This is a genomic window from Streptomyces sp. NPDC026672, assembly GCF_040638185.1.
Classification (GTDB): Bacteria; Actinomycetota; Actinomycetes; order Streptomycetales; family Streptomycetaceae; genus Streptomyces.
The window spans coordinates 1-57,091 of sequence record NZ_JBEZXS010000034.1 but is presented as its reverse complement, the minus strand read 5'-3'; the positions used below and the strand labels follow the sequence as shown (position 1 = coordinate 57,091).

The window sequence follows — 57,091 nt, the reverse complement described above, 5'->3', positions numbered from 1 at the left end:
GTGCGGTGAGTCCGTTGCTGGCGCCGTCCTGGTTGACGGCGGAGCCGCGGACGACGGCGAGGACCTGGTGGCCGTTGCGGCGGGCGTCGGAGAGCCGCTCCAGGACCAGCACACCGACACCCTCGGACCAGGACGTCCCGTCCGCCGTGGCGGAGAACGACTTGATGCGCCCGTCCGGCGCCAGCCCCCGCAACCGCGAGAAGTCGACGAACCCGCTCGGCGTCGCCGTCACCGTCGCGCCCCCGGCGAGCGCGAGGGTGCACTCGCCGGCCCGCAGTGCCTGTGCGGCCAGGTGCATGGCGACCAGGGAGGAGGAGCAGGCGGTGTCCACCGAGATCGCCGGGCCCTCGAACCCGAACGTGTAGGCCACCCGCCCCGAAGCGACGCTGGACAGCTTGCCGGTGAGCAGATAGCCCTCGAACTCCTCGGGCCCGTCGAGGCCCAGGTAACTCTGCTCGATCACACCGGCGAACACCCCGGTGGGACTGCCCTTCAGCGTCGCCGGGTCGATCCCGGCGTCCTCCAGCGCCTCCCACGCCGTTTCGAGCAGCAGCCGCTGCTGCGGGTCCATGGCCTGCGCCTCACGGGGGGACACACCGAAGAACGACGCGTCGAACAGGGCGGCGTCGTGCAGGAACCCCGCCTCCCTCGTGTACGCGGTGCCGGGCCGGTCGGGGTCGGGGTCGTAGAGGCGGTCCAGGTCCCAGCCGCGGTCGGTGGGGAACGGCGAGATGCCGTCGACGCCGTCCACGACCATCCGCCACAGGTCGTCGGGGGAGGCGACACCACCGGGGAAACGGCACCCCATGCCGACGACGGCCACGGGTTCACCCGCGCCCGCCTCCAGTTCGGCGATCCGCTGCTGGGCCTTGTGCAGGTCTGCGGTGACCCACCTGAGGTAGTCGACGAGTTTCTCTTCGTTGGACTCGTGGGACATGCGAGATCGATTCTCCTCGGCGTACGTGGAGTGGGCTCGGCGACGCGGTCAGTGCGCGGACCGGCCGAGTCGGGAGTCGATGAAGGAGAAGAGTTCGTCGGCCGAGGCGGCGTCGATCGCCGCCGACACGTCCACCTCGACCTCGGCGGCCACCGTGTCCCCCGGGCCGTCCGGGGCGTGCAGCGCGGCCGCCAGGGCCCGGAGCCGCTCGGCGATCTCCGCGCGCTGCGCCGGGTCGTCCGGCGGAGCGGCCAGCAGGGTCTCCAGCCGGTCGAGACCGTCCCCGAGCGCCCCCGCCTCCCGGCCGCCCGGAGCGGGCGCCGACCGTTCGGCCAGCAGGGCGGCGAGCGCGGCCGGCGTCGGGTGGTCGAAGACGGCGGTGGCGGGCAGCGTCGTCCCGGCGGCGGAACCGAGCCGGTTGCGCAGCTCGACCGCCGTCACCGAGTCGAAGCCCAGCTCCTGGAACGGCCGTTCCGCCTCCACCGTGTCCACGGAGGCGTGCCCCAGCACGGCGGCCACCTCGGCACGCACCAGTTCCAGGGCCCGGCGCCTGCGCTCGGACTCCGGCAGCCGGGCCAGCCGGTCGGCCCACGGCACGACGTCGTCCCCTGCGGCCCGCGCCCGCGCCCGGGGCCGGTCCGGCCCGGCCCCGCCCACCGCCACCGGCTGCCCCGCGTCCCGGGCCGGGGCCGGGGCGCCCGCCCCGCGCCGCGCGGCGTGGAACTCCTCGGCCGGTACGTCGCCGAACCCGACCGAGTCCACCGTGAGCACGGGCTGCCCCGCCGGATCGGTCAGCCGCAGCGCCACCGTGTCCGGGTCCGCCCCGGTGACCTCGGCACGCACCACGGTGGCCCCGACGGAGTGCAGCCGCACACCCCGCCACAGCACCGGCACCGGGACGTGGTCCGCGGCGGGCCGGTGCGGCAGGGACCGCAGCGCCGCGTCGATCAGACGCGGGTGCACGCCGTACAGCTCGGCCTCCTCGACCGCCTCCCCGGGCAACCGGACCTCGCCCCCGACCGGCGACCAGGGCACGGCGCCGGGCACCGTGTCCGTCTCCCCGCGCACCGGGTCCGTCTCCTCGTGCGCGGTACCGGTCTCTCCGTGCGCGGGAACCGGCAGGAGGAACCCGTCCGCGTGCAGGGTCCACGGAGCATCGGGCGCCTGGGCGTGGGCCGCGGCCACCGGCCGGGAGTGCACGCTCAGTTCACGCCTGTCGTCCGGCCCCGGCAGCAGTGCCCGGACCTGTATCTCGACACTGCCGTCGGCGGGCCACGCCAGCGGAGACAGCAGCCGCAGTTCGCCGATGCCGCCGCAGCCCGTCTCGTCGGCGGCGCGCAGGGCGAGCTCGACGAGCGCGGAGGCCGTCACGACGTCCGTACCGAACACGTGGTGCCGCGGCACCGACGACCCGCCGCGCGCGGAGACCCGCCGGGTGAACAGCACGTCGCCCGCTCCGGCGACGGCCGTCGCCGGACCCAGCAGCGGATGGCCCGCGTCCGGCCCCGCCGCCCCGTCCGTACCGCCGGCCACGGGCTCCAGCCAGTGGCGCGTGTCGTCGAAGGCGTAGGTCGGCAGCTCCACCGTCCGCGCCCCGGTGCCGTCGAACAGGGCACCCCAGTCCACGGCCGCACCCCGGACGAACACCCCGGCCAGCGCGGACAGCGTCTCCGGCACCTCCGGCCGGCCCCGGCGCAGCGCGGCCACCGCCGTGCCGCCCGCCGGCTCGGCGAGGCAGTCGAGCGCCATCGCGGCGCACACGTTGTCCGGGCCCACCTCCAGGAAGGTGGTCACCCCCGCCGCCTCCAGGGTGCGCACCGCGTCCAGGAAGCGGACCGGCCGCCGGATCTGCTCCACCCAGTACTCGGGCGACGACCACTGCCCCGGGGCGACGGCCGTACCGGTGACCGTCGACACGGCGGCGGTCGAGGGCTCGTGATAGGTCAGCCCGACCGCGACCCGCCGGAAGCCGTCCAGGACACCGTCCATGTGCGGCGAGTGGAAGGCATGGCTGACCGTCAGCCGGGTGGTGCGCCGGCCGTCCGCGCGCAGCCGCTCCGCCACGGCCTCGGCGGCCTCGGTGTCACCCGCCAGCACCACCGAGCGCGGCCCGTTGACGGCGGCCACCGCGAGGCGGTCGGCGTACCCGTCCAGCAGCGCCGCGACCGTGTCCTCGTCGGCCTGTACGGCGATCATGGCCCCGCCCGGCCGGGCGGCCTGCATGAGGCGGCCCCGGGCGGCGACCAGGGCGGCCGCGTCGGCGAGGTCGAGGACACCGGCGACATGGGCCGCGGCGAGCTCCCCGATGGAGTGTCCTGCCACGAAGTCGGGCGCCGCGCCGAAGGACTCCAGCAGCCGGAACAGCGCCACCTCCACGGCGAACAGCGCGGGCTGGGCGTCGACCGTCTCGTCGAGGCCCTGACCGGTCCGCAGGGTCTCGGCCAACGGCCGTTCGAGGTGCGGTCCGAAGGCGGCGGCGACGGCGTCGAAGGCACGGGCGTACGCGGGGAACGCCTCGTACAGTTCGCGCCCCATGCCCGGGCGCTGCGCGCCCTGCCCGGTGAACAGCCAGGCCGTCCTGCCGGAGCCCGCCTCGCCCCGGGCCACCCCGGGCGCTCCCTCGCCCGCAGCCAGCGCCCGCGCGCCCGCGACCAGGCCGTCGTGGTCCGCCACGAGCACCACCGCCCGGTGCCGGAAGACGGTACGGGTGGTGGCGAGGGAGTGGGCGAGGTCGAGGTGGTGCCCGGGGGCGTGTCCGGGGTGGTCGTCGAGGTGGGCGAGCAGGCGTCGGGCCTGGCCGCGCAGGGCGGTCTCCGACTTCGCGGACAGCAGCCAGGGCAGCACGGCAGGCGCAGGCGCAGGCACGGACACCGAAGCCGGAGCGGGCTCGCCGTCCGGTACGTCCCCGGCGACGGGCGCCTGTTCCAGGATCACATGGGCGTTGGTCCCCCCGAAGCCGAACGCGGAGACCGCGGCGCGGCGGGGCTGCCCGGTGTCGGGCCAGTCGTGCTGCTGCGTCAGGAGCCGTACGGAGCCGGAGTCCCAGTCGACGAGGGGGGTGGGCCGGTCGACGTGGAGGGTGCGGGGGAGGAGGCCGTGGCGCATGGCCTGCACCATCTTGATGACCCCGCCCACGCCGGCCGCCGCCTGCGTGTGCCCGATGTTGGACTTCAGCGACCCGAGCAGCAACGGCCGCTCGGCGGGCCGGTCCTGACCGTACGTGTTGAGGAGCGCCGTCGCTTCGATGGGGTCGCCGAGGCGGGTGCCGGTGCCATGGGCCTCGACGGCGTCGATCTCGGCGGGCCGCAGCCCGGCGTCGGTGAGCGCCTGCCGGATGACGCGCTCCTGGGCAGGACCGTTGGGCGCGGTCAGTCCGTTGCTGGCGCCGTCCTGGTTCACGGCGGAGCCGCGCAGGAGGGCGAGGACGGGATGGCCGTTGCGCCGGGCGTCGGAGAGCCGTTCGAGGACCAGCACACCGACACCCTCGGACCAGGACGTCCCGTCGGCGGTGGCGGAGAACGACTTGATGCGCCCGTCGGATGCCAGCCCCCGCAACCGCGAGAACTCGGTGAACGCCACCGGCGTCGCCATGACGGTCGCGCCCCCGGCGAGCGCGAGGGTGCACTCGCCGGCGCGCAGTGCCTGTGCGGCCAGGTGCATGGCGACCAGGGAGGACGAGCAGGCGGTGTCCACCGAGACGGCCGGGCCCTCGAACCCGAACGTGTAGGCCACCCGCCCCGAGGCGATGCTGCCCGCGCTCCCGCTGAACAGATACCCCTGCGCGTTCCGGGCCGGCAACCCGGGCCGGGACCCGTAGTCGTTGTACATGACCCCGGTGAAGACGGCGGTACGGCTCCCGTGCAGAGCGCGCGGCGCGATGCCGGCCCGCTCCAGCGCCTCCCACGCCGTCTCGAGCAGCAGCCGCTGCTGCGGATCGGTCGTCGACGCCTCGCGGGGCGACATGTCGAAGAACGCCGGGTCGAAGGCGTCCGCGTCGTGCAGGAAGCCGCCCTCACGGCTGTAACTGGTGCCCTCACGCTCCGCGTCCGGGTCGTACAGCCCCTCCAGGTCCCAGCCCCGGTTGTCCGGGAACGGCGTCACGGCGTCGACGCCGTCCACGACCAGCCGCCACAGGTCGTCGGGGGAGTCGACACCACCGGGGAAACGGCACGCCATGCCGACGACGGCGATCGGCTCCCGGTCGCCCTCCAGCTCCCGCACCCGGGCACGCGCCTCACGGGCATCCGCGATGGCTCGCCTGAGGTAGTCGCGCAGTTTCTCCTCGCCCGCCATGGTGCTCAACTCCCCGGTGTGAAGTATGTGTTCCGACGCCGGGCGGGCAAGGTGAGATCGGCCTTTCCCGTGCATTCCGGCGGTACGCATCGACGAAATCCGTCCTGGGTCCGCTTTTGCGGTTCTCGCCGGACCGGGTGCCGATCATAATGACGGGCCGAGCACGCCCCAGTAATTCAGCGGAGACGCCGATCCCGCGCTCGTCGATTACCTCGCAGTGGACGCCCGGTTGTCGGCCTCTCGTTAGCCTCCCGACAGGAGCAGCGGAAATAGGAGTGGCACGGTCACCGCGTGAGAGAAGGAAACAACGAACATGGTGCAACTGACCAACGAAGTCGAAAAGCACACCGCCCTCTATGTCGACGCGTTCAACGCCGGTGATGTGGACGCGGTCAATGCCATGTACACCGAGGAGGCCGTCGCCGTCTGGGAGCCGGGGCAGCCGCTGACCGGACAGGCCCGTGTCGACTCCGTCCGCGAATTCCTTTCCCGCGGGCCGCGGATGACGGCGGTTCCCCGGCAGTCGTTCGTGACGGGCGACACCGCTCTCCTCGTCGTCGACTGGACCATCGACACCACCGACGACCAGGGCAACGCCGAACACCTCCAGGGCATCGGCCTCGACGTCCTGCGCCGCGGCACGGACGGCAACTGGCGCTACGCCATCGACGACCCGTACGGCCAGGGCTGAACCGCACCGCCCGCCCCAACGACGAGTTCACACCGGAGGTTTCCCAGCCATGGGCCTTACCGTCGACATCGACTTCGACAAGCCGGACCTGACCGACGTCACCGACACGCAGAACGAGATCTTCCTGCAGGTGTTCAACCTGGGCGACGGCGAACTGTTCGACAAGCTCTACCGCGCGGACGCCATCTCGAACTTCTCCGGCACGCCCCTCACCGGCGCCGAACGCCGGGAATTCTTCAAGGAGTTCCTGGCCACCAACCCCAAGCTCCAGGCAGAGGTCACCCATTCCTGGGTGGCCGGCGACGTCGCCCTGATCGGCGTGCGCTTCGTCATCGACGGCACGGACCAGGACGGCCGGCCGATGCACCTGGAGGGCAACTGCACGGACGTGCTGCGCCGGGGCGACGACGGCCGGTGGCTCATGGCCATCGACCGGCCGGTCGCGGGGAGCCTGCTCCCCGAGTGACACCGACGCCCGCGGCGTCCCCGCGTGCACCCCGGGCCGATCCCCCCGACGGCCCGGGGTGCACGCATGTCCGCGCGGATGCGGGTGCGGATGCGGGTGCGGGTGCGGGTGCGGATGTCGGCCGGTGGGCGGTTGGTTGCCGACGAATGGACGGCCGATTCCCGGGCGCTCCTACGGTGGAGGCGCCGCAAGCGGGCCAGGCCGTGCGCGCGGAAACAGGACGTTCGGTATGGAGGCGGAATGACCCCGCTCGGCACGGGAGCGCACGACGTTCTGGACGCGGTACGCGACATCGTGCCGGTCCTCCGACGCAACGGCGCGGAATCCGAGGAGCGGCGCTGGCTGGTCGACGAGAACGTCGAACTGCTGGAGAAGGCCGGGGTCTTCCGCGCGGCCGTGCCCGAACGGTTCGGCGGCCTCGACCTGCCGGTGGCCGAGCAGGCCGAGATCATCGACGCCATCTCCCGCGGCTGTGCCTCGACCGGCTGGGTGGCCATGGTGTGGGTCTCCAGCGCCTGGATCGCGAGCCTCTATCCGGACCGTACCCAGGAAGAGGTCTTCGCGGACGGCTCCGTGCGGATCTCCGGCGGCTTCACCCCGTCCGGGACGCTCACCCCGGTGGCGGGCGGCTACCGGCTCGACGGCAGCTGGCGGTTCAACACCGGTGTGCTCGGCGCGCAGTGGAACATCTGCGCCGCCATGGCCGAACACCCCGACGGCCGCCGGGAGGAACTCTTCGCGCTGGTGCCGACCGAGGACGTCGTCGTCGCGGACGACTGGGACGTGTTCGGGGCCGTCGGCACCGGCAGCGCCACCTGCACGGTGCGGGACGTGTTCGTCCCGGCGCACCGCGTCGTCGACACCTCGGTCTACGACGCCTCCACCAAGGACCGCTGGAACGCCGACGCCAAGGGCCGCAACTACAACCTGCTGAGCTACGTCCTCGCCACCTGCGCCCCGGTGTACCTGGGCGTCGCGCGCTCCGCCCTTGAGCTGTTCGTCGAGCGCGCCGCGGGCAAGGCCATCGCCTACACCCACTGGACCGACCAGCGCGAACACCCGTACACCCAGATCACGGTGGGCCGCGCGGCCGCCCGGCTCGCCGCCTGCGAGGCGCTGTCCCGGGACTGGCTGCGGGTCATCCAGGAACGCGCCGACCGCAGCGAGAAACTGACCGCCGAGGAGAAGGCGGCGGTGCGGGGCCAGGTCGGCTACGTGGTGGAGGCCACCAAGGCGGTGGTGGACATGCTGTACGACGTCAGCTCCGCCTCCACCATCATGCGCGGCAACGACTTCCAGCGGGCGTTCCGCGACATCGCCGCGCTGTCCCTGCACGGGCTGCTGACGCCGACCAGCTCCCTGGAGGCGTACGGCCGCGTCGTCCTCGGCCTCGACCCGGGCACCGACTACCTCTGAGCCGTCCACCGCGGGCCCCCTCCCACCGGGGACCCGCCTCCCGCGGCTACCCGGACGCCTTGAGCAACTCGACGACGCTGGAGAAGCTGTCGGCCGCGTGACCGGCGTCCACGGCCTGGCGGAACAGGCACACCGCCGCGGACTGGAACGAGGTGTCCACGCCCGCGTCGTCGATGGTGCGCAGCACGTGCTCCACGCTCGCCAGCCCCATCGTCAGACGGTCGACGTCGCCGCTGTGGTTGCCGGCGTCGATGCGCTCGGCGTAGAAGCCGAGGAACCGCGGCAGGGCGAGCATGGTGTCCTGGGCGTGCGGCAGGATGTCCGCCGCCTTCAGGCCGTTGGCGTCGGCGAGCGCGATCGCCTGCCAGTAACTGAGCATGGACGGCCAGAACATCGCCATCCCGATCTGGTACATGAGCGCGGCGAGACCGGGCTCCTCACCGAGGAAGTCGGTGCCGGTGAGCATTTCGAGGCTCTCCCGGTGCCGGTCGAACGCGGCCCGCGGCCCGCTGTAGAAGGTCTTCGAACCGGGATCGCCGATGCCCGCCGGCGGAACGGTCACCCCGCCCGTGAGGTGCACCCCGCCCCGCTCGGTGATCCAGCGGGAACCGGCCCGCGTCCGCTCCGGGGTGTCGGAGCTGAGATTGACGAAGACGCGGCCCGCGAGCACGTCGGACGCCGGTTCCAGGACGGCGTGCACGGCGTCGTAGTCGGTCAGGCTCAGGATCACCAACTCGTTGGCGAGGACGGCGTCCACGACGTCGCCGGCCAGGACGGCCCCGCGGGCCACGAGGCCGTCGGCCCGGGACGCGGTGCGGTTCCACAGGGTGACGTCATGGCCGCCGTCGAGGAGGACGGCGGCCATGGCCCGGCCCATGGGGCCGAGCCCGACGAGGGTGACAGACCGGTTGCAGCTCATAGCGGGGGACCTCCGATGGCCTGTGGCGCAATCTGGAATACACGCTCTAATGAGTTTATTGGGCGAGTGCTCCACTCGGTGAAAAAACCATCCCGACGACCACCGCACACGCCCCGACCGGCATGTCCCGGCCGGTTCCGCCACGACACCGCCGGAACAGGCCCATTGACCGGAGAGTGGCATTCCGAAGACCAATTCGGCGCCTTGTGTAAACGCCAGGTTTCGGACCGGACGGAAAGCCGATCCGGCGAGGATCGCTCCGTTACCGGCGCGTGAGTGAGGACAGGATGGGGTCGACTAGGGTCAGCGGCGTCCTCCTTCCGAATTCGTCAGATGCGACCGGAATCAGTCGTGTTCGAACTGCCCACCGGCCGTACTGGAACGGCATGTCGATGCCCGGTATTCGGGGACCTCACTCAAGGAAAGCAGCAGGCATAACAGTGCGACGAAACACCGCAGGACCCGGGCTCTCCCGAGAGATATCCCGCCGGTCGGTCATACGCGCGGGCGCGGGCCTCACCGCCGCCACCGCCCTGACCCTCACGGCGTCGGAGATCTTCGCCCCCGCCCGAGCCGCTGCCGCCGACAACTACGACGTCATCGTCGTCGGCGCCGGCTACGCGGGCATCACCGCCGCCCGTGAACTGCGGCTTCAGGGCCGCCGGGTCCTCATCGTGGAAGCCCGGGACCGCATCGGCGGCCGCACCTGGACCGACACCCTCGCCGGCAAGCAGATCGAGATGGGCGGCACCTGGGTGGAGACCACCCAGCCGCACGTGGGAGCCGAACTCACGCGGTACGGCATCGCCCTGGTCCCCGACGCCGACCCGGAACGGGCCTTCTTCCCCACCCCCTCCGGTCCCGCCGAGTTCGCCCCCGGCGAGGGCTTCGGACTGATGGGCTCCGTCTACGAGAGGATCTTCGACGGTTCCCAGCAGTACTTCGAGCGCCCCTTCGAACCCCTGCACCGCCTGGACCTGCTGAAGAGCCTCGACAAGCTCTCACTGCGCGACCGCCTCGACCAGATGGGGCTCAGCCGCGAGCAGGAACTCATGGTCAACGGCCAGACCGCGGTGTACTCGGGCGGCTCCAGCGCCACCGGCGCCCTCACGATGCTCGCCCAGTGGTGGGCGCTGTCCGGCTGGAACAACGACGGCTGGAACGAGACCATGAAGTACCGCATGTCCACCGGCACGGTGGGCCTGCTCAACGCCATGCTCAACGCCACCCAGCCGACCGTCGTCCTGAACTCCCCGGTCTCCAGGATCGCCCTGAGCGGCACCACCTACAGCGTCACCACCCGCTCCGGAACGATCTTCACCGCACCGGCGGTCGTCGTCGCCGTACCGGTCAACGTCTGGCAGACGATCACGTTCTCCCCCGCACTGCCGGCGGCCCACACCACGGCCACCTCCCAGGGCATCGGCGTGAAGACCGGCACCAAGCTCTGGATCCACGGCCGCAGCTCGCAGGGCAGGTTCTACGCCCAGGGCGCGGAGGGCGGATCGCCGATCACCATGCTGCTCCCCGACAAGCCGACCTCCACGGGCCAGCTCTACACCGCGTTCAGCACGGACCCGTCCTTCGACCCGACCAACTTCTCCCGGGTCACCGCCGCCGTCAAACAACTGGGAGCGGACATGGAGGTGCTCGCCGTCAAGGCCCAGCGGTGGGGCAGCGACCCGTTCGCCCGCGGCGGCTGGGCCTTCCGGAAGCCGGGCCAGCTGACCACCCTCTACCCCGACCTGCTCAAGCCCAGCGGCCGACTCGCCTTCGCCAGTGCGGACATGGCCAACGGCTGGAGCGGATACATCGACGGGGCGATCGAGTCGGGCATCAGGGCGGCCGCACAGATCGCGGCCGCCTGATCCGTGCGGGGCCGGCACTGAGGTGGTGACGCGCACGCCGGAGAACCGGAGCGCGTCACCACCGGCCGGGATCACAGGTAGTCGTTGTCCGGTTCGAGGCCGAGCAGCACCCGCCCGTGCACCTCGAGGCTGCTGAGCGGATTCATCAGACCGTGCAGATACAGCCCCTGGATGTCGCGGTAGACACGCTGGAACGGCGCGGTACGGGCGATCACCGAGGCACTGCTCACCGCGTGCAGGGTGTCCACCGCCTCCTTGGCCAACTGGACCGCGTACCCCATCCGCCCCCGCAGCTCAGCCCGGTCCTCCAGCGACAACTGGACGCCCTCGTCCGCCGCCTGCTGCATACGGCGGCACCAGTCGGCCGACAGCGCCTCGGCGGCGTGGATCTTGTTGGCCGCCAGACCGACCTGGATCTGGGTGTGCGGGTGCAGGCTCTGGTCGCTCCAGTGCGTGTACGCGAGCGCCTTGCCCGGCACACGCTCCAGCGTGAGATCGAGCGCGTGCCGGGCGAGACCGATGAAGACGGGGACGGACAGCGCCATCACATAGGCCGTCAGCCCGTAGTTGCGCCCGGTGGCACCGCCGTTGGACCGCCCGCCGACCGTGCCCTCCAGGACCTCGATCCCGTCGACCACCCGGTGGGCCGGGACGAACAGGTCCTCCACCGTGGTGGTGACGCTGCCGGTGCCGGACGCCGAGGTCACCTCCCAGTCGTCGGCGATCTTGACGTCGGACACCGGGACGATGGCGAAGATCTCCCGGGGCTCGTCCTGCCCCGACTCCAGCATCGCCGCGTAGATGTTCCAGTCCGCGCCCCGCACACCGGTGTTGAAGCGCCAGCTGCCGTTGAGGACGTAACCGCCCTCCGTCTCCACGGCCGTCCCGGTGGGCGTGAAACCACCGGAGATCCGGACCGAACCGCCGGCGAAGACCTCCTTCTGGGCCTTGTCCGGGTACTGCGTGGCGATCCAGGCACTGGAGACCCAGGCACACGCCACCCACCCGGTGGACCCACAGCCCCGCGCGATCTCGCTGACGACCCGCACCTGGGCCGCGACCGGAAGATCGGCACCGCCGAACTCGGCCGGAACGGCGACCCGGAAAACGTCCGCCTTATCCATCAGTGCGATATTCTCGTCCGGAATCCATCCGCGTTCCTCGGCCTGCAGGCCATTGGCCCGCAACGCGGGGACGATTCCTTTCACGGCATCCAGCACGAGCTCCGCCCTGATTTCGCCGTCGACCATGACGTCTCCCTCGTCCTTTCGGTTTTCATCGGAATCCGCGCCGAGGCTAGCATGGGAAAGGAATTCTCCGGTTCCGCATGTCCATGTACCAGTAACCCTCCCGGAATTGCCCGGTCATTCACAGCCGGTTCTCATATTCACCCGGCACGGTGAAAACACTCGGCACATGAATTCGCTTTCCGGTGCGGGACGTGGAGGACGTGCGGGACATGGAGGGACGTGGGGACGGACCGGCCGTGGCCCCGGGACCGACAGCTTCCCGGGGCCACGCGTCCTTCAGGCGACCTACCGGCCGTGCCGCAGACTCACTGCGCCGACTTCCTGAACTGCTCGATCATCGCGGCGTAGCTCAGGCCACCCTGGCCGGCCGCGATCGCACGGTCGGTCAACGCCTTGACGAAGGAGGGCAGTTCGGCGCTGACACCGGTGCTCTCGCTCTCGTGGATCAGGTGGATCATCGTCGCGTAGTGCGTGTCGATGGTCGCGTCGTGGGCGGTGAAGTCACCCGAGTCGATCTGACCGGCGTACGCCGTCACGAAGTTGGTCACGGCCCCGATCCAGTTGTTCGCGAACGGCGCGAACGTCGACGCCTTGACGTCGGCGGCCCCCAGGAGCGCGACACCGTGGAGGAAGCTGTTGAGCACCCCCCACATGACACCGAGCAGCGCCACGTCGTACAGCGACGCGAGACCGTGGTCCTCACCCAGGTGGGTCGTACCGGCACCGAGCGCCTTCAGGGCGGGCTCGACACGGCCGTAGGTCTCCGCGGAACCGCCGTACAGGAGCACGGCGTCCGGCGTACCGATGATCGGCGGGATCGCCATGATCGCGCCGTCGAGGTACTCGGCGCCGATCCCGGCGGCCCACGTGGCCGTGTCACGGGCCGTCTCGGAGTCACCGGAGGTCAGGTTGACGATCGTCCTGCCGACGAGCTCGGCGGCCAGGGGACGCAGCAGGCTGCGGACGACGTCGTAGTCGGTCACGCACACGACCACCAGGGAACTGGCCTCGACCGCCTCACCGGCGGAAGCGGCGAGCACGGCACCCTGCTCCACCAGGCCGGCCGCCTTGTCCGCGGACCGGTTCCACACCGTCGTGGGGTGACCCGCCTTGAGGAAGGCCCCGGCGAGGGCCTGGCCCATGAGGCCCAGACCGATCACGGTGACCGGGGTTCGATTCTCAACCGCCATCAGAAAAATCCCATTCGTGAGTGCGTAACGCTCGTGGGGCACCACGAAGAGGACGCGTGAACGCGCCCCGAAGTGCCCCCGGATACAGGCTGGTCCATGCATTCCCGAGTGACAAGTACGCACTTTCTGGTGCGTGGTAACCAACTGGTAAGCAAGAAGGAACCCGCTCGTCTTTCCGCTGCTCGGGAAAGGCGGAGCCCCGGCACTCCACAATGGCCGGAAACGGCCCACGGAAGTCATTCGACGCGCCGCCCGCCACCGCACCGGCCGGCGCCCGGCGCCACCCGGACCCCGGGGCCGGCCTGCCCACCTGCGGGAAGACGGGGCTCCAGGCCCGTGCGATACCGTTGTCCCTGCTCACCGGTGATGAACTGCGGAGTAGGGAGCCGTGTATGACGAAGGGGCCGTACATCTGTGGCTTGGACGCAGCGATGGATGTCGTCGGGGGCAAGTGGAAAGCCTTGATCCTCTGGGAACTGCGCGTCTGCCCACGGCGTTTCGGGCAACTCCGCCAATCCCTGAAAGGCATCAGCGAGAAGATGCTCGTACAGCGGCTCAGGGAGTTGGAGGCCGCTGGAATCGTGTACCGCGAAGTACACCACGAGGTACCACTGAAGGTCGAATACGGCCTCACCGAACTCGGCACGGCCCTCTTCCTCACCCTGCTGCCCCTGGCCGACTGGGGCGAGCAGTACATGGCCGAGACCGACGAAGCCCCCCACGCGGTGACCACGACCGGCGCCCTGGCCTGACCCTCAGGCCCCAGTCACCACCACAACGGTGACCACATGCCCGCCCCTTGTCGTGAGGCGGAAGCGAACCGTAACCGCATGCGCTATAGTGGATCTTGAGCCGGTCGCAATAACTCCCTTCGACCGGAGCTGCGTTGGTGGTCCAAGGAAAGACGCCCCGCTTCCTGCGGGGAAATGCAGGTGCAAGGCCTGCCCGGCGCTCGATCACAGGGCCCGTCCGCACATCGCGGACGGGCCCTGCCCATTGCCGACAGGCAGGAACGGCCGCAGCCGTTTCCACTCCGCATCGTCGTGGCGCAGAGCGCGGACCGCGTCCCCGCCGGGGAAGCCGCCGCGAAGGGCGTCCCACTCGGCTCCGCCGTCGAAGTCACCGCCGCCGACGGCACCTGACCGCCCGAGTACGGTCAGCCGGTGACGGTCCAGGTGTCGCCGCCCGCGAGCAGCGCGGCCAGGTCGCCCTCGCCGTGCCGTTCGACGGCCGTGTCGAGCTGCCCGGCCATCAGGGCGTCGTAGACGGGCCGTTCGACCGAGCGGAAGACCCCGATCGGGGTGTGGTGGAGGGTCTCCGGATCGGCGAGGCGGGAGAGGGCGAAGGCGGTGGCCGGGGACGCGGCGTGCGCGTCGTGGACCAGGACGGCCGCCTCGTTCCCCGGGGCCACCGCGACGACCCGCAGCTCACCGGTCGCCGGTTCGCGGACCACGCCCCACGCATGGTCCGCCCCGAACCGGACCGGCCGGCCGTGCTCCAGCCGGATCACCGTCTCGCCCGCCGACCGCCGGTCCTTCAGGGCGTCGAAGGCACCGTCGTTGAAGATGTTGCAGTTCTGGTAGATCTCGACCAGCGCCGTGCCGGGATGGGCGGCCGCCCGACGCAGCACCTCCGTGAGGTGCTCGCGCTCGGAGTCGACGGTCCGTGCCACGAACGACGCCTCCGCGCCGAGCGCCAGCGACACCGGGTTGAAGGGCGTGTCCAGCGAGCCCATCGGCGTCGACTTGGTGATCTTGCCGAGCTCGGAGGTGGGCGAGTACTGCCCCTTGGTGAGGCCGTAGATCCGGTTGTTGAACAGCAGGATCTTCAGGTTCACGTTCCGCCGCAGGGCGTGGATCAGGTGGTTGCCGCCGATGGACAGCGCGTCGCCGTCGCCCGTGACCACCCACACGCTCAGGTCCCGCCGGGAGGTGGCCAGCCCCGTCGCGATCGCCGACGCCCGTCCGTGGATGGAGTGCATGCCGTAGGTGTTCATGTAGTACGGGAAGCGGGAGGAGCAGCCGATGCCCGACACGAAGACGATGTTCTCCCTGGCCAGGCCCAGTTCCGGCAGGAAGCCCTGGACGGCCGCCAGGATCGCGTAGTCACCGCAGCCGGGGCACCAGCGCACTTCCTGGTCGGACCTGAAGTCCTTCGCCCGGAGCCCGGGTTCAGCCCTCCGGAGCCCGGGTTCAGCCCTCCGGGGCTCGGGTTCAGTCCTCACGAAGCGCCTCCCGCAGTGCGCGTGCCAGTTGGTCCGCCTTGAACGGCATGCCGTTGACCTGGGTGATGGACCGCACGTCGATCAGGTACCTCGCGCGCAGCAGCAGCGCCAGCTGTCCCAGGTTCATCTCGGGCACCACGACCCGCTCGTACCGGGCGAGCACCTCGCCGAGGTCGGCCGGGAACGGGTTGAGATGGCGCAGATGGGCCTGTGCGACGAAGACTCCGGCCGCCCGCAGCCGGCGCACCGCTGCCGTGACGGGCCCGTAGGTGGAGCCCCAGCCCAGCACCAGGCCGCTCGCCCCGTGCGGATCGTCGACCGCGGTGCCGGGGACGTCGATGCCGTCGACCTTGGCCTGGCGGGTGCGGACCATGAGGTCGTGGTTGGCCGGGTCGTAGGAGATGTTCCCCGTGCCGTCCTCCTTCTCGATCCCGCCGACGCGGTGCTCGAGGCCGGGCGTGCCGGGGACCGCCCAGGGGCGGGCGAGGGTGCCCGGGTCGCGTGCGTACGGCCGGAAGACCTCGCTGCCGTCGGCCAGGACGTGGTTGGGGCCCCGCGCGAACGGCACCCGCAGATCAGGGAGTTCGTCCGGGGCCGGGATCCGCCAGGGTTCCGAGCCGTTGGCCAGGTAGCCGTCCGACAGGAGGAAGACCGGGGTCCGGTACGTCAGCGCGATCCGGGCCGCCTCCAGGGCGGCGTCGAAGCAGTCCGCGGGGGCGCGCGGGGCGACGACCGGGACCGGCGCCTCGCCGTTGCGTCCGAACATCGCCTGGAGCAGGTCCGCCTGCTCGGTCTTGGTCGGCAGACCGGTGGACGGCCCGCCCCGCTGGACGTCGACGATCACCAGCGGCAGCTCCATGGAGACCGCCAGCCCGATCGTCTCCGACTTCAGTGCCACACCGGGGCCGCTGGTGGTGGTCACCGCCAGCGAGCCGCCGAAGGCCGCGCCGAGCGCCGCCCCGATGCCCGCGATCTCGTCCTCGGCCTGGAAGGTGCGGACGCCGAAGTTCTTGTGCCTGCTGAGCTCGTGCAGGATGTCCGAGGCCGGGGTGATCGGGTACGAGCCCAGGAACAGCGGCAGATCCGCCTGCCGGGACGCCGCGATCAGACCGTGGGACAGCGCCTGGTTGCCGGAGACGTTGCGGTAGACGCCGGGCGGGAACGCCGCGGTCGCCGGGGCGACCTCGTAGGAGACGGCGAAGTCCTCGGTGGTCTCGCCGAAGTTCCAGCCCGCCCGGAACGCGGTGATGTTCGCCGCCGCGACCGAGGGCCTCCCGGCGAACTTCGCCGTCAGGAACTTCTCCGGGCCTTCGGGAGGCCGGTTGTACATCCAGCTCAGCAGCCCCAGCGCGAACATGTTCCTGCTGCGCCCGGCCTCCTTGCGGGACAGCCCGAAACCGCCCAGCGCCTCTGCCGTCAGCGTGGTCAGCGGCACCGCGTGGAGGCGGTAGCCGTCCAGCGAGCCGTCCTCCAGCGGGGAGGCGCCGTACCCGGCCCTCCGCAGCGCCCGTCCGGTGAATTCGTCCGCGTCGACGATGATCTCCGCACCGCGCGGCAGGTCGCCGGTGTTCGCCTTCAGGGCGGCCGGGTTCATCGCCACCAAGACGTCGGGCGCGTCGCCGGGGGTGAGGATGTCGTGGTCGGCGAAGTGCAGCTGGAACGACGACACTCCGGGCAGGGTGCCGGCGGGCGCGCGGATCTCGGCGGGGAAGTCGGGCAGCGTCGACAGATCGTTGCCGAACGACGCCGTCCCGGCGGTGAACCGGTCACCGGTGAGCTGCATCCCGTCCCCGGAGTCCCCCGCGAACCTGATGACCACCCGGTTCAGCCGGCGGACGTCCTTCGGTCCCGGTGCCCGGGCGCCCGCAGCGCGTGCTGAGGCCATGTTCACGTTCCCTTTCCTCAGGATGGTGTCAAGCACGACCCGGTGGGCGTGTCGGCCGGAAGGCCGCCGATTCGTCCCTGTTTCTTAGCAAAAACATGTCGATAGCGTGCTCTTCTGGGCAGCGGTCAAGCGCTTCGCTGTCCGTGTCGGGTGAGATGGCGCACGTATACGTCGTACGCGTGCCTGTGTACGATGTATTGGGAGATCATGAACCGCTGTGTCGGTCGCCGTTCGGCGAGCCGCCTTGTAAATGATGTTTCCGCAATTCTTCACTGTTTCAGCAGCGTTTCCTATTTCCTTTGTCTACGCAGTGTCAATAATTGATCTTTGACGGATCGGCTGTGCGGTCTGTATCCTTCGGGAAGACCTTCTATTGATTGGCGCGAAGCACGCTTCAACCGGATGAATATAGGGGGATTTCACGGATGGGGCATCAATTCGTAAGGTTAGTGGAGACGGGTATTTCGCCTGGGCAGGCCGTGCGGGGTGCGCCGGCCGGGCCCGGGACGGGGCGGGCTCGCAAGGGGGTGCGGGTGCTCTCCGTCGACAGCGAGCCCCAGGTCGCGAAGGCCCTGATCCGCAATCTGTACCGGCACGGGTTCCAGGCGGAGAGCGTGCCGACCGGGGCGCAGGCGTTACAGCGGTTCCGCAGCGTCGACCTGTTGCTCGTCGACCTGGACCTGCCCGACCTCGACGGGGTCGAGCTCTGCCGCAGCATCCGGTCCGTCTGTGACGTGCCGATCATCGTGGTCACGGCCCGCGACTCGGAGCTGGACCGGGTGCTGAGCCTGCGCGCCGGGTCGGACGACTACGTGACCAAGCCCTACAGCCTGGCCGAACTGATCGCCCGTATCGAGGCGGTCCTGCGCAGGGCCTCGCACGAGCCGGTCTCCGCCGGGGAGACCATCACCGTGGGTTCGCTCGGAATCGATCCCCGCGCCCGGCAGATCAGCCTGCACGGCAGGCCCGTGGAGGTCACGCGCAAGGAATTCGATCTGCTGTATCTGCTGGCCTCGCACCCGGACAGTGTCGTCACCCGCCGGCAGATAATGGCGCAGGTCTGGAAGGACTCCCGGTCGGCGCCGGGGCGCACTATTGACACGCATGTCAGCAGTTTGCGGAGCAAGCTCGGATCGAGCGGCTGGATCGTCACGGCCCGCGGTGTCGGTTTCCGCCTGGGACATGCCTGATCCTTTGTCGTGACGGTCACCTGGGGAATTCGGAATGATGATCGTCGCCCGCGAAGGATTCACCTGATGTTCCAGGACGTACCAGCCGCGAGAAATTCCTGGAACAGGATGTGAATTCTGGCCCGACCGGTCAATGGTGACCGGCCGGGTCGCCCCCTCCCGGAACCCGTCGTGGAATTGCCGACGGGATCATCCAACCGCCGGGATCATCCACGCGTCGGCGTGGCCCCCCGCAGGGCGTCCGTGTGCCGCGCGGGCCGGGCCGGCCTCATGCCGCACCGCGCCAGCCGGGCCGGGAGCTGGCGGCCCATGACGTGGCCGCCCCGTGCCCGGCCGCGAACGGCGACCAGCGGGCCCCTGACGGGGAACCCGGACCCGTCTCCCGCCCCCGTGAGGCGCGTGCGGCGAGCACGGTGGAGAGCGCCACCGCGACCGCGGCGACCTCCTCGGCCGTGGGAGAGCCACTGGTGATGCGCCACGAGTGCCCGGTCGCCGGCCGGGAGACGCCGGCCGCGTCGATGCCCCCTGCTGTCATGGATTTTCCTCCGAAGACGCCGACGGCCCTCGGGAACCCGGCCGGGTTCCCGAGGGCCGCCGGAACGAACCCTGTGTGCCGGTCAGACGCGCGACCGGCGGATTATTTCCAGCGCGGCCACCGTGACGAGGCCGACGAAGAGGTGCATCGTGATCAGCGTGCCGGCGGTGGCACCGTCGGTCTCCAGGGTGATCGGACCGAGGGCGCTGAGCACCGCCACCGCGCCGCCCACGTACTGACCCACCCGGAGGAACACCGGCTTCCAGCGTGCCAGGAGCACGGTGGCCGCGATGCCGATCACCGGCGCGGCCAGCGAAATGAAGATCACGTCACCGGCGCCGATCTCGTCGGGCTTGCCGTTGAGTTCCAGGACCAGTGAGGCGCCGGCGGCGTCACCGATGAACAGGACGATCAGGTCGACGATCACGGCGAGGGCGGCGGCCCCCGCCACGGCCTGCCACACGGGCAGTGCGCGTCGTGCCGGAACGGTCTGGTCGGCAGCGGGGTTGTTGCTGGTCATGGGGCCCTCCGGGCTGTCGTGCCGCGCCCCGGACCGGCGCGGATGTGGGGGAGATGGTGCGTGTGCTTCCGGCGCGGGGCCCGGCCGCCCGGGCGGTCCGTCAGGTGGGGTCCAGGGACAGGGCGTGCCGGAAGACGTTCTTGGGGTCGTAGGTGTCCTTGACTCGCTGGAGCCTGGGGTGGTTGTGCTTCCAGTACAAGAAGTACCAGGGCACCCCGGACGTGTTCTGCGCCGGGTCGCGCATGTCGATGTCCGGGTAGTTGATGTAACCGCCGTCCTGCTGGGCGTTGGGCACGGGGACACCGCCGGTCGCGGAGTGGACGTTCCTGCGCAGTGTGCGCAGCCAGTTGACCTCGCTGTCGTCCTGTGCCGCCTCTGACCAGTTGTTGGTGTACCAGAATTTCATGACGGAGTCCCGCTGCGGTATCGCCGTCGCGGACGGCGACACCGTGTTTATCCTGCAACCGTAGGCCGCAAGATAAACAAGTCCCACGCCGGAATGGGAGAGATCGGTCAACGAGCGGTAGACCGCGCCTACCTGAGTGACCGTCAGCGGCTTGCGCAGGTGGCCGCCCACGGACTTCTGGCGCGAGTACGCCCCGTAGCTCGCCGTCGGTTCCAGGGCGATCTCCAGCCAGGTGCCTTCCGTGATGTCGACCGTCGGCTGCACCCCGACACCCGCGTTCACCGCGCCGATGTAGTCGTCGTGGAGCTTGTCGGTGTTCGCGAGCGTCGCGTCCATGCGGATCTCCAGCTCGACCGTGCCCGCGAACGACGAGTGCAGCTGGAGCGAGCTGTGCATCGCCGCGTACGCGGACCCGGGAGCGCTGTTCGCGGCGTGCCAGGCGCCGTGGTTCAGCACCAGACGGGTGAAGTTGGCCTCGGTCAGCTGTGCCCAGGGCCAGCTCACGATGGTCTTGCGCATCCGCGTCGGCGGTTTGGGCAGCAGCGAGGAGGGGCCGCCCGTGGCACCCGGCGTGCGGAACCAGAACTTCGTCACGATGCCGAACCCGCCGCCGCCCCCGCCGGTGTGCGCCCACCACAGGTCGCGGTTCGGGTCGTCGGCGTCGCGGGTGGCGATCACCGTGCGGGCGCGGCCGCCCCGGTCCGCGACGACGACCTCGACGGCGTACAGGTGGTCCACGACGAGGCCGAAGCGGCGGGACAGCGGGCCGTACCCGCCGCCGGAGACGTGACCGCCGACGCCGACCTCCGGGCACACACCGCCCGGGACCGTGACGCCCCATCCCTCGTACAGGGCCTTGTAGACCTCGCCGAGCCGGGCGCCGGCCTCGACGGCGAAGGCGTTCATCGTGCGGTCGAAGGTGACGCCCTTCAGCTCCGACAGGTCGACGAGCACACGGAACTGCGGATTGTCGACCAGACCCTCGAAGCAGTGACCGCCGCTGCGCACCGTGATGCGCTGGTTGCCCGCGACGGCCTGGTTCACCGCCTTCTCCACCTGGGCGGCGGAGTGCACGAGCCAGATCTCGTCCGGCGTGGCCACGAACCGGGTGTTGTACCCGCGCCCCGCGAGCTCCGCGTACCGGGCGTCACCCGGTCTGACGATCACCTCCGGGGCGACCCGGGCGGTGGCGGCCCGGGCCGCGGTGGAGGGCAGTGCGGCGAACCCCACCGTGGCACCGGCCACCGCTGTCGCGGAGCTCAGGAACCTGCGTCGCGAAAACATGTTGGGCCCAATCTGTACTGGGATGCTGAGAACTCGCTGCATGTCGGACGTGCGCCGGGGGAGGGCTTCAGCCAAGCAGTCCCCGGGGCGCGTCACCACGTGCTTGACGTGGATCTGTCGTGCCTCGGTGCGGAGGTTGAGGTTCCGGACGCTCCGGTCAGCCGCCGGAGGCGGACCCCGCCGCCTCGCGGAGCGCCGCGAGCAGTTCGGCCTCCGACCGGGATCCGGTCAGCAGCCGGCCGCCGCCGACGAAGAACACCGGCACACCGGTGACGCCGAGGCGGCGCACCCGGTCCAGTTCGGCGCGCAGGCGGTCCGTCTCCGCCGCCCGCCGTGCCGTCCCCGGGGCGGAGTCGTCCGCCGCGACGCCGGCCTCCTCGGCGAGCCGGGCGAGGGTGGCGGCGTCGCCGATGTGCAGACCGTCGGTGAAATGGGCGCGAAAGAGACGCTCCACCATCGGCCCTGCCCTGCCCTGCCGGGCTGCCCGGGCGATGAGCAGGTGCGCCTCGAAGGTGCCGGTCGCGACGGCGCGGTCGTAGTGCAGCTCCAGGCCCTCCGCCGCCACCTGCTCCGCGAACAGGAGCGTCTGGCGCACCGCCTGCGGGCCGAACGTCCGCTCCAGTACGGGCAGCAGGGGCGCCCCCTCGGTGCCGGCGCCCGGCGCGAGCTCGAAGGGGAGGAACTCCACCTGGATCCGGTGCCCCTCGGCGCGCAGCCGGTCCGCCGCACGGGTGAAACGGGTGTAGCCGAGGAAGGAGTGGACGCAGATCACGTCGAGGGCGATCCGGACGTGCACGGTCGTCCTGGTCGTCGGGCGTTCCGCCATGGTGTGGTGCCTCCCCTGGGCCGGTGCGGTCGAGTGCCTTCTCACTGTGGCTGATTGCCGTGTTTGCGGGAGGGCAGGTCGGCGTGTTTCGACCGGAGCATGGCCAGGGAGCGGACGAGGATCCGGCGGGTGTCGGCGGGATCGATGACGTCGTCCACCAGGCCGCGTTCGGCCGCGTAGTAGGGGTGCATCAGCTCGGCCTTGTACGCCTTGACCATGCGGGCCCGCATGGCCTCGGGGTCCTCGGCCGCGGCGATCTGCCGGCGGAAGATGACATTGGCGGCGCCCTCGGCGCCCATCACGGCGATCTCGTTCGTGGGCCACGCGAACGTCAGGTCCGCACCGATGGACTGGCTGTCCATCACGATGTACGCCCCGCCGTACGCCTTGCGCAGGATCAGCGAGATCCGCGGCACGGTCGCATTGCAGTACGCGTACAGCAACTTGGCACCGTGCCGGATGATCCCGCCGTGCTCCTGGTCCACGCCGGGCAGGAACCCGGGCACGTCCAGCAGGGTGACGATGGGGATGTTGAACGCGTCGCACGTCTGGACGAACCGGGCCGCCTTTTCCGAGGCCTCGATGTCCAGGACCCCGGCGAGGGCCTGCGGCTGGTTGGCCACGACGCCGACGACCTGGCCGTCGAGCCGGGCCAGCGCGCAGATGATGTTGCGGGCCCAGCGCTCGTGGACCTCGATGTACTCGCCGTCGTCGACGATCTCCTCGATGACCTCGGCCATGTCGTACGGATGGTTGCCGTCCGCCGGGACCAGGTCGGCCAGGACGTCGCCGCGGCGGTCGGCCGGGTCGGCGGAATCGACGCGCGGGGGGTTCTCCCGGTTGTTCTGCGGGAGCAGGGAGAGCAGGTAGCGGACCTCGGCGAGGCAGGTCTCCTCGTCGTCGTAGGCGAAGTGGGCGACGCCGCTGGTCTCGGCGTGCACGTCGGCGCCGCCGAGGCCGTTCTGGGTGATCTCCTCACCGGTGACCGCCTTGACGACGTCCGGACCGGTGATGAACATCTGCGACGTCTCCCGCACCATGAACACGAAGTCGGTGAGGGCGGGACTGTAGGCGGCACCGCCGGCGCAGGGGCCGAGCATGACGCTGATCTGGGGGATGACGCCGGAGGCGCGGGTATTGCGCCGGAAGATCCCCCCGTACCCGGCCAGCGCCGAGACACCCTCCTGGATCCGCGCACCCGCACCGTCGTTCAACGACACCAGCGGAGCACCCGCCGCGATCGCCATGTCCATGATCTTATGGATCTTCGTCGCATGCGCCTCACCCAGCGCACCGCCGAAAATCCGGAAATCATGCGCATAGACGAACACCGTCCGCCCCTCCACCGTCCCCCACCCGGTGATCACACCGTCGGTGTAGGGCTTCTTCGCCTCCAGCCCGAAACCGGTCGCCCGGTGCCGGCGCAACTGCTCCACCTCCTGGAAGGACCCCGGGTCGAGCAGCAGACCGATCCGCTCCCGGGCGGTCAGCTTGCCCTTGGTGTGCTGTGCGCGGGTCGCCTTCTCGTCCGGGCCGGCCAGCGCCCGGGCCCGGAGCTCGTGCAGTTCGGCCACCCGGCCCCGCGCATCCGCGGACTCGATCGCCGGCAGCGGCCTGTCGTCCATCGTGGTCAAGGGAGTTCCGCCTCACGTGCGTCGGGAGCGCCACGCACGGCGGGGCGTCGTGTGCGTGACCGGTGGGAAGGACAGGACGGACCGCGACGACCCGTCGCCGGCCGCCACGCCGCCGTGCCCCGGCCGAGAGGCGGACGTCGTGCCGCCGCGCCCCCGCTCGGGAGACGGCCGTCATGCGGAACGGCGGCGCACGTCGTCCAGCAGGACGGCCTGCCGCACGGTGTCCGCGCGCGGGGCGCTCCCCGCGCGGACCGCGGCGACGAACGCGGCGACCGTGGCTGTGACCTGGTCGGCGGGGGGCAGCCGGATCTCCTCCGCCTCGGCGCCCCGGTGCAGGCCGATCACGGGTACGAGGTCCGCGGGTGGGGTGAAGGCCCGGTCCACGGTGATCCGGCCCTCGCTGCCCCACAGTTCGTACCGGGAGAGGTAGGAGTGCTCCATGCCGAACGTGAGGCTCGCGGTGACCCCGCCCGGAGTGGCCAGCAGGGCGGCCCCCGCGGTCTCGACCTCTCGTCCGGCACCCCGGGTGAGCCGCGCGCCGACCACGTCGAGACCGTGTCCCAGGAAGTGCAGCGCCGCCCGCAGCGGGTAGAGACCGACGTCCGCGAGCGCGCCGCCACCGAGCTCGGCGGAGTACCGGATGTCGTCGTCGGCGAGCGGGGGAATGGCGAACTCGGCACGGAACGAGCGGAGTTCACCGATGCGCCCGTCGGCGACCAGCCGCCGTACCGCCTCGTGCCGGGGGTGATGGACGAACATGACGTTCTCCATCAGGACCACGCCCTGCTTCGCGGCGAGGTCCAGGAGCCGCTCGGTGCTCTCCGGGTCCGTCGTCAGGGGCTTCTCGGCCAGTACGTGCTTGCCCGCGTTCAGCGCCGCCTCCACCCACGGGGCGTGCAGCGCGGCGGGCAGCGGCACGTACACGGCCTGGACGTCGTCGGCCCCGAGCAGTTCGGCGTACCCCCGGACGGGTCGGCAGCCGAAGCGCCGGCCGACCCGCTCGGCCCTGGCCGCGTCCCGGCTGGCGACCGCGGCCAGTTCGAGACCGGGGGAGCCGGCGAACGCGGGCAGCATCCGTCGTACCGCGATGTCCGCGCAGCCGAGGACCCCGATGCGCACCGGCCCGCTCACCGGGGGCGCGCCGCGACGGCGTTGAGGCAGGCCAGCAGCGTGCGGGCCTGCACGTTGAGGTAGTGGCCGTGGCGCACCAGCCAGGTGAGCTGGTCCGGCGTGACCCAGGCGTAGCCGGCGGGCGGATCGGCGGGCGCGTCCGATTCGTCGGCGTCGACGAGCAGGTACCGGCTCTCGGCGTTGAGGAACCGGCCGCCCTCCTCCGAGTGCACGGCCTCGTACCGGATGCGGTCCGCCGGCGCGTCCAACACCGTGTCGAGGAACAGCGGGCGTTCCTCCGCGGGCAGATGGGCGTAGTTGTCCGGTGTGTACTGCACCGTGGGGCCCAGCTCGACGGTGTCCAGGAACCCGCCCTCGACCCGGGCGTGCACCAGGACATGGGGGATTCCCTCGAACGCGCGGGTGAGGAAGGCGGTCACGCCGAGGCCCACCGGCTCGAACAGCGGCTGGCTCCAGCCGGTGACCTCGCGGTTGCCGGCCTGCACCGCCACCGCCACCACCTTGAAGTAGCGGCCCTCCTCGTGCTCGACGGTCGTCTCGCCGCGCCGCCAGCCGGGCAGCCCGGCCAGCGGTACGCGTTCGGCGTGCACGTCGTGCCGGGAGCGCTCACCCGTGATCCAGGACAGCAGCTGGGCGTCGGACAGCAGCGCGTCGGCCGCCGTCTCGGGGACGGGCAGGCAGGACAGGACGGTGCGGGAGTCCATGTTGACGACGTCGTCCCGGTGCAGGAGCTCCGCCAGCTGCCCGAGGGTGAGCCAGCAGAAGTCGTCGAGGAGCGGCACGTCGTCGTCCGTCAGCACGATCATGTTGCGGTTGGACTTGCGGTGGAACCACGAGCCGTGCTCGGACTGCAGGACGTCCGCGACGACCCGGCCGCGGCGCGGGCCGACGAAGTGCTCCAGGTACTTCACCGCCGCGCCCCGGTGGGCCTTGGTGTAGTTGCTGCGGGTGGCCTGCACGGTCGGGGACAGCTGGAGCAGGTTCGGGTTGCCCGGCTCCATCTTCGCCTGCATCAGGAAGTGCAGGACCCCGTCGAACTCCTTGCCCAGGATCCCCAGGATGCCGACCTCGGGCTGCTTGATGACGGGCTGGTGCCATGTGCGGTGGGGGCCGTCGCCGTACGGGCCGCCCCGCTCGGTGACGTGCAGGCCCTCGACGGTGAAGAACCGGCCGCTGCGGTGCACGAGGTTGCCGGTGGTGTCGTGGAACGCCCAGCCGTCCAGCCGGGCGAAGGGGATGCGCTCCACGCGAAAGGCGTTCGCGCGGCCCCGCGCGGCGAGCCAGTCGGCGAAGCCGGCGGTCGCCAGGTGTGCGCCCCGGCTGGTCGCGGCCGACAGGGCGAGCCGGTCCGCCAGCAGCTTCGCGTCTTCGCGCGGTTGAGGGGTGAGAGGCAGCATCAGGGAACTCTCCGTGTTCGACGTGTGCGGCGTGTGCGGCGTGTCCGATGGGTCCGGGCGGGTCGAGCGTGCCGCGGACGGCCGCGGAACCCTCTGCTCAGACGTACACGGATGCCGTGAAGTCGCCGAGGATCCGCCGGTGGTAGTCGGGCCCGAAGCCCATGTGGGCGACCTGCGGTACCAGGGCGCGCAGCTTCTCCGTGGAGATCACGTGCTGGCGGCCGCCCGCGTCGACGTACTCCCTGCGCGCGTCGAGCCCGAGGGCCCGCGCGAGGAGGTCGACGACGTGCTCCACCGGAACCGCGAAACCCGACGCCACGTTGACCGTCTCGGCCCGCAGGTCCGCGGCGAGCAGCCGGTCGACGACGGTGATGACGTCGCCGACGTCGATCAGGTCCCGGGCCGCGCCGCGGTGCACGCGGACCACCCCCTCGCGCAACTGCCGTACCAGCGTGGGCAGCAGCTGGTGCTCGGGCTGGTGGGGGCCGACCAGATGTCCCAGCCGGAGGATGAGGTGGTCGGCGCCGGTGTCGCGCAGCCGTTCCTCCAGGGCGAGCTTGTGCGCGCCGTAGGGGGTGCAGGGCGCCACCGGGACGTCCTCCCGGCCGGGTCCCTCGGCGAGTCCGTACATCCCGGTCGCCGCGGTGGAGAAGAAGAGCACCCGCCGGCCCTCGGCCGCGCACCGCTTCGCGACCTCGCCCAGCAGCGCGGCCTCGCGGGCGAAGTCCGCGTCCGAGGTACCGCTCGCCCAGGACACCCCCGCCGCCAGGGCGACGGTGTCCGGATGCCGGCCGGCCAGCGGGCGCAGGTTCCGCGCCAGGAAACCGTTTCCCACAACGTCCATGTATCGTCCCGATCTCTGGAGGGGAGGAGGGCCGTCCGGCTCAGCCGCGCGCGGCCACGAACTCCTTGATCGAGGCGGTGACATAGTCCAGCATCTCGTCGGTCAGCGCCGGGTAGACCCCGATCCAGAAGGTGTGCTCGGTGATGAGGTCGCTGTTGGTCAGCTCGCCCACGATCCGGTGCGGCTGGTCGATGTAGGCCGGGTGGCGGGTCAGGTTGCCCGCGAACAGCCGGCGGGTGCCGATCCTGTGGTCCTCCAGGAAGTCCACCAGTTCGGCGCGGCCGAACGCCGCCCCGGGGTCCACGGTGATCGCGAAACCGAACCAGCTGGGCTCGGAGCGCGGGGTGGGCTCGGGCAGCAGCAGCCCCGGAACGCCGTCCAGACCCTCGCGCAGCCGCCGCCAGTTGCGCTGCCGCGCCTCGATGAAGGAGTCCAGCTTCGCCAGTTGGGACAGCCCGAGCGCGGCCTGGATGTCGGTGGCCTTCAGGTTGTAACCGACGTGCGAGAAGATGTACTTGTGGTCGTACCCGGCCGGCAGCGTGCCCATCTGGTACTTGAACCGCTTCATGCACCGGTCGTTCTCGCCCGGCTCGCACCAGCAGTCCCGGCCCCAGTCCCGCAGCGACTCCACGATCCGGGCCAGGGAGAGATCGGCGGTCAGGACGCAGCCGCCCTCGCCCATGGTGAGGTGGTGCGCCGGGTAGAAGCTGACGGTCGTCATGTCGCCGAAGGTGCCGGTGAGCTTCCCGTCGTACAGCGAACCGACCGCGTCGCAGTTGTCCTCGATGAGGAACAGGTCGTACTGTTCGGCGAGTTGGGCGATCTCGGTGACCGGGAAGGGATTGCCGAGCGCATGGGCGACGATGATGGCCCGCGTCCTGGGGCCGATCGCCGCGGCCACCCGGTCGGCGGTCGTGTTGTAGGTGGCGAGGTCCACGTCCACGAACACCGGGACGAGACCGTTCTGCAGGATCGGGTTGACCGTGGTCGGGAAGCCCGCCGCGACGGTGATGACCTCGTCGCCCGGCCTCAGCCGCCGGTCCTCCAGCACGTGCGAGGTGAGGGCCGACACGGCCAGCAGGTTGGCCGACGAACCGGAGTTGGTGAGATGGGCCTTGCGGCGCTTCAGACGCCGGGCGAAGGCCGACTCGAACTTGCGGGAGCTGGTTCCGGCGGCGATGCGCATCTCCAGCGCCGCCTCCACCAGGGCCACCCGGTCGTCGTCGTCCAGCACGGCGCCGGACGGCCAGATCTCCGTCGTGCCGGCGACGAACTCCCGTGCCGGGGACGCCTCCCGGTGGAACTCGCGGACGCTGTCGAGCACCAGGTCCTTGCGGTCGCTCATGATCGTGTCCCTTCCTCGGCCGGAGCCCCGGCCGTGATCCCGAGTGGTGTGCCGGGCCGGGGGTGTTCCGGCGGCATTACGGAGGCGAGCAGTTCGCGCAGGGAGTCGTCGAGGGTGTGCAGCGGGCGCCAGCCGAGCAGAAGCCAGGCGCGGGAGACGTCCAGGCACTGCCGTGCGACGTCGGTGCGTGCGCCCGGTCCCTCGGCCGCCTCGGCCACCGGGAGCTCCAGCCCGCTGAGTTCGATCATCCGGTCGACCAGCGCGCGCATCGGGACCGCCGTGCCACGGCCCACGTTGATCACCCGACCGGCGACGTCCGCCTCCGGCGCCGCACCCGCGGCCAGCACCGCCGCGGTGACGTCACGGGCGTCCACCAGGTCGCGGGCCGCGCGCAGCGCCGGAAGGCGCAGTCCGGCGGCCTTTTCACCGCGCGCGCCGGCGCGCGCGGCCGCCCCGAGGTGCGCCGCGATGCGGCCGAAGAGACTGCCCTCCGGAACCCCGGCGCCGATCACGTTGGCGAGCCGCAGCACCACGCCGTCCACCCCGTGCTCGCGCCGGGCGCGCAGCACGGCCCGGGTGCCCGCGAGTTTGGTGCGGCCGTACGGGGTGACCGGGGCGGGCTCGTGGTCCTCGCCGGTGGCGGCGTCCGGGGCGCCCGCCCCGTACTCGTGGACGGTGCCGAGCTGGACCAGTCGCACCGGCGGGCCGGGCAGTGCGGCGAGCGCCGCGACGACCCGCTCGACCAGTGCGGTGTTGCCCGCGGCCAGCTCCGCCTCGTCGGCCTGCCAGGCCCGGCCGGCCGCGTTGACCACGACGTCGGCACCGGCCGTCGCGAGGAGCGCGGCGATCTCCCGCGGCGACGCCGTGACCAGGTCCAGGCCCACGGCCGACACCCCGGGCCCGACGGCCACGGCCGGGACCGCCGCCGCAGAGCGGGAGACCAGCCGCACCCGGGCGCCGTCCGCGGCGTACGCCGCGCCGATGCGGCGCCCCAGGAAACCGGTGCCGCCGAGGACCACGACCGAGCGCCCGGTCACCGGCCGGCGTTCAGAGCGCACGGCTCGTCCCGTGCTTGACGGCCTTCCACCAGTCGGGGTTGTCCCGGTACCAGGCGACCGTCTCGGCCAGGCCCGTCTCGAAGCCGGTCCGCGGCGCGTATCCGAGCTCCTCGCGGATCTTCGACTCGTCGATCGAGTAGCGCAGGTCGTGCGCCTTGCGGTCCGCGACGCGGCGGATCATCTCCTCGCCCGCGCCGGTCAGCTCCAGCAGCCGCGCGGTCAGGGCGCGGTTGCTGTACTCGTTGCCGCCGCCGATGTTGTAGACCTCGCCGGCCCGGCCCCCGTTGAGCACCAGGTGGATGCCGCGGCAGTGGTCGTCCACGTGCAGCCACTCGCGCACGTTGCGCCCGTCGCCGTACAGCGGGACCTGGCGGCCCTCCAGCAGGTTGGTGACGAACAGCGGGATGACCTTCTCGGGGTGCTGGTAGGGCCCGTAGTTGTTGGAGCAGCGGGTGATCGAGAGGTCCAGGCCGTGGGTGCGCCAGTACGCCCGCGCGACCAGGTCCGAGCCGGCCTTCGAGGCGGCGTAGGGGGAGTTGGGCGCCAGCGGCCACTCCTCCGTCCAGGAGCCCCGGTCGATCGACCCGTACACCTCGTCCGTGGAGACGTGCACGACCCGCTCGACCCCGCTCTCCAGCACGGCGTCCAACAGGGTCTGGGTGCCCAGGACGTTCGTGCGGAAGAACTCCCCGGCGCCCTCCAGGGAGCGGTCGACGTGGGACTCGGCCGCGAAGTGCACCACGGCGTCGTGGCCGGGCACCAGTTCGCGCAGCAGGCCGCGGTCGCACACGTCGCCGCGGACGAACACCAGGCGCTCGTGCGCGGCGGGCAGGTTCTCCCGGTTCCCCGCGTAGGTCAGCTTGTCCAGGGCGGTGACCTGGGCGCCCTCCCAGCCGCTGTACGCGTCGGCCAGCAGACCGCGGACGAAGTGCGAGCCGATGAACCCGGCCGCACCGGTGACGAGGATCCTCATGCCGCGACCTCCACCCGGGTGTGGTCGCCGACGACCAGGCAGTGGTGGCCCGTGCCGGGGCCGGTGGTGCCGACGGACGCGGCCCGCCCGATGATCGAGTCGCGCAGCCCCCGCACGCCGGTGACCGACGCCTCGTCCAGGGCGATGGACCGCTCCAGCCGGCTGTCCGTCACCACGCAGTCCCGGCCGATGGACGTGTGCGGACCCACCTGGCTGTCCCGCAGGACCGTGCCCGCGCCGATGATCGCCGGCCCCTCGACCCGGGAGCGCACGACGCGCGCGCCCGCCTCGACCACGACCCGGCCGACGAGCACGCTGCCGGCGTCGACCTGTCCGTCGACGCGCGACGCCAGGCCGTCCAGGAGGTGGCCGTTGCACTCCAGGACGTCCTCGACCTTCCCGGTGTCCTTCCAGTAGCCGTCGTAGATCCGGGCGCGGACCTCCGCGCCGGAGGACACCAGCCACTGGACGGCGTCGGTGATCTCCAGCTCGCCACGGGCGCTGGGCGTGATCGCGGCCACCGCCTCGTGGATGGCGGCGGTGAAGAAGTACACACCGATCAGGGCCATGTCGCTGCGCGGCTGCCGCGGCTTCTCCACCAGCCGCAGCACCTCACCGTCCGGGCCGAGTTCGGCGACGCCGAAGGACCGCGGGTCGGCGACCTTGTGCACGACGACCTGGGCGGCCGGCCGCTGCCGGGTGAAGTCCTCGGCGATCTCGGCCACTCCGTCGGGCAGCATGTTGTCGCCGAGGTACATCACGAAGTCGTCGTCGCCGAGGAAGCCGCGGGCGATGGACACGGTGTGGGCCAGTCCGCGCGGCGCGTCCTGGGGGATGTAGACGAGGCGCACGCCGAGCCGGGCGCCGTCGCCGAGCACGGCCTCGATCTCGGGGCCGCGGTTGCCGACGATGACCCCGACCTCCGTCACCCCCAGTTCCCGGACGGCGTTCAGGACGTGCACCAGCACGGGGGTGTTGGCGATGGGGATGAGTTGTTTGGGCATCGAATAGCTGAAAGGCCGCAGGCGGGTTCCAGATCCGCCGGCGAGCACCAGAGCCTTCATCGAGAGGTCCTCTCGGTTCGTGTGGTCATGCCGTTTCGAGCGCGTCGAGCACGCTCGCGGGCGAGGGCATGGCGGCGATCTCGCGGGAGAGGTCGCGGGCCCGCTCGCCGTATCCGTCCTTGGACAGCAGTTCCTGGCAGGAGTCCGCGATCGCCTCGGCGGAGTCCTCACCGGGCAGCAGCGTGATCGCGGCCCCGAGGGCGGCGACCCGGCGGGCCGGCTCCTCCAGCACGGCACCCTTGGGAACGAGCAGTTGGGGCACGCCGGCGTTCAGACCGGTCAGGGTGGTGACGCCGCCCCCGTGGTGGATGAGCAGGTCGCAGGTGGGCGCCACCACGTCGAGGGGCGCCCAGCCGGCCCGGACGCCCGGCAACTCGTCCCGCAGGACGTCGGCGACCGCCTCGGGCGCGGCCACGATCAGCTCGACGTCCCAGGCGGCGACGTCCTTGGCGAGACCGCGCAGGAACGCGAAGTTGTGGTCGTAGCTCTCCTTGGCGACCCGGCTGCCGGACGTCACCAGGACGCGGCGGCGCTCGCCCCGGCCGTACATCCACGGTTCGAGCCGCCGTTGGCCGTTGGCCGGTACGTAGCGCATCCGCCGGGCCGGGGCGGCGCCCGGCGGCCGCAGGCTCGGCGGGCAGATGTCCACGAACACGTCCGGCTCGGGCAGCCGGTCGAGCCCGAACCGCGCCAGCTCCGGCCGGAGTTCGGCATCGGCGCCGGGATGGATGCCGTCGGCCTCGATGGCGTCCCAGGTCTGGCGCACGTGCGGTACGCCCAACTCCAGGGCGAGCAGCGGGGCGACGTAGCTCATCGTGCCGCCGACGATCAGATCGGGCCGCCACGCGCGGCAGAACTCCAGCATCCGGGGCAGGGCGGCGGCGGCCATCCGCGCGAACCAGCGCCCGGTGAACAGGGCCTGCTCGACCGGGTCGGAGGGAATCGCCTCCGGGTTGCCGGCGCGGTCCGTGGTGATGAAGTGCCGGATGGGCAGATCGGTGGTCGCGACGCCCGGCAGGCCCGAGGAGGTGATGACCGGGACCATGTCGTCGTTCGCGGCCATGACCACCTGGTGGCCAGCGTTGCGGGCGGCGGTGGCCAGCGGGGCCAGGGCGAAGACCGTCGCCGGGCTGCCCGCCGCCACGAAGAGCATCCTCATGACGCCCCCACCGCGTCGAACCGGGAGAGGATGCCCGCCCGCACGGCCTCGGCCACGGTCGGCGCCTTCGCGTCCTTGTCCGAGATGAGCGGGTCCCCGGGGCAGTTCCAGGGCAGATCGAGTTCCGGATCGAGCGGATTGAGATCGATCTGGGTGCCCGGCACGTACGTGGTGGAGACGACGTAGCAGATACAGGCGTCGTCGGTCAGGGCGAGGAACCCGTGGCCCACGCCCTCGGGGACGTAGACGGACCGGGCGGAGTCCGCGCTCAGCTCGTTGACCCGGTGCTCGCCGAACGTCGGGGAGCCGATCCGCAGGTCCACGACGATGTCGCGCAGCGCGCCGCGGACGCAGGTGACGACCTTGGCCTGCCCGGGTGGGATGCGCACGCTGTGGATGCCCCGCAGCGTGTGCCGTCTCGACACGGAGTAGTTGATCTGCTGGGGCCGGAAGGCGACGCCGGTGGCGTTCTCCAGCGCTTCGCTGCGCAGGGACTCGTAGAATGTCCCGCGCTCGTCCGGAATCTGGTCGGGGGTGATGAGGTAGGTCCCGGGCAGGGTCATTTCCTCGATGCGCACTGCGGGCTCGCCTCTCTCGGTGTCGTGGTGGCTCCCGCGAGCCGTTCCAGGTCGGCGGCCACGGCGGCGGGGGAGGGCATCGCGGCCATCTCCGCGGCCAGCCGGCGGGCCGACCGGGCGTGGCGCGGGTCGGACAGCAGCTCGTCCAGGGCCCGGCCGACGATCCGCGGGTCGTCCTGCTGCGCCGCCATGTCGAAGGACAGCCCCGCCCCGGTCGCGGCGAGCCGGTCGGCCAGCGGGAAGTGGTCCGCCAGCTGGGGCAGCACCAGCTGCGGCAGCCCGAAGGCCGTGGCGGTCATCGCCGTGCCGGCCCCACCGTGGTGGACCATCGCGTCGCAGGTCCCGAGGAACAGGTGCAGGGGCAGCGGGTCGAGCGCCGTCACGTTCGCCGGCAGCGGGCCGACCGCCGCGCGGTGCGGCTCCGGCAGCGTGACCAGGACCTCGGTGCCGGGCCGGGCGGCGAGGGCGTGCAGCAGGTGCCGGACGAAGCGATCGCCGTGCAGGGCCGGTGTGTTGCCCAGCGACACGGCGATCCGCCGCAGCCCGGCCCGCGGACCGGGGTCCGCCCGCACCCAGGCCGGCGTCTCCGCGCCCCGGCTGTAGGGCACGTACCTGATCGGCACGCCCGCCTCGCCGCCCGGGATCCGCAGGCCCGGCGGGCACGGGTCGAGCAGCACGGTCGGATCCGGCAGCTCGCGCAGGCCGAGCCGCTCGACCGGCTCCCGGGCACCTGGGCGTACGAAGCGCCGGGCGGGGCCGGAGATGGCGTCCACCGTCCACCGGTGGTGCACCACCGGCACATCCAGCCGGGCCCCGATGATCAGGGAGCAGTACTCCAGTGGGTCGGCCACGATCAGGTCGGGGCCGTACTCCTCGGCCGTGCCGGTGTAGCGGTCGAGCAGCGCGGTGGCGTGGGCCCACCACAACCTGCCGTACCCGCCGAGCAGTTCGGGTGCCGGACGGGGCCGGGCCTGCAGGGGCCGCTGCTCCGCGGGCAGGTTCCTCAGCAGCATGGCGTCGACGTCGAACAGCTCGCCCACCCCGGTGCCGGTGAGTCCGCAGGCCCGGACCGCGCCGAGCACGTCCGGCTGGCCGAGCACCGTCACCTCGTGTCCGGCCGACCGCAGTGCCCACAACAGGGGCACCAGAGGCAGGAAATGGGACGGTACGGGGGTGACGATCACCAGTACACGCATCTGACGGACAGTCCTCTCCGGCTTCTCCGGCCTCCGCGGGGGCGGTCAGCGGCGTTCGGCCGTCAGGCGCTCCAGCAGGGGAACGACTTCGTTCGGCGCGGGCGCGGAGAGCATCCCGTCGTACAGGCGGCGGGTGCCGACGGCGAACGACGGGTCCTCCAGGAGCTGCACGAGCTGCTTGTGCAGCGTCGGCACGTCCATCGCCTCGGGGTCGGCGACCAGGCCCGCGCCCGTCTCCTCGACGTACCGGGCCGTGAGCATCTCGTCCCACATCACCAGCGGCACCACGAGCTGGGGCACCTGGAAGGCGACGGCGGCGGCGAAGGTCCCGCCCCCGCCGTGGTGGATGACCGCCGCACTGGTCGGCAGGACCTGGTTGAGCGGCACGTACTCGACCGCGCGGACGTTGTCGGGCAGGGCGCCGACCGTCGCGAGCTGCATGCTGTCGAGGGTGGCGACGACCTCGATGTCCAGGGCGGACACCGACTCGAAGAACTCGCGCATGGGGAAACCGGTGTACTTGCCGAAGATCTTGCGCCGGCTCACCCCCAGCGTCAGCACCACGCGCGGGCGTTCGGGCCGGCCGTGCAGCCACGCCGGCAGGGAGGCCGCGCCGGTGTAGGGGACGCGCCGGACCGGGACGTGCGTCACGTCCAGCGGCTGCCGCATCCTGGACTGCGTCAGGTCGAGGGTCCACTGGCCGAGCAGCATCTCGTCGCTGAACTCCAGCCCGTACCGCTCCAGCAGCGGACCGAACCAGCTCAGCCAGGGATGCTCGGTCAACTCCGAGTCCGGGTCGGCCAGTTCCCGCTTCGTCCGCTCGTGGATCACACCGACGTTGTCCGTGCCCCAGACCAGACGGGCGTGCGCGGCGCCGCTGACCCGCGCGGCGATGGGCGCGGGGAACATCAGCGGGTCCCACAGCACCAGGTCGGGCTGCCAGGCGCGGGCGAAGTCGATCAGGTTGTCCAGCACGGGCCGGCGGCCGCCCGGCTCCTCGGGCTCGGGGTAGTGCAGCCGGAACATCCCGGTGAAGATTGCACGTGCCGTGCGCCAGCCCTCCGTCTCGTACGGTTCACCGGAATCGAAACCGAGCGAGGGACGGTCCGGCTTGATCTCCCCCGTGTGGATGCCCAGGGCCCGCGGCAGTTCCTCCGACGTGCCCAGGGGGATGGCCGTGAGCCCGGCCGCGCTGATGTTCGCGATCACCTCGGGGTCCACGACGCCCGCGTGGCTCGCCACGACGACCTCGTGCCCGGCGCTCTGCAGTGCCCAGGCCAGCGGCACGACGGGATACAGGTGTGCCGTCGCCGGAAAGATGGTGAACAGGACACGCATCGTGGGAACTCCGTTCGGGTTCGGGTGCACGGGGCGGGGGTGCGGGGAACTGACTGGACGGGCACGGCGTGCGTGGGGAACAGCGCGATCAGGACGCGGTGTCGGTGTCGGTATCAGTGGTGCGGGTGCGGGTGCGGGTGCGGGTGCGGGTGCGGGTGGCGCAGGCGACGAGCGCACCCGTCGCCGACACGGCGGTGAGGAGCACGAGCGCGCCCCCTCGGCCGGCGCCGAGGGACGCGGCCACGGACGGCAGCACGAGCACCGCGCCCAGTTGCACGGCCGTCTGGTAGACCGGCACTGCGGCACCACGGTGCTCGGCCGGGATCCCGGCCGTGGCCTGGAGGTTGAGGGCCGCGAAGGACAGCACGAAGCCAGCCTCGACGAGCAGCAGCGCGGGCAGCACGCCGGTGGCGTACGACCCGGGCGCCCCGGTCAGCAGGGCGGTCGCACAGCCGAGCAGCGCGGCGCGGCTTCCGGCCCTGATCAGCCGTTCGGTGCCGAAGCGCGCCACCGCCCGGCCGGCCAGGGGCAGCGTGAGCGCCAGGGGCAGACAGGCCGGCAGGAACGCGAGTGCGGTACGCCAGGAACTCCACCCCCACCGGTCGTGCACCTCGTGGACGAACAGCAGCAGCAGGCCCAGATAGGTGCCGTTGAGGGTGGCCGCGCACACCGCCGAGCGCCGGAACGGACCGTTGCGCAGCAGCCGCGCCAGGGTCGCCCCCAGCGGCGCCGCGGGCGCAGGCGCCGTGTCGCGGGGGATGAGCCGGAACCCGGCCACCAGCAGCAACAGGGCGACCGGGGCCGGCAGTACCGGGTTCCAGCGCCAGCTCAGCCCGGTCAGGGCCCCCGAGCACAGCAGCCCCGCGGTGAAACCGGCCGCCCCGAAGAGCGAGTACACCGATACCGCCCGGCGCTGCCCGGCCCCCGGCCGGAACGTGGTGCTGATGATCGCGAGCCCGGTGGGGGCGGTCAGCGCCGCGCACATGCCCTTCACCACGCGGGTGGCGATCAGCACCGCACTCTGGCCGGTGAGGCCGCCGGCCACCGAGGCGGCGACGAACACCGGCAGCGCCGCCAGGTACACCCGCCGCCGGCCCCACCGGGCGACGAGCCGCGGCCCGAGCAGCAGCAGCGCCGCGAAACCGGCGGCGAAGCCGCTCATCACCCACTGGCTGCCGAGCGGCGACAGCCCGAGGTCCCGTTCCATCGCCGGCAGGGCGACCAGGACGACGGAGACCTCCATGGCGTCGATGAGCATGTTGCCGGCGAGCACGAGGAGCAGGGCCCGCCGTCCGGCGCCGGTACGGGACGCGGGGCGGGAGGAGAGCGTCGTCATGCGGGTGGCCCTCCGCCCCGTCAGCCGAGCAGGGTGCCGCCGCTGGCGTCCAGGTAGGAGCCGGTGATCCAGCGGGAGTCGTCGCTCGCGAGGAACGCCACCACGTCCGCGACGTCCCGGGTCTCGCCGACCCGGCCGAACACCGAGTAGCCCGCCATGGCCGCCACCGCCTCCGGGTCGTCGAAGACCGGCGAGCCGTTGTCGGTGATGCCCGGGCCCACGCTGTTCACGGTGATGCCGCGGGGCCCGAGGTGTTTGGCGAAGTGCAGGGTGAGCTGGTCGATCGCGCCCTTGGTCATCGCGTACGCCACCTCCTGCGGGTTGGCGACCCGGGTCAGGCCCGAGGAGATGTTGATGATCCGGCCGCCGTCGGGGAGGTTGTGCAGCGCGCGCTGCACGAGGAAGTACGGTGCCTTGGCGTTGACGGCGAACAGCCGGTCGAACGCCTCGGGCGTCAGGTCCTCCGGGGCCACGCCGCCCATGACCCCGGCGTTGTTCACCAGGATGTCGAGCGTGGTGGCGCCGGTGCGTTCCTTCAGTTCCCGCTCCAGCGCCAGGAACAGTTCGTGGACGTCGCCGGGCACCCCGAGTTCGGCCGTCACCGGGAAGGCCCGGCCGCCCTCCTTCTCGATGGCGGCGACGGTCTCGTCGGCGGCCGTGCGGTTGCCGGCGCAGTGCACCGCGACGAGCGCTCCCTCGCGGGCCAGCCCGAGCGCCGTGGCTCGGCCGATGCCGCGGCTGGAGCCGGTGACGAGCGCGGTCTTTCCGGTCAGTTTGCCCATGGTGTTCCTCCGGTGCGTGGTGTGCTGACGATTCGGTCCGGGAGCGCCGTGCACGGCCGGGCCGCCGGGCTCCGTCATGGCCGGGCCGCCGCCGTCGAGCCCGCTGATCATCGCGGCGAGGTGGCGGCGGGCCGCCGCGATGCCGAGGAGTTCCCGGAACACCGTCCGCACGCCGTCCACCGCGGGCCCGCCGAACAGCAGCTGGGCCTGCGCCTCGATGTTGCCGAGCACGCGCGCGCCCACCGGGTGGCGGACGGCGTGGTAGGTGTCGAGCAGTTCCGCGCCGGCCCGGCCGGTGAGGTGCGCGGCGAGCTTCTCGCCGAGGTCCGCCGCGTCCTGGAGGCCGAGGTTGAGGGCCTGCCCGCCCACCGGAAGCTGGACGTGGGCGGCGTCACCGGCGAGGAACACCCGGCCGATGCGGTAACGGGCGGCCTGCCGGCGCTCGTTGTGGAACGCGTTGAGCCACAGCGGCCGGGCGCCGCCGAGGTCCTCGCCGGTGACGCGGGCCCACACCGCGCGGACCTCCTCGAAGGAGGGGTTTTTGGATCCGCCGGGGACCCGGTCGAACGCGTGCACCATGACGCGGGTGACGCCGTTCGCTCCGCGGCGGGCGTTGGCCACCCCCTCCGGGTGCCGCTCGAAGCGCCGTTCCCGCAGGTCGATGCCGGTCAGGTCGGCGCGCAGCAGCTCCTTGGTGGGGCCGGTCCCGGGGAACGCGAAGCCGGCCAGCCGCCGTACGGTGCTCTCCTCGCCGTCGCAGCCGACGACGTAAGCGGCGCTCAGCCGCAGCCGCCCGCCCGCCGGTGTGGTCGCGACGACGTGCACCCGGTCCGGTGCCTCGGCCAGAGCGGTCACCGTGTGGCCGCGCCGCACCTCGGCCCCGAGCCCGGCCGCCCAGTCGGCCAGCACGGCCTCGACCAGGGTCTGCGGAGCCTTCCACTGGCCGGCGTACGGGCTGTCGCCGGCCTCGGCCAGGTCGAGGGGGACGCCGCCGAAGTGGCCGGGCCCGGCGTCGGGCGGCGGCCCGAGCCGCTCGACCAGGCCCCGCCGGTGCAGCAGTTCCATGGTGCGGGCGTGCAGGACCGACGCCCGCGACTCGGTGCCGGGCCCGGTCAGCCGCTCCAGCACGGTCACCCGCGCCCCGCCCGTGCGCAGCTCCCCGGCGAGCAGCAGACCGACCGGTCCGGCGCCGACCACGAGCACATCGGTGTCCAGCGTGCCCATGGTCAGCGCTTGTTCTCGGCGTAGTCCTTGGCGTGGCCCAGGGTGGCGCGGCTGTTGGCGCTCAGCGCACCGTGGACGTACGCCCGGGCGTCGGCGACGCTCGCGCCGGGGCCCAGCACGGCGCTGATGTTCGCCGTGTTGAGGACCACGGTGTGCTGCGAGGTCGCGACAGTGCCGCCGTCGTTCTCCGTGAACGTCCAGCGGCCGGTGTGCAGGGTCATCAGCGCGGGCAGGGTGACCTGCTTGTAGGCGATCGTGTGGGGCGGGAAGACCACCCGGTACGACTTGGTGGTGTGCGTCGAGCCGTCCTTGGCGCGGGTGTCCATCTCCAGGACCTGCAGACCCGGGGTGTCCTCCGAGAAGCGGACGGAGGCCACGTGCGGCAGCCGCTCCTCCCACCGCCCGGCCTCGTTGACGAAGTCGTAGGCGTCCTTGACCGTGCCGGCGATCTGCACGGTGTCCTCGAAGGAGAACGTGATCTCCTCGGAGGCGTGGGCCAGTTCGACGTTGGTCTTCAACGCGGCCAGCTCCGAGCGGGAGTTGCGGTCGACGGCCTCGTCGATCCACTTCAGGCCGTCCGGGTCGTCGCCGACGGCCCGGTAGTCGTGCAGCAGCCGCACCCGCGACGACGTCCCGGACAGCGGTTCGATGATCCAGGTGCCGCCCATGGCGGCGACCGGCGGTGTGGAGACCTCCTGGCGGAACGTGATCCGCAGGCGCTCGGCGTCCAGAGTGCGGCGCGAGATCCAGTTCTTCGCCTCGCCGTTGGCGGTGGCCCAGATGCGGATGCGCTCCTCGTCCGCGCCCCGCTCGACGTGGTCGACGTAGAGGGTCGGCGGGAAGATCCGGGGCCAGTTCGCCACCTCGGCGATCAGCCGGTAGACGGCGGCGGCCGGGGCGTCGACGGTGACGGTGTGCTCGACCTGACGGGTCGTCATGGTGTGCTCTCCTCCGTGTCTCGGGAAGTGCCCGCGCTGTCTCAGAAGTTGCCGAGGCCCCCGCAGACGTTCAGCGCCTGGGAGGTGATGGAGGCGGCGGCGTCGGACGCCAGGTATCCGACCAGGCCCGCGACCTCGTCGGGCGTCGAGTAGCGGCCGAGCGGGATCTTCGCCTGGAATTTCTGGAGGATGGCGTCCTCGGTGGTGTCGTACGCGGCCGCGTAGCCCTGGCGTACGCGCTGCGCCATCGGCGTTTCGACGTAGCCGGGGCAGACCGCGTTGACGGTGATGCCGGTGGGCGCCAGCTCGTTGCCGAGCGCCTTGGTGAAACCGACCACGCCGTGTTTGGAGGCCGAGTAGGGGGCGCCGAGCACCACGCCCTGCTTGCCCGCGGTGGAGGCGACGCTGATGATCCGGCCGCGGTCCTTGCCGCGCATGCCGCCGGTCGTGAGCACCTCGCGCGTCATCCGGAAGACGCTGTGGAGATTGGTGTCGATGACGTCGTACCAGAGGTCGTCGGTGATCTCTGCGGTGACTCCGCCGCCGGAGCGGCCCGCGTTGTTCACCAGCACGTCGACCGTGCCGAAACGCCCGACCGCCTGGCCCACGAACCGCTTGACGTCGTCCGCGGAGCGGACGTCGCAGGGGGCGCCGTCCACCTCCAGCCCGTCGTCGAGGAGTTCCTTGACCGTACGGGTCACGCTGTCCTCGGTACGGGCGCAGAGGAAGACCCGGTGGCCCTGCCCGGCCAGCAGCCTGGTCACCGCCAGGCCGATGCCGCTGGTCGCGCCCGTGACGAGGGCGACCTTCGGATTGAGCTGCGTCATGTCTGTCTCCTGCGGAAGGAAGGGGAGGCGCGAAAAGAACGAAAAGGTTGAAGGGGGTGAAAGGGGTGAAAGGGTCGAGTGGCGCGGGAAAGTGCCAGGAAGCGCCTGGAAGGAGGTGCGCGCCGCCGGTTCCCGCCGAAGGCATCGACGACGGTGACCGGCGGGAGCCGGCGGCGCGGTCCGGGTCCGGTTCAGCCGATGTCGGCGGTCACCAGCAGGGCGTTGACGTCCTTGATCAGCTCGCGCGGGGTCCTGGTGGCGGTCAGCGCGTCGTCGTCCAGGGTGATGCCGTACTCGCGCTCGATGCGTCCGCCGGTCTCCAGCATCGCCAGGGACTCGTAGCCCAGCGACTCGAAGGCGCTGTCGGCGATGTCCCCGTCGAGATCGGCCGCTTCGTCCGCGCCGGCCCCGTCGCGCAGGATGCGCCTGAGGTCGTCGAGGGTGAACTCGTGGGAGGGCATGGGTGGGTGTCCTTTCGTCGCTGGGAGGGGAGTCGGGTCACGCCGGTCTCAGCGAGCCGACGACCGTCGCCGCCCGCCGGGCCGTGCCTGTGCGGCGGCGCGCACCACGACCGCGGAGTTGAAACCGCCGTGGCCGCGAGCGATCACCAGGGCGCAGCGCACCGTGGCGGTCCGTTCCTGGTCGACGACCAGGTCGAGGTCGTACTCGGGGGAGGGGGAGACGCCGATCGACGGCGGGATCACCCCGTCCCGCATGGCGAGGAACGCGGCGGCCAGGTCCAGGGGCGCCGCTCCCGAGTAGAGCCGCCCGGTCATCGTCTTGGGCGCCGTCACCGGTACCGCGCGGGCTCCGAACACCCCGGTGATCGCCGCCGCCTCGATCCGGTCCAGCTCGGGGATCGCGGCAGCGTCGGCGAACACCACGTCGATGTCGCCGGGCGTGACCCCGGCGTCGGCCAGGGCCAGCTCGACGGCCTTGCGCAGCCCGGCGGGACGCCCGCTGTCCGGCCGGGGGTCGAGCGTGGAACCGTAACCGGCGATCTCGCCGTAGATCCGCTTCGCGCCCCGGGCGCGGGCCTGCTCCAGCTCCTCCAGGACCAGCAGGGCACCGCCCTCGCCGGCCACGTGGCCGTTCGCCGCGGCGTCGAAGGGCAGATAGGCCCGTTCCGGACTGTCGCTGGTGCTCAGCCGGTTGCTCGCCATCTGGGCGACCCAGCCCCAGGGGCAGATCGACGCGTCGACGGCGCCCGACATCACCAGCCGGGTGCCCTTGCGGATCAGCCGCCGCGCCTGGGCGACCGCGTCGAGTCCGCCCGCCTGGTCGCTGACGACCACGCCGCTCGGGCCGCGCATGCCATTGCGGATGGAGATCTGGCCGCTGTTGACGGCGTAGAACCAGGCGAACGACTGGTACGCGCTGACGTACCGGCTGCCCCGGCTCCACAGGGCCTGCAACTCCCGCTGGCCGAACTCGAATCCGCCCGACGAGCTCGCCGTGATCACGCCCATCTCGAACTCGGGCAGCTCCCCGGGGCGCACCGCGGCGTCCTCGAACGCCCAGTCGGCGGCGACCAGGGCCAGCTGGGTCATCCGGTCGGTCTGCGGCAGCAGCCGGCCCGGCAGGTGATCCGCCGCGGTGAACCCCTCGATCTCACCGGCCAGCCGGCTCGGGTACCGGTCGGGGACGAAGCGCGTGATCCGGCCTATGCCGCTGCTGCCCTTGCGGGTCGCCGCCCAATAGGCGTCGGTGCCCAGGCCGTTGGGGGCGACCACCCCCAGCCCGGTGACGGCGACCCGGACGCCGCTCGTGCTCATGCCGCCCTCCGATCGGGACGGGCGAGCACCATGGCGCTCTGGAACCCGCCGAATCCGCTGCCCACGGACAGCACGGCGTCCGTCCGCCAGTCACGTGCGGTGAGCGGCACGTAGTCGAGGTCGCACTCGGGGTCGGGCGTGCGCAGGTTGGCCGTGGGCGGTACGACGTCGTGCTCCATCGCCAGCGCGCTCGCCGCGATCTCGATGGAGCCGATGGCGCCCAGCGAGTGCCCGACCATCGACTTGATGGAGCTGACGGGCACGGCGTACGCGTGCTCGCCCAGGCTGCGCTTGAACGCGGCGGTCTCGTGCCGGTCGTTCTGCTTGGTCCCCGAACCGTGCGCGTTGACGTAGTCGATCCCCTCCGGGGCGAGCCGCGCCTCCGCCAGGGCCACCCGGATCGCCTCGGCCATCTCGCGTCCGTCGGGGCGCAGCCCCGTCATGTGGAAGGCGTTGCTGCGCGTGGCGTACCCGGCGATCTCCGCGTACACATGGGCGCCGCGCCGCCGTGCCGCCGCCAGTTCCTCCAGGACGAACACGGCCGAACCCTCGCCCAGGACGAACCCGTTGCGCGTCCCGTCGAAGGGGCGGGAGGCGTGCTCCGGGTCGTCGTTGCGCGCCGTGGTGGCCTTGATCGCGTCGAAGCAGGCCACGGTGATGGGCGAGATCGGGGCGTCCGCCGCGCCCGCCACCATGACGTCGGCCGATCCCTCGCGGATCAGCTCGGCGGCGTGGCCCACGGCGTCGAGGCCGGAGGTGCAGCCGGTGGAGACCACCGTGGCCGGGCCCTCGGCGCCCACCGCCCAGGCCACCTCGGCGGCGAAGGAGCTGGGCACCAGGTAGTTGTAGAGATGCGGGACCGCGTAGGTGTGGTCGACGAGATCGAGCCGTCCGCTGTCGCTGACGGTCCGGTACTCCTCGTCGAGCCCCATCGTCGCGCCGACCGCGCTGCCGATGGTCACCCCGGTGCGGTGCGGGTCGAGGGAGCCGAACTCGAGGCCGCTGTCCGCCACCGCCTCCCGCGCGGTGACCACCGCGAACTGCGCGGCCCGGTCCATCCGCCGGACCTGCTGCGCGCCGAGACCGAGCAGTTCGGTGTCGAAGTCGACCTCGGCGGCGACCTGCGAGCGGAACGGGGAGGGGTCGAAGAAGCTGATGCGCCGGGTCGCGGTGCGCCCGTCGGACAGCAGGCTCCAGAAGGCCTTGGCGCCGACGCCGCCGGGCGCGGTGACGCCGATGCCGGTGATCACGACCCGCCGGCCGTCCGGGCCGCTCACAGCGCGGTCCAGTGGTAGAAGCGCCGCGCCATGGCGTCGGCGGGGGAGCGCCAGGTGGCGGGGTCGTAGGCGGTGACGAACGGCTTGAGGTCCTGGCTGATGCCGACGAACCGCGGGTCCTCCTTGGCCGCCTCGATCCGCTCGCCGCCGTCCGCGGAGTCGAAGTCCTGGAGGTGGAAGTAGAGGCCCCGGTACGTGAAGAGCTGCCGGCGCCGGGTGCCCATCCGCTGCGGCATCTCCGTGCCGTCGAACGCGCCGAAGAGGCGGGCGACGTCCTCGGTGGAACGGGGCTCCATGCGGGCCACGATCAGTGTGCTGTGCATGAGTCTCTCCTTGTCAGGACTGCTGGATGCGGGACGGGCCGAACCAGCGCTCCAGTGCCATGGGCAGATCGTGGTGGCTGCCCGGCGCGGCCCAGGCCACGTGCCCGTCGGGCCGCACCAGCACCGCCGACGTGTCCGCGAGCGGACCGCCGGCCGCCACGCCGTGCGGCTCCGCGGTCACGAGGTCCACCCGGTCCGACCAGCCGGCCGCACGCTCGCGGAGGACGGCGTTGTCCGCCAGGTCGAGCAGCACGCCCCGCCCGCCGCGCAGCAGTTCGGTGCTGCTGGTCTTGCGCCGGTCGCCGACCAGCTCCAGGTGCGGCATCCGCAGGCCCAGCAGCGGGTGGCGGCCCCGGCCGACGTCGTAGCGGATCTCCAGACCGCTCACCATGCCCGCGAGGTGGCGGCTGACCTCGTTGTAGCGGATGAGCTCCGCCAGCACGTCGCGCAGCGGCTGCACCTCGTCGCCGGTGAGGAAGAGCAGCCCCTGCGCCTTGGTGTTCATCATCAGCCGCTCGCCCACCGCGTGCCGTTCGCCGTGGTAAGTGTCCAGCAGCTCCTCGGGCGCGGTGCCGCGGACCACGGCGGCCAGCTTCCAGCCGAGGTTCACGGCGTCCTGGATGCCGGTGTTCATGCCCTGGCCGCCGGCCGGCAGGTGGATGTGCGCGGCGTCCCCGGCGAGCAGCACCCGGCCCCGCCGGTACTCCGTGGCGAGCCGCGTCGCGTCGCCGAACGCGCTGACCCACTCGTGCTCGGCGTGCGAGATGTCGATGCCGGTGATCCGCTGCCAGGCCGCCGCCACCTCCGCGTACGAGGGCGGTTCGGTGCGCCGGCGGGGCGGCGCGCCGCGCTCGCAGACGATGATGCGGGTGACACCGCGGTCGCCGAGCGGGCCGCACATCACCATGCCGCCGGTGTACGTCTCGCCGATCAGCCGCGGCGTCAGCTCCACGCCCTTGATGTCCGCCAGGTACATCTCCATGGTCGCCGGGGTGCCCGGGAAGTCGAAGCCGGAGGCCCTGCGCACGGTGCTGCGGCCCCCGTCGCACCCCACCAGGTAGGAGGCCGTCAGCCGGCTCTCCTCGCCCCCGGGGCCGCGCACCTCGGCCTCGACGTGGTCGCCGTGGTCGCGCAGGGCGACCAGTTCGTGGCCGCGCCTCAGATCGGTGCCCAGCTCGCGCGCCCAGTTCTCGAGCATCGTCTCGGTGTCCGACTGGGGCACGGTCTTGGCCGCCTGGTGGACGCTGTCGAGGACGCCGAAGTCGACCGGCAGGCCGCCGAAGTGGCCCGCGTTGCTGGTGCCCATGTCGCCGAGGCGGTGCAGCAGCCCGCGCTGGTCGAAGACCTCCATCGTCCGGGTCGTGAAGCCCAGCCCGCGGGACTCGCCGGTGCGCTCCCGCAGCCGGTCCAGCACGATGACGTCGACTCCCGCGAGCCGCAGCTCCCCGGCGAGCATGAGTCCGGTGGGGCCTGCGCCGGCGACGATGACGGAAGCGTCCATGGATGTGTCCTCCGGGGCGTCGGAATGGTCGGTACGACGAAGCGGCGCACCGGAAGAGACTCCGGTGCGCCGCTCGATGCTTTTCCGCGCTGTTGCTTTTCCGTGCCGTTGTCGTGCCCGGTGAATCGGCACAGTGCTGCGGAAGCTAATGAAGACCTTCTTCGGTGTCCCCGCGGATGTCAACGCCCGTTTTTCCGTGCAACCACATGTCTGCGTCAGGACTTTGTCAAGCGTGCTTTTCCGGGCCCGACGAAAAAAAGCTCCACCCGGGGTGATGCACCCCGGGTGGAGCCGTTGACGGCCGTACTCGGCGTCTTTCGCGCCGGCGCCTTCGTCAGGCGCGGGCGCCGAGCGACGTGTGGACGTCCTGCTCGTGGTAATAGGTGCGGCCGCCGGCGGTGCGGCGGCGCCACCGGGCCTGGCTGGCGTGGCGGTAGACGCTGCCCGGCGCGGTGCCCCACAGGGTGGCGATGTCCCGGGCGGTCAGCCAGCGCACCGCCGGTCCGGTGCGCTCCGGCCCCCGCGGGGCGTTCCGCCGCAGCCACTCCTGCCCGGACCAGCGGTGTGCGGGATCGGTGTCGCAGCCGACCTCGACGGCCGGGTCGGTGCCCGCGCCGGCCACCGCGGTCAGTACGCCCCCGCAGCCCGGCACGACGCAGTCGCCGGCCGGGACCCGGCGCCGCTGCGCGGGATCGACGATCCGGTGGGCCCGGCGCACGCACCGCGCCACCTCGTCGGACAGCTCACCGGCGGCCTCGTGCGCGAGGAGCCAGGCGGCGTGGCCCAGTAGGAAGTGCGCGATCCGGGCCGGGGTGTCCGGCGGGGCGCCGACCCCCAGCTCCTGGACCACCAGCGCACCCCAGGACCGCAGGGTCCCGACGATGCCGGAACGGGCCTCGGCGGCCGCCGTGTTGAAGGGCAGACCGGTTGCCGGGCCGCCGCCGGACGTGCGCTCGCGCGGCCGGCCGGCGCCGGTGAGCAGGTGTCCGCACTCGTCGTGCAGACGCGGGAGGCTGCGCAGGTCGTGGGTGAGACGGCGCCGGCAGGCCGGGCAGAGCCGGCTGCCGGCGACGGCCGGCTCCCGGGTGCGGGCGCCGGTCGCGCGGCGCCGGCACCCGGCGCCGTCGCACTCCGTCGGTTCCCAGGTCGTCGTACGGGCGGTCTCTGTGATGTCCGTGAATCCGTAAGTCATTTCCCCCACCGTTTCCAGTGCGGCGAACCTATTCCCGGAATTCACGGACGGACAAGCGAAGACCCGTCGGCTGTCATTCCTCTGTAGCGGGTCTACGGTTTTCCGTACCGACCTGTCCTGGTGATGTCCTCAGATCGCGAAGCGCGCCGCGATGCCGTCGAGGACGGAGTCCAGTCCGGTTTCGAACTGCCATTGCTGATCGTCCTTGCGCTCGGCCTCGCCGATGTACCGCGCGTACCTGGGGAACCGGCCGGTGCTCATGAGCCAGGCCATCTGCGAGGCCAGTCCCGAGCGGGCCTCCTGACGTGTCGACCAGCCGCGGACGCGCAGCATCTGCGTCAGCCCGATCTCCGTGTCGACCGCGCCCTGCACATAGGCGATGAGGGTGCTGTAGGCCGCCATGGCGGTGTCCGCGTCGAGTCCGAGGCCGTCGAGCGCGGTCAGCGCGGCCTCGGGCACGGCCAGCTGGTTCGGGGTCGGCGCGCACCACGTCGCCCGCGTCACCCAGGAGTGCCGCAGCAGGGCCTCCCTTATCCGCAGGGCGACGGACCGCATGGTCACGCGCCAGCCCTCCGTACCGTCGGGCAGCTCCAGCTCCGCGTAGACGAAGTCGACCATCAGCTCCAGGAGTTCGTCCTTGCCCGTGACGTAGCGGTACGCGGCCATGGGTGCGACGCCGAGTTCGGTGGCCAGGCGGCGCATGGTGACCGCGTCGAGCCCCTCGGCGTCGGCGATGCCGACGGCGGCCGCGGCGATCCGCAGGGGGGTGAGGGTGGTCCGGGGAGCGGGTGCCGGCCGCTCCAGGCGCTCCCACACGGAGGCCCGGTCCTTCTCCTCGTCCACTGCCTGTCTCTCGTGCGCGGCCATCGCTTCGGTTCCTTCCGACGAACAGTGCTGTGTACATTGTATCAAGAGTAGACAGCGTACACTCAACTGTGTACGTTGTACGTGAACGATACGGCGTACACATCGCAGGGGGTCCACCATGGCCGACGTGACCGACGACACTCTCCGCACCGCGGTGATCATCGGCAGTACCCGCGACGGGCGGTTCGGTCCGGTCGTCGCCGACTGGATCACCGGACACATCGCCCAGCGCGACGACATGGCGGCCGACGTGATCGACCTCGTCGAGACGCCGCTGCCGACCGTGTTCCCGGCGTTCGGCGAGACTCCCTCCGACGAGATCGTGGCCCAACTGGGCGCGGTGACACCGCGACTGGCCCGGGCCGACGCGTTTGTGGTCGTCACGCCCGAGTACAACCACAGCTTCCCCGCGCCGCTGAAGAACGCCGTCGACTGGCACAACGAGCAGTGGCACGCCAAGCCGATCGGCTTCGTCTCCTACGGCGGCCTCGCGGGCGGCCTGCGCGCCGTCGAACAGCTCCGGGTCGTCTTCGCGGAACTCCACGCGGTCACGATCCGCAACACGGTCAGTTTCCACAACTACGGCGAGATCTTCGGCCCCGACGGCAAGCCGACCGACCCCGGGTGCGACATCGCGGCCAAGGCCATGCTCGACCAGCTCATCTGGTGGGGGCAGGCCCTGCGCGAGGCCAGGCGCGCCCGCCCGTACGCCGTCTGACGTCCCGCCACTCGTGCCCTGGGGGCAGTGATGAACGACCGCCCGACCGCCACTCCCGCGCCCGACCGGCCCGCCCTGCCCCGCCTCGGCGTCCTCGGGCTCATGCTCGGCATCTTCCTGGCGACGCTCGACGGACAGATCGTCGGCACCGCGCTTCCGACCATCGTGGGCGACCTCGGCGGCCTCGACCACTTCTCATGGGCGCTGACGGCGTACCTGCTCACCATGGCCGCGTCCACCCCCGTCTGGGGCAAACTGGGAGACCTCTACGGCCGCAAGGGCGCCTATCTCAACTGCGTGGTGCTCTTCCTCGTCGGGACGGTGCTGTGCGGCCTTGCGCAGAGCATGGGGCAGCTCATCGCCTTCCGTGCCCTTCAGGGCCTCGGCGCGGGCGGTCTGATGGTCGGCGCGCTCTCGGTCATTGCCGTGCTGGTACCCGCTCAGGACCGTGGCCGGCTCCAGTCGATGGTGGGCATCACCCTGCCGATCGCGTTCGTCGGCGGCCCCCTGCTCGGCGGGTTCATCACCGACTACCTGAGCTGGCGCTGGGCGTTCTACGTCAACGTGCCCGTCGGTCTCGTCGCGCTGCTCGCGGTCGCCAGGGGCGTACGGCTGCCCGCCACCCGCGTCACGGGACGGATCGACTACCTCGGCGCGGTCCTGCTCACCACCGGCATCCTGGCCCTCACCCTGCTGGCGGGCTGGGCCGGCACCACCTACGCGTGGACGTCCTGGCAGATCGCCGGACTCGCCGTCCTCGTCGTGCTGGCCCTGGCCTGGTTCGTCCGGGTGGAACGGCGCGCCGCCGAACCGATCACGCCGCCCCGGCTCTTCGCCCACCGGGACTTCACCCTGGCCCAGATCCTCAGCTTCCTGGTCGGCGCCGTGCTCGTCTCCGTCATCAACTACCTCCCGCAGTACATGCAGTTCGTCCAGGGCTCCTCGCCCACCGTCAGCGGTCTGCTCATCCTGCCGCTGATGCTCGGCATGCTGACGTCCCAACTGATCACCGGGCGGCTGATGGACGGCGGCGGCCTGGACCGTGCCGTGCCGCTCACCGGCGGCGCCGTCACCTTCGCCGGGGCGCTGCTGCTGCTCATGCTCGGCACGGACACCCCGCTCGCCCTGGCCTCCGCGCTCACCCTGTTCGTCGGGGCGGGGGTCGGCGCCCTGATGCAGAGCACCCTGCTGACCACCATGAACAGCGCGCCCCCGCAGGACATGGGCGCGGCCACGGGCACGGTCACCCTGGTGCGCACCATCGGCGGCTCCCTCGGGGTCGCCATGCTCGGCGCCGTGCAGAGCAGCCGCATGAGCGACGTGCTGGCCGAGCGGCTCGGCGCCGCCACGGAACAACGGCTGACCGCCGGGGGCGGACTGACGCCCGCTCTGCTCAAGGACATGCCGGCCGGCACGCGCGCCGCCGTCGAGGACGCCGTCAGCAGCGGTCTGCACGGCGTCCTGGTCGGCGCGGCCGTGCTGTCCGCGCTCGCGTTCGGTACGGCGTGGTTCGTCCGCGCGGCTCCGGCCCCGGCCTCGTCGGCCCCCGGGTCCGGGACCGGCGCCGCGAAGGACCTCGCCCCCACCCCTCCCGGGGACTGAGCACGGCCGGCCCCGGCCCGGCTCCCACACCCGCCCAAGCCGCCGACCGCACGGTCGAAATCCCCCGTCGCCGTGCGGTCGGCCTCCACCGAAGGTGAACACCGATGCCCACGAAATCCGTCCAGCGCGTCCGGGACGTCCTGGTCCGCCCGTTCTCCCTGGGCAGCCTCACGCTGCCCAACCGCGTCGTCATGGCCCCGATGACGCGTGAGTTCTCCCCCGGTGGCGTGCCGGGCGACGACGTGGCGCGCTACTACGCCCGGCGGGCGGCCGCCGGCGTCGGCCTGATCATCACCGAGGGCACCTACGTGGGCCACGATTCGGCGGGCAGCAGCGCCCGGGTCCCGCACTTCCACGGCGACGAGGCGCTCGCCGGCTGGTCGGCCGTGGCCGACGCCGTCCACCGCGCGGGCGGCCGGATCATGCCGCAGCTGTGGCACGTCGGCATGGACCGCACCGCGGGCAGCCCGCCGGTCCCCGACGCCCCGCGGATCGGCCCCTCCGGGATCGCCCCGGACGGCACCAGGTCCGGCCGGGAGATGACCCGGGCGGACATCGACGACGTGGTCGCCGCCTACGCGGCCTCCGCGGCCTCCGCCGAGGCGCTGGGCTTCGACGGGGTGGAGATCCACGGCGGCCACGGCTATCTGATCGACCAGTTCCTGTGGCCCCGCACCAACCGGCGCACCGACGCCTACGGCGGCGACATCACCGGCCGCACCCGCTTCGCCGCCCAAGTCGTCGCCGCCTGCCGGCAGAGCGTCTCCGCCGACTTCCCGATCTCCTTCCGCTTCTCCCAGTGGAAGGTGAGCCACTACGACGCGCGGATCGTCGAGACGCCGCAGGAACTGCAGACCATGCTCGGGTTGTTGTCCGAGGCGGGCGCCGACGCCTTCCACTGCTCCACCCGCCGCTTCCACCTCCCGGAGTTCGAGGGGTCCGACCTCAACCTGGCGGGCTGGGCGAAGAAGCTCTCCGGCAGACCCACCATCAGCGTCGGCTCGGTCGGCCTCAGCAACGAGTTCCTCCAGGCGCTGTACCAGGGCGAGCGGGCCACAGTCACCGACATAGGCGAACTGCTCGACCGCATGGAGCGCGACGAGTTCGACCTCGTGGCGGTCGGCCGGGCGCTGCTCGGCGATCCCGAGTGGCTGGAGAAGGTCCTCGCGGGCCGCGTCGACGAACTCACCCCCTTCCACGTGAGCCTCGTCGGCAACCTCCACTGAGCCGTCTGTCCGCGCACGAGTCGGTCCTTGGTGCGGGAGGCCGCCGGAGGGATCGTGGGCCGAGGGCGCCCGGGGCCGCTTCTGGCGAGGTGTGCTGTGCTCCGAACGGTGTGGCCAGGCACGATCTCGTCCGGTTTGGCCACGGCGCCTTTCCGGATCTCGCACCTTTCGTCTCTGGATCTCGCACCTGCCGTCCCGGGCCGGACGAGCGTGGTCGGCTGAGGCACATAAGACGGGTCTCGTCAGCGCAGGCCGCCGACCGAGCACCGGCCGGGGGAGCGCTGGAGCGGGCTCCCGGAGAGCAGCCGGCCACCGGGCAGTACCGCACAGGCCCCGATGCTCAGCAGCCCGCCGACAAGGAAGATGCCTCGCACCCCGGCGAGCGGCAGGACGAGTGCCCCGAGGGCGGCGCCGGCCGCGATACCGGCGTTGTAGGCACTGGAGTTGGGTGTGGGTGTGGGTGTGGGTGTGGGTGTGGTGTTTGTGTGGTGTGGTGTGGTATGTGGTTCTGGGTGGTTGTGAGTACTGGTCCGGGCGTAGCGCCCGTCAGGGCCAGGGACGTCACCGCCGCGCCTGGATGGGTGCTGACCGGGTGCAGGCTGAGCATGCCCACCGCCTGTGTGCCTACGGCCTGTGTGGTTATGGTGGTGGGCAGTGCGGACTCCGAGAAGCGGTTCAGCAACGCTCCGGTGGTGTTCATCCCGGTCAGGCAGGTGGCTCCGAAAATCACGAGCGGGGTACTGGCCGTGCTGGGGGGAACCTGCTGACGTTGCCCGGGAACTTTACGATGTAGGTGTGTCCCGCGAACGTCCCGGTGGTGGACTGGGCCCCGGCCGCTAGGTGTGCAGCTGACGGACGCCTATGACAGGGGGTCCTGGGCCTTCTGTCGTAGGCGTTCGTATGGGGTCTGGCCGGCGAGGGCACCGTGGGGGCGATGGTAGTTGTAGTAGTCCTCCCACTCCTGCAGTTTGCTGTTGAAGAGGTTGACGTCGTCGATGACCTGGCCTTCCAGGAGGCGATAGAACTCTTCGGAGTCGATGCGGTGGGATCGCTCGACTTTGCCGTTCAGCCGCGGGGTTCGGGGCTTGATCCGAACGTGCCCGATGCCCTTGTCGAGCAGGTGCCAGTGGAAGGCCTGGCCGAACTCCTGGCCGTTGTCGGTCTGGACCTGCTCGACCATGAACGGGAGCTTGGCCAGGACGTAGTCGATGAACTGGATCGCGGTCTTCTGGTCATTGCGGGGACAGGCGCGCAGCACCCTCAGGCGGGTGCAGTCGTCGATGGCGGTGTACTGGTAGTAGCGCTTCTTTCGACCGCTCTGGCCGAGCGGCTCGATGAACTTCACGTCGACCTGCAGCTGGTGACCGGGGCGCTGCTTCTCATAGCGCTTCCAGCGGATGGAGCGGCGCTTGTAGCGCTGCGAGGCCGGCAGCCGGTTCAGGCCCACCTTCTTCAAGATCCGCCAGACGCCGGACGTGCTGATCGCCACGTCGTGGTACCGCTGCAGATACATTGCGATCTTCGCCGGGCCGAAGTGGTACTGCCGGCGCAGCCAGAGAATCTTCTCCACCACGTCGCCCGCGGTGGCATGCGGCGTGTGGTGCGGGGCGCTGGAGCGGTCCTTCAGTCCGTCCAGGCCCTCGGCTTCGTAGCGTCGACGCCAGGTGTAGAAGCATTGGCGGCTGATGCCGTAGGAGCGGCAGGTCGCGGCGATGTTGCCGCTCACCTCCTCCGCGTGACGCAGCACAGCGAGCCGGTGCCGGGCGCGTCTTGCGAGCTCGCGTTCAGTCATGGCGGTCTCCTAGAGACTGGAGACCCACCTGTCAATAACGTCCGTCAGTTTTACTGATCGTTTCAGAATGAGTTGAGCTGTGGGTCTTGCGCTCGGCAATCTTGGTCGCCAGGGTGTCCGGAGTGCGTGTTGATCTTGTTCCTGACGACCTGTGGGAGCGGGTGGCTGGGCTGTTGCCCCCTGCTCCCGAGCGGCGCTGTCGCCATCCGGGGCGGTTGCGTGTTCCCGACCGAACGGCGCTTGCTGGCGTCATGTATGTGCTGCGGACCGGTGTCGCCTGGCGTGACGTTCCCGCAGAGAGTGTGGGCTGCTCCGGTGTGACGGCCTGGCGCCGGCTGCGGGACTGGACCGAGGCCGGTGTCTGGCCCCGCCTGCATGCCACCCTGCTGGGCGAGCTGCGCCGCGCCGACCTGCTGGACTTGGACGACTGCGCCGTGGACGGCTCGCACATCCGGGCTCTCAAAGGGGGGATCACGTCGGTCCCTCACCGGTCGACCGGGCCCGCCCCGGCTCCAAGCACCACCTCATCGTCGACCGGCACGGAACCCCGCTCGCAGTCACGCTCACTGGCGGCAACCGGCACGACGTCACCCAGCTTTCTGCCCCTGCTGAACGCGGTTCCCCCGATCCGGGGCCTTCGGGGACGCCCTCGGCGCAAGCCCCGGCGACTGTACGCCGACCGGGGCTATGACTTCGACAAGTACCGCCGCCTGCTGTGGAAACGCAGCATCAAACCCGTGATCGCCCGACGCGGTGCCGCCCACGGCTCCGGACTGGGCAAAGTCCGCTGGGTCGTCGAGCGCGCCTTGTGCGCCACGAGGCGCTTTGTTTGTATCCCCGGTTCAACCGGGAGGAAATCGGAAGGAGGTTCCTGGGCCCGATGACTTACCTGGATCCGAAAGGTGAAGGGGACAAAAGCATGTCAGAAAACCAGTGACCGGGCCCAGTTGTCAGGGACGGGGTACTGGGTGGCCCGTGCGATATGGCGAAGACTGGATTGTTTGAAGCCCAATCTCCAGAAGATGCAAGTTCCCATCCGTCGGAAAGACAACTGAAACCGGCGCCGCGCTCTGCTCAGGCTTCGCATGGTGTGGCCGGAGCAACTTCCGGAGCGTGGAGCGATGCCCAGCGAGGGCATTCAAGGAGATGAGTGGGACGCCTGTGTCGCGCTAGAACGTACAGACAGAGACGAACGTGGGATCGCCTACGGGATGCGAGTCCTAGGGCGACGGAGGCCTCGTAGTAGTCGCCGGATTAACGCCCGGCCGGGGAGGACGGGAAAGCCGTCTGCAGGGCGAAGGGGGCCAGGTGATTCGGACACCTCGAAACCCGGGAGGTATGCGAAATGCAGAGCGCCGCAACGGTGCTGGGTGTCCTGCGTGAACGCGGCAGGCGCAACCTGCCGTGCGATGAACTGTATCGGCAGCTGTTCAACCCGCAGTTGTATCTGCTGGCCTACGGACGTATCTACGCCAACCATGGCGCGATGACGCCCGGGGTCACGGCGGAAACCGTGGACGGCATGTCCCAGCGGAAGATCAGCCGGATCATCGAGGCGATGCGCAACGAGCGTTATCGGTTCCGTCCGGTGCGACGCATTCATATCCCGAAGAAGAACGGGAAGATGCGTCCGCTGGGGCTGCCGACCTGGTCGGACAAGCTCGTTGGTGAAGTGGTCCGTCTGTTATTGGAGGCGTATTACGAGCCGACGTTCTCCGACCGCTCGCATGGCTTCCGTCCCCGCCGAGGTTGCCATACCGCATTGCGGGAGGTGGACCACACCTGGACCGGGACATCCTGGTTCATCGAAGGGGACATCGCCGACTGCTTCGGCAGCCTGGACCACCAGGTCCTGCTGTCGATCCTCGGCGAGAAGATCCATGACCAGCGGTTTCTGCGGCTGGTGCGCAACATGCTCAAGGCCGGATACCTGGAGGACTGGAGGTGGGGTGCCACGCTCTCCGGAGCACCCCAAGGCGGGGTGGCCTCCCCCATCCTGTCCAACATCTACCTGCACAGTCTGGATGAGTTCGTCGAGACGGTTCTGATCCCGGAGTACACCCGAGGAGATCGCCGGGCCCGCAACCCGGCCTATCTGGAGCTGCAGAATCTGCTGGCGAAAGCCCGCCGGCGCGGCGACCGGGCCCAGGCCCGCATGCTGCGTCAGCGGATGGTCAGCCTGCCGAGCTCGGATCCGAACGATCCGGAATATCGGAGACTGCGCTATATCCGCTACGCGGACGATCATCTCCTGGGTTTTGCCGGACCGAAATCCGAGGCCGAGCAGATCAAGCAGCGCCTGGCCCAGTTCCTGCGTGATGAACTCAAGCTCGAACTGTCCCCGGACAAAACGCTGATCACTCATGCCCGCACCGGGGCAGCGCGGTTTCTCGGTTACGAGATCACGACCCAGCACAACGACACGAAGAAGACCGGCCGTTACCGGCGCATCAACGGCCAGATCGCACTCCGTGTCCCCCGGGACGTGATCAAAGCCAAGTGCACCCCGTATCTTGCCCGCGGAAAACCCGCGAAGAGAAAGGCCCTGATCAACAGCAGTGATCATGCGATCGTTGCGACGTTCGGGGCCGTCTACCGGGGCATCGCCCAGCACTACCTGCTCGCCGGAGATGCCTTCCGGCTGCATCGGCTGTAATGGGTCATGGAAACGTCCATGCTCAAGACTCTTGCGGCCAAGCACCGTTCATCAGTGCCGAAGATGGCCGCCAAGCACAAGGCCCGAATCGACACTCCCAGCGGGCCCCGAGTCTGTTTCGAGGCCCGCATCGAACGGAAGAACAGGAAACCACTGGTGGCGCGGTTCGGTGGAATTCCACTCCAGCGGCAGCGGACGGCAGAAATCGCCGACCGTGAGCCGGTCCGGGTGGACTATCCGCAGAAGGAACTCATCGCGAGGCTCTTGGCGGACACCTGCGAGATCTGCGGAGGCAAGGGCAACGTGCAAGTGCACCACGTCCGCGCTCTCGCCGACCTCGCGCATGCCGGATGGCAGCCCTCCGACTGGGCGCGCGTCATGCTGCAACGGCGTCGCAAAACCGTCGTGGCCTGCGACACCTGTCATGACCGAATCCACTCAAAAGGCCTGCCAAAACAGACACGCAGTAGTCACTGGAGAGCCGGATGACCGGGAAACCGTCATGTCCGGTTCGGCGGGAGGCCGCGCGGAACAGGACCTGCCACGGCGGGCACCTCACCGCGCGGCCGACCCAACCGCCTGGCTTCACCAGTTCAAACGACTCCGCATCCGCTACGAAAGACGTGCTGACCTCCATCAGGGCCTACTCGAACTGGCCTGCAGCCTCATATGCCTCCGCCGCCTACGGACCTCGTTGTGAAACGATCGGTCAGTCGCCCAGGACCCGCTCCCACAGCAGCCCGTCCCGCCAGCTCCCGTCGAGAAAGATCGACGAGTGCGCGACGCCGTACGGGTTGAACCCGTTGCGGCGCAGCACCCGTTGCGACGGCAGATTCTCCAGATTGGTGGACGCCTCAGCGCGGTGCAACCCGAGTTCGTCCGTCATCACCCGGAGTACAAGCCCGACGGCGCGCCCGGCATGCCCTTGATTCTGGGCGACGCTGGCGATCCAGTAACCGACGGAACCGCGGCGAAGGTGAGGCTGCGGCAGGATGCCTCCGACCGTGACCTGCCCGATCACCTGGTCGTCGGCGAGTACCACGCCCGGCCAGACCATGCCGGCCCGGTACCCAGCCAGCAGCCTGTCGATCCGCTCCGCCTGGCCCTTCGGGGTGAAGAAGTCGGCCGGCTGGGCCGGTTCCCACGGGCGGAAAGCCTCGAAGTCCCGCACCCGATGCGCGGCTATCGGGGCGGCATCGGCGGGCTCGATCAGGCGGATCCTGGTGCTGTTGTACATGGGCTGATCCTCGTGGCGGTGCGTCGGATGAGACCTGCCAACCTATGCGAGCCGCAGGAGCCAACACTTCTGGCCAAGCGCTTCATTCTGAAACGATCAGTTAGAGCTAGGGTCCGTCTTCAAAGATCGTTCGGGTGGTAGATGATGGTGTTGTGGTACGCCGTCATGAACTCACTGACCAGGAGTGGGAGTTACTCGCTC

46 protein-coding genes and 3 pseudogenes (1 of these 49 cut by a window edge) are annotated in these 57,091 nt (G+C 71.2%); 12 read left to right on the top strand and 37 right to left on the bottom strand.

Annotated elements, in window-relative coordinates:
- On the bottom strand, positions 1 to 937 hold the 5' end (the start) of the coding sequence (locus AB0F77_RS31770; protein WP_361955126.1) for a thioester reductase domain-containing protein. 5,618 nt of this gene lie to the left of the window's left edge; 937 of the gene's 6,555 nt are visible here — the first part of the coding sequence; its start codon is at positions 935 to 937; its stop codon lies off the left edge, out of view.
- Positions 938 to 985: 48 nt separating this feature from the next.
- A complete protein-coding gene (locus AB0F77_RS31765) occupies positions 986 to 5,230 on the bottom strand; it encodes a beta-ketoacyl synthase N-terminal-like domain-containing protein (protein ID WP_361955148.1) in 4,245 nt (1,414 codons plus the stop codon).
- Between the two features lie 313 nt (positions 5,231 to 5,543).
- On the opposite strand from AB0F77_RS31765, the gene AB0F77_RS31760 reads away from it, so the two are divergent.
- From AB0F77_RS31760 to AB0F77_RS31750, 3 genes are all read left to right on the top strand, one after another.
- Complete coding sequence (locus AB0F77_RS31760; RefSeq protein ID WP_361955125.1) at positions 5,544 to 5,921, top strand: DUF4440 domain-containing protein; 378 nt, start codon at positions 5,544 to 5,546, stop codon at positions 5,919 to 5,921.
- Between the two features lie 49 nt (positions 5,922 to 5,970).
- Positions 5,971 to 6,387, top strand: a complete 417-nt coding sequence (locus tag AB0F77_RS31755; RefSeq protein WP_361955124.1) for a nuclear transport factor 2 family protein — start codon at positions 5,971 to 5,973, stop codon at positions 6,385 to 6,387.
- 240 nt (positions 6,388 to 6,627) lie between these two features.
- Entirely contained in the window at positions 6,628 to 7,803 is a 1,176-nt protein-coding gene (locus AB0F77_RS31750; protein WP_361955123.1) for an acyl-CoA dehydrogenase family protein, read from the top strand.
- Between the two features lie 46 nt (positions 7,804 to 7,849).
- On the opposite strand, the gene AB0F77_RS31745 is transcribed toward AB0F77_RS31750, so the two are convergent.
- Positions 7,850 to 8,722 carry an NAD(P)-binding domain-containing protein gene (locus AB0F77_RS31745; RefSeq protein ID WP_361955122.1) on the bottom strand — a complete coding sequence of 291 codons (873 nt, stop codon included), beginning with the start codon at positions 8,720 to 8,722 and terminating at the stop codon, positions 7,850 to 7,852.
- Positions 8,723 to 9,162: 440 nt separating this feature from the next.
- On the opposite strand from AB0F77_RS31745, the gene AB0F77_RS31740 reads away from it, so the two are divergent.
- Positions 9,163 to 10,590, top strand: a complete 1,428-nt coding sequence (locus AB0F77_RS31740) for an NAD(P)/FAD-dependent oxidoreductase (protein ID WP_361955121.1) — start codon at positions 9,163 to 9,165, stop codon at positions 10,588 to 10,590.
- A gap of 71 nt (positions 10,591 to 10,661) precedes the next feature.
- Here the strand turns inward: AB0F77_RS31740 and AB0F77_RS31735 are convergent, their stop codons facing one another.
- Both AB0F77_RS31735 and AB0F77_RS31730 read right to left on the bottom strand, forming a co-directional pair.
- Positions 10,662 to 11,840: an acyl-CoA dehydrogenase family protein gene (locus AB0F77_RS31735; protein ID WP_361955120.1), complete on the bottom strand. Its 1,179-nt coding sequence runs from the start codon at positions 11,838 to 11,840 to the stop codon at positions 10,662 to 10,664.
- Positions 11,841 to 12,145: 305 nt separating this feature from the next.
- Complete coding sequence (locus tag AB0F77_RS31730; RefSeq protein WP_361955119.1) at positions 12,146 to 13,030, bottom strand: NAD(P)-binding domain-containing protein; 885 nt, start codon at positions 13,028 to 13,030, stop codon at positions 12,146 to 12,148.
- 392 nt (positions 13,031 to 13,422) lie between these two features.
- Here AB0F77_RS31730 and AB0F77_RS31725 point away from each other — a divergent pair, with 392 nt between their 5' ends.
- Entirely contained in the window at positions 13,423 to 13,782 is a 360-nt protein-coding gene (locus tag AB0F77_RS31725) for a helix-turn-helix domain-containing protein (protein ID WP_361955118.1), read from the top strand.
- 404 nt (positions 13,783 to 14,186) lie between these two features.
- Here the strand turns inward: AB0F77_RS31725 and AB0F77_RS31720 are convergent.
- A pseudogene (locus AB0F77_RS31720) lies at positions 14,187 to 15,185 on the bottom strand (2-oxoacid:ferredoxin oxidoreductase subunit beta); the annotation flags it as partial.
- Between the two features lie 58 nt (positions 15,186 to 15,243).
- Positions 15,244 to 17,139: a 2-oxoacid:acceptor oxidoreductase subunit alpha gene (locus AB0F77_RS31715; RefSeq protein WP_361955117.1), complete on the bottom strand. Its 1,896-nt coding sequence runs from the start codon at positions 17,137 to 17,139 to the stop codon at positions 15,244 to 15,246.
- A gap of 533 nt (positions 17,140 to 17,672) precedes the next feature.
- Between AB0F77_RS31715 and AB0F77_RS31710 the strand changes: the two genes are divergently transcribed.
- Entirely contained in the window at positions 17,673 to 18,329 is a 657-nt protein-coding gene (locus tag AB0F77_RS31710) for a response regulator transcription factor (RefSeq protein WP_361955116.1), read from the top strand.
- Positions 18,330 to 18,597: 268 nt separating this feature from the next.
- Here AB0F77_RS31710 and AB0F77_RS31705 read toward each other — a convergent pair whose 3' ends face one another.
- The 27 genes from AB0F77_RS31705 to AB0F77_RS31575 all read right to left on the bottom strand — a co-directional run bounded on the left by AB0F77_RS31705 (position 18,598) and on the right by AB0F77_RS31575 (position 47,659).
- Positions 18,598 to 18,864, bottom strand: a complete 267-nt coding sequence (locus AB0F77_RS31705) for a hypothetical protein (protein WP_361955115.1) — start codon at positions 18,862 to 18,864, stop codon at positions 18,598 to 18,600.
- Between the two features lie 82 nt (positions 18,865 to 18,946).
- Positions 18,947 to 19,384 carry a DUF6069 family protein gene (locus tag AB0F77_RS31700; RefSeq protein ID WP_361955114.1) on the bottom strand — a complete coding sequence of 146 codons (438 nt, stop codon included), beginning with the start codon at positions 19,382 to 19,384 and terminating at the stop codon, positions 18,947 to 18,949.
- Positions 19,385 to 19,484: 100 nt separating this feature from the next.
- Positions 19,485 to 21,020 (bottom strand): FAD-binding protein, encoded by a 1,536-nt coding sequence (locus AB0F77_RS31695; RefSeq protein WP_361955113.1) that lies wholly within the window; start codon positions 21,018 to 21,020, stop codon positions 19,485 to 19,487.
- Between the two features lie 211 nt (positions 21,021 to 21,231).
- The gene (locus AB0F77_RS31690; RefSeq protein ID WP_361955112.1) at positions 21,232 to 21,900 is read right to left on the bottom strand and encodes a DsbA family oxidoreductase; all 669 of its coding nucleotides are present in this window, start codon (positions 21,898 to 21,900) and stop codon (positions 21,232 to 21,234) included.
- A 41-nt stretch (positions 21,901 to 21,941) separates the two neighbouring features.
- Complete coding sequence (locus tag AB0F77_RS31685; protein WP_361955111.1) at positions 21,942 to 23,534, bottom strand: acyl-CoA carboxylase subunit beta; 1,593 nt, start codon at positions 23,532 to 23,534, stop codon at positions 21,942 to 21,944.
- Positions 23,535 to 23,705: 171 nt separating this feature from the next.
- Positions 23,706 to 24,653 carry a Gfo/Idh/MocA family oxidoreductase gene (locus tag AB0F77_RS31680; RefSeq protein WP_361955110.1) on the bottom strand — a complete coding sequence of 316 codons (948 nt, stop codon included), beginning with the start codon at positions 24,651 to 24,653 and terminating at the stop codon, positions 23,706 to 23,708.
- 8 nt (positions 24,654 to 24,661) lie between these two features.
- The gene (locus AB0F77_RS31675; protein WP_361955109.1) at positions 24,662 to 26,062 is read right to left on the bottom strand and encodes an NDP-hexose 2,3-dehydratase family protein; all 1,401 of its coding nucleotides are present in this window, start codon (positions 26,060 to 26,062) and stop codon (positions 24,662 to 24,664) included.
- Between the two features lie 97 nt (positions 26,063 to 26,159).
- Positions 26,160 to 26,906, bottom strand: a complete 747-nt coding sequence (locus AB0F77_RS31670; RefSeq protein ID WP_361955108.1) for an NAD-dependent epimerase/dehydratase family protein — start codon at positions 26,904 to 26,906, stop codon at positions 26,160 to 26,162.
- 40 nt (positions 26,907 to 26,946) lie between these two features.
- Positions 26,947 to 28,251, bottom strand: coding sequence for a lipopolysaccharide biosynthesis protein RfbH (gene rfbH / locus AB0F77_RS31665; protein WP_361955107.1), 1,305 nt, complete (start codon positions 28,249 to 28,251; stop codon positions 26,947 to 26,949).
- Positions 28,248 to 29,309 (bottom strand): NAD(P)-dependent oxidoreductase, encoded by a 1,062-nt coding sequence (locus AB0F77_RS31660; protein ID WP_361955106.1) that lies wholly within the window; start codon positions 29,307 to 29,309, stop codon positions 28,248 to 28,250. Before AB0F77_RS31660 ends, rfbH begins: the two co-directional genes overlap by 4 nt.
- Positions 29,299 to 30,282, bottom strand: coding sequence for a dTDP-glucose 4,6-dehydratase (rfbB, locus tag AB0F77_RS31655; protein ID WP_361955105.1), 984 nt, complete (start codon positions 30,280 to 30,282; stop codon positions 29,299 to 29,301). The genes AB0F77_RS31660 and rfbB overlap by 11 nt, the downstream gene beginning before the upstream one ends.
- The gene (locus AB0F77_RS31650) at positions 30,279 to 31,346 is read right to left on the bottom strand and encodes a glucose-1-phosphate thymidylyltransferase (RefSeq protein ID WP_361955104.1); all 1,068 of its coding nucleotides are present in this window, start codon (positions 31,344 to 31,346) and stop codon (positions 30,279 to 30,281) included. Before AB0F77_RS31650 ends, rfbB begins: the two co-directional genes overlap by 4 nt.
- 25 nt (positions 31,347 to 31,371) lie before the next feature.
- Positions 31,372 to 32,505 (bottom strand): nucleotide disphospho-sugar-binding domain-containing protein, encoded by a 1,134-nt coding sequence (locus AB0F77_RS31645; protein WP_361955103.1) that lies wholly within the window; start codon positions 32,503 to 32,505, stop codon positions 31,372 to 31,374.
- Complete coding sequence (gene rfbC / locus AB0F77_RS31640) at positions 32,502 to 33,083, bottom strand: dTDP-4-dehydrorhamnose 3,5-epimerase (protein ID WP_361955102.1); 582 nt, start codon at positions 33,081 to 33,083, stop codon at positions 32,502 to 32,504. The genes AB0F77_RS31645 and rfbC overlap by 4 nt, the downstream gene beginning before the upstream one ends.
- Positions 33,065 to 34,279, bottom strand: a complete 1,215-nt coding sequence (locus AB0F77_RS31635; protein ID WP_361955101.1) for a nucleotide disphospho-sugar-binding domain-containing protein — start codon at positions 34,277 to 34,279, stop codon at positions 33,065 to 33,067. Before AB0F77_RS31635 ends, rfbC begins: the two co-directional genes overlap by 19 nt.
- A gap of 45 nt (positions 34,280 to 34,324) precedes the next feature.
- On the bottom strand, positions 34,325 to 35,617 hold the full coding sequence (locus AB0F77_RS31630; RefSeq protein WP_361955100.1) for an activator-dependent family glycosyltransferase: 1,293 nt from the start codon (positions 35,615 to 35,617) through the stop codon (positions 34,325 to 34,327).
- An 88-nt stretch (positions 35,618 to 35,705) separates the two neighbouring features.
- Complete coding sequence (locus AB0F77_RS31625) at positions 35,706 to 36,953, bottom strand: MFS transporter (protein WP_361955099.1); 1,248 nt, start codon at positions 36,951 to 36,953, stop codon at positions 35,706 to 35,708.
- Between the two features lie 20 nt (positions 36,954 to 36,973).
- Entirely contained in the window at positions 36,974 to 38,959 is a 1,986-nt protein-coding gene (locus AB0F77_RS31620; protein WP_361955098.1) for an SDR family oxidoreductase, read from the bottom strand.
- Positions 38,960 to 38,961: 2 nt separating this feature from the next.
- Complete coding sequence (locus tag AB0F77_RS31615) at positions 38,962 to 39,897, bottom strand: aromatase/cyclase (protein WP_361955097.1); 936 nt, start codon at positions 39,895 to 39,897, stop codon at positions 38,962 to 38,964.
- 41 nt (positions 39,898 to 39,938) lie between these two features.
- Positions 39,939 to 40,724, bottom strand: a complete 786-nt coding sequence (gene fabG, locus AB0F77_RS31610; RefSeq protein ID WP_361955096.1) for a 3-oxoacyl-ACP reductase FabG — start codon at positions 40,722 to 40,724, stop codon at positions 39,939 to 39,941.
- 191 nt (positions 40,725 to 40,915) lie between these two features.
- Complete coding sequence (locus AB0F77_RS31605) at positions 40,916 to 41,185, bottom strand: acyl carrier protein (protein ID WP_361955095.1); 270 nt, start codon at positions 41,183 to 41,185, stop codon at positions 40,916 to 40,918.
- Between the two features lie 48 nt (positions 41,186 to 41,233).
- Positions 41,234 to 42,499: a ketosynthase chain-length factor gene (locus AB0F77_RS31600; RefSeq protein WP_361955094.1), complete on the bottom strand. Its 1,266-nt coding sequence runs from the start codon at positions 42,497 to 42,499 to the stop codon at positions 41,234 to 41,236.
- The gene (locus AB0F77_RS31595) at positions 42,496 to 43,776 is read right to left on the bottom strand and encodes a beta-ketoacyl-[acyl-carrier-protein] synthase family protein (protein ID WP_361955093.1); all 1,281 of its coding nucleotides are present in this window, start codon (positions 43,774 to 43,776) and stop codon (positions 42,496 to 42,498) included. Before AB0F77_RS31595 ends, AB0F77_RS31600 begins: the two co-directional genes overlap by 4 nt.
- Positions 43,773 to 44,099 carry a TcmI family type II polyketide cyclase gene (locus AB0F77_RS31590; protein ID WP_361955092.1) on the bottom strand — a complete coding sequence of 109 codons (327 nt, stop codon included), beginning with the start codon at positions 44,097 to 44,099 and terminating at the stop codon, positions 43,773 to 43,775. The genes AB0F77_RS31595 and AB0F77_RS31590 overlap by 4 nt, the downstream gene beginning before the upstream one ends.
- 13 nt (positions 44,100 to 44,112) lie before the next feature.
- Entirely contained in the window at positions 44,113 to 45,600 is a 1,488-nt protein-coding gene (locus tag AB0F77_RS31585; protein ID WP_361955091.1) for an FAD-dependent monooxygenase, read from the bottom strand.
- A gap of 334 nt (positions 45,601 to 45,934) precedes the next feature.
- The gene (locus tag AB0F77_RS31580) at positions 45,935 to 46,792 is read right to left on the bottom strand and encodes a hypothetical protein (protein WP_361955090.1); all 858 of its coding nucleotides are present in this window, start codon (positions 46,790 to 46,792) and stop codon (positions 45,935 to 45,937) included.
- 129 nt (positions 46,793 to 46,921) lie between these two features.
- Entirely contained in the window at positions 46,922 to 47,659 is a 738-nt protein-coding gene (locus AB0F77_RS31575) for a TetR/AcrR family transcriptional regulator (RefSeq protein WP_361955089.1), read from the bottom strand.
- A 118-nt stretch (positions 47,660 to 47,777) separates the two neighbouring features.
- Here AB0F77_RS31575 and AB0F77_RS31570 point away from each other — a divergent pair, with 118 nt between their 5' ends.
- The 3 genes from AB0F77_RS31570 to AB0F77_RS31560 all read left to right on the top strand — a co-directional run bounded on the left by AB0F77_RS31570 (position 47,778) and on the right by AB0F77_RS31560 (position 51,205).
- Complete coding sequence (locus tag AB0F77_RS31570) at positions 47,778 to 48,377, top strand: NAD(P)H-dependent oxidoreductase (RefSeq protein WP_361955088.1); 600 nt, start codon at positions 47,778 to 47,780, stop codon at positions 48,375 to 48,377.
- Positions 48,378 to 48,407: 30 nt separating this feature from the next.
- The gene (locus tag AB0F77_RS31565) at positions 48,408 to 49,979 is read left to right on the top strand and encodes an MDR family MFS transporter (RefSeq protein ID WP_361955087.1); all 1,572 of its coding nucleotides are present in this window, start codon (positions 48,408 to 48,410) and stop codon (positions 49,977 to 49,979) included.
- Positions 49,980 to 50,083: 104 nt separating this feature from the next.
- On the top strand, positions 50,084 to 51,205 hold the full coding sequence (locus AB0F77_RS31560) for an NADH:flavin oxidoreductase (protein WP_361955086.1): 1,122 nt from the start codon (positions 50,084 to 50,086) through the stop codon (positions 51,203 to 51,205).
- A 242-nt stretch (positions 51,206 to 51,447) separates the two neighbouring features.
- Here the strand turns inward: AB0F77_RS31560 and AB0F77_RS31555 are convergent, their stop codons facing one another.
- Together AB0F77_RS31555 and AB0F77_RS31550 are read right to left on the bottom strand one after the other, a co-directional pair.
- Positions 51,448 to 51,579: a hypothetical protein gene (locus AB0F77_RS31555; protein WP_361955085.1), complete on the bottom strand. Its 132-nt coding sequence runs from the start codon at positions 51,577 to 51,579 to the stop codon at positions 51,448 to 51,450.
- 485 nt (positions 51,580 to 52,064) lie between these two features.
- Positions 52,065 to 52,997, bottom strand: a complete 933-nt coding sequence (locus AB0F77_RS31550; RefSeq protein ID WP_361955084.1) for an IS481 family transposase — start codon at positions 52,995 to 52,997, stop codon at positions 52,065 to 52,067.
- A 113-nt stretch (positions 52,998 to 53,110) separates the two neighbouring features.
- Between AB0F77_RS31550 and AB0F77_RS31545 the strand changes: the two genes are divergently transcribed.
- The 3 genes and pseudogenes from AB0F77_RS31545 to AB0F77_RS31535 form a co-directional block, all read left to right on the top strand.
- Positions 53,111 to 53,881, top strand: coding sequence for an IS5 family transposase (locus tag AB0F77_RS31545; protein WP_358079612.1), 771 nt, complete (start codon positions 53,111 to 53,113; stop codon positions 53,879 to 53,881).
- 461 nt (positions 53,882 to 54,342) lie between these two features.
- Positions 54,343 to 56,123: pseudogene (locus tag AB0F77_RS31540) on the top strand (reverse transcriptase domain-containing protein).
- A gap of 107 nt (positions 56,124 to 56,230) precedes the next feature.
- Positions 56,231 to 56,353 (top strand): annotated as a pseudogene (locus AB0F77_RS31535) (IS5/IS1182 family transposase); the annotation flags it as partial.
- 9 nt (positions 56,354 to 56,362) lie between these two features.
- On the opposite strand, the gene AB0F77_RS31530 reads toward AB0F77_RS31535, so the two are convergent.
- On the bottom strand, positions 56,363 to 56,890 hold the full coding sequence (locus AB0F77_RS31530) for a GNAT family protein (protein ID WP_358079606.1): 528 nt from the start codon (positions 56,888 to 56,890) through the stop codon (positions 56,363 to 56,365).
- Positions 56,891 to 57,091 lie beyond the last annotated feature (201 nt).

What these genes read in the sequence shown, in the direction of transcription:
- AB0F77_RS31565 (WP_361955087.1), top strand. Translation starts at nt 48,408, where the DNA reads ATGAACGACCGCCCGACCGCCACTCCCGCGCCCGACCGGCCCGCCCTG.
- AB0F77_RS31580 (WP_361955090.1), bottom strand. Translation starts at nt 46,792, where the DNA reads ATGACTTACGGATTCACGGACATCACAGAGACCGCCCGTACGACGACC.
- AB0F77_RS31570 (WP_361955088.1), top strand. Translation starts at nt 47,778, where the DNA reads ATGGCCGACGTGACCGACGACACTCTCCGCACCGCGGTGATCATCGGC.
- AB0F77_RS31625 (WP_361955099.1), bottom strand. Translation starts at nt 36,953, where the DNA reads ATGACGACGCTCTCCTCCCGCCCCGCGTCCCGTACCGGCGCCGGACGG.
- AB0F77_RS31705 (WP_361955115.1), bottom strand. Translation starts at nt 18,864, where the DNA reads ATGACAGCAGGGGGCATCGACGCGGCCGGCGTCTCCCGGCCGGCGACC.
- AB0F77_RS31760 (WP_361955125.1), top strand. Translation starts at nt 5,544, where the DNA reads ATGGTGCAACTGACCAACGAAGTCGAAAAGCACACCGCCCTCTATGTC.
- AB0F77_RS31765 (WP_361955148.1), bottom strand. Translation starts at nt 5,230, where the DNA reads ATGGCGGGCGAGGAGAAACTGCGCGACTACCTCAGGCGAGCCATCGCG.
- AB0F77_RS31615 (WP_361955097.1), bottom strand. Translation starts at nt 39,897, where the DNA reads ATGACGACCCGTCAGGTCGAGCACACCGTCACCGTCGACGCCCCGGCC.
- AB0F77_RS31730 (WP_361955119.1), bottom strand. Translation starts at nt 13,030, where the DNA reads ATGGCGGTTGAGAATCGAACCCCGGTCACCGTGATCGGTCTGGGCCTC.
- AB0F77_RS31530 (WP_358079606.1), bottom strand. Translation starts at nt 56,890, where the DNA reads ATGTACAACAGCACCAGGATCCGCCTGATCGAGCCCGCCGATGCCGCC.
- AB0F77_RS31585 (WP_361955091.1), bottom strand. Translation starts at nt 45,600, where the DNA reads ATGGACGCTTCCGTCATCGTCGCCGGCGCAGGCCCCACCGGACTCATG.
- rfbB (WP_361955105.1), bottom strand. Translation starts at nt 30,282, where the DNA reads ATGAGGATCCTCGTCACCGGTGCGGCCGGGTTCATCGGCTCGCACTTC.
- rfbH (WP_361955107.1), bottom strand. Translation starts at nt 28,251, where the DNA reads ATGAGCGACCGCAAGGACCTGGTGCTCGACAGCGTCCGCGAGTTCCAC.
- fabG (WP_361955096.1), bottom strand. Translation starts at nt 40,724, where the DNA reads ATGACGCAGCTCAATCCGAAGGTCGCCCTCGTCACGGGCGCGACCAGC.
- AB0F77_RS31745 (WP_361955122.1), bottom strand. Translation starts at nt 8,722, where the DNA reads ATGAGCTGCAACCGGTCTGTCACCCTCGTCGGGCTCGGCCCCATGGGC.
- AB0F77_RS31715 (WP_361955117.1), bottom strand. Translation starts at nt 17,139, where the DNA reads ATGGCCTCAGCACGCGCTGCGGGCGCCCGGGCACCGGGACCGAAGGAC.
- AB0F77_RS31650 (WP_361955104.1), bottom strand. Translation starts at nt 31,346, where the DNA reads ATGAAGGCTCTGGTGCTCGCCGGCGGATCTGGAACCCGCCTGCGGCCT.
- AB0F77_RS31735 (WP_361955120.1), bottom strand. Translation starts at nt 11,840, where the DNA reads ATGGTCGACGGCGAAATCAGGGCGGAGCTCGTGCTGGATGCCGTGAAA.
- AB0F77_RS31750 (WP_361955123.1), top strand. Translation starts at nt 6,628, where the DNA reads ATGACCCCGCTCGGCACGGGAGCGCACGACGTTCTGGACGCGGTACGC.
- AB0F77_RS31605 (WP_361955095.1), bottom strand. Translation starts at nt 41,185, where the DNA reads ATGCCCTCCCACGAGTTCACCCTCGACGACCTCAGGCGCATCCTGCGC.
- AB0F77_RS31645 (WP_361955103.1), bottom strand. Translation starts at nt 32,505, where the DNA reads ATGAGGATGCTCTTCGTGGCGGCGGGCAGCCCGGCGACGGTCTTCGCC.
- AB0F77_RS31635 (WP_361955101.1), bottom strand. Translation starts at nt 34,279, where the DNA reads ATGCGTGTACTGGTGATCGTCACCCCCGTACCGTCCCATTTCCTGCCT.
- AB0F77_RS31700 (WP_361955114.1), bottom strand. Translation starts at nt 19,384, where the DNA reads ATGACCAGCAACAACCCCGCTGCCGACCAGACCGTTCCGGCACGACGC.
- AB0F77_RS31575 (WP_361955089.1), bottom strand. Translation starts at nt 47,659, where the DNA reads ATGGCCGCGCACGAGAGACAGGCAGTGGACGAGGAGAAGGACCGGGCC.
- AB0F77_RS31690 (WP_361955112.1), bottom strand. Translation starts at nt 21,900, where the DNA reads ATGGCGGAACGCCCGACGACCAGGACGACCGTGCACGTCCGGATCGCC.
- AB0F77_RS31600 (WP_361955094.1), bottom strand. Translation starts at nt 42,499, where the DNA reads ATGAGCACGAGCGGCGTCCGGGTCGCCGTCACCGGGCTGGGGGTGGTC.
- AB0F77_RS31590 (WP_361955092.1), bottom strand. Translation starts at nt 44,099, where the DNA reads ATGCACAGCACACTGATCGTGGCCCGCATGGAGCCCCGTTCCACCGAG.
- AB0F77_RS31620 (WP_361955098.1), bottom strand. Translation starts at nt 38,959, where the DNA reads ATGGGCACGCTGGACACCGATGTGCTCGTGGTCGGCGCCGGACCGGTC.
- AB0F77_RS31550 (WP_361955084.1), bottom strand. Translation starts at nt 52,997, where the DNA reads ATGACTGAACGCGAGCTCGCAAGACGCGCCCGGCACCGGCTCGCTGTG.
- AB0F77_RS31725 (WP_361955118.1), top strand. Translation starts at nt 13,423, where the DNA reads ATGACGAAGGGGCCGTACATCTGTGGCTTGGACGCAGCGATGGATGTC.
- AB0F77_RS31755 (WP_361955124.1), top strand. Translation starts at nt 5,971, where the DNA reads ATGGGCCTTACCGTCGACATCGACTTCGACAAGCCGGACCTGACCGAC.
- AB0F77_RS31560 (WP_361955086.1), top strand. Translation starts at nt 50,084, where the DNA reads ATGCCCACGAAATCCGTCCAGCGCGTCCGGGACGTCCTGGTCCGCCCG.
- AB0F77_RS31670 (WP_361955108.1), bottom strand. Translation starts at nt 26,906, where the DNA reads ATGGACGTTGTGGGAAACGGTTTCCTGGCGCGGAACCTGCGCCCGCTG.
- AB0F77_RS31630 (WP_361955100.1), bottom strand. Translation starts at nt 35,617, where the DNA reads ATGCGTGTCCTGTTCACCATCTTTCCGGCGACGGCACACCTGTATCCC.
- AB0F77_RS31675 (WP_361955109.1), bottom strand. Translation starts at nt 26,062, where the DNA reads ATGCTGCCTCTCACCCCTCAACCGCGCGAAGACGCGAAGCTGCTGGCG.